Annotated in this window: 55 protein-coding genes; 24 read left to right on the forward strand and 31 right to left on the reverse strand. The window is 74.9% G+C overall.

The genetic code is table 11. The annotated features are described in order from the left end of the window. Nucleotides 1–790: PPK2 family polyphosphate kinase (locus VGL20_06570; protein HEY2703336.1), on the forward strand; the 790-nt coding region annotated here is incomplete at its 5' end. Nucleotides 791–839: 49 nt separating this feature from the next. Here the strand turns inward: VGL20_06570 and VGL20_06575 are convergent. Together VGL20_06575 and VGL20_06580 are read right to left on the reverse strand one after the other, a co-directional pair. Continuing rightward, nucleotides 840–1,178, reverse strand: coding sequence for a hypothetical protein (locus VGL20_06575; protein ID HEY2703337.1), 339 nt, complete (start codon nucleotides 1,176–1,178; stop codon nucleotides 840–842). A 93-nt stretch (nucleotides 1,179–1,271) separates the two neighbouring features. Then, nucleotides 1,272–1,742, reverse strand: a complete 471-nt coding sequence (locus tag VGL20_06580; protein ID HEY2703338.1) for a hypothetical protein — start codon at nucleotides 1,740–1,742, stop codon at nucleotides 1,272–1,274. Between the two features lie 218 nt (nucleotides 1,743–1,960). Between VGL20_06580 and VGL20_06585 the strand changes: the two genes are divergently transcribed. The 4 genes from VGL20_06585 (at nucleotide 1,961) to VGL20_06600 (ending at nucleotide 6,841) form a co-directional block, all read left to right on the forward strand. After that, a complete protein-coding gene (locus VGL20_06585) occupies nucleotides 1,961–3,886 on the forward strand; it encodes a hypothetical protein (protein HEY2703339.1) in 1,926 nt (641 codons plus the stop codon). 62 nt (nucleotides 3,887–3,948) lie between these two features. Then, the gene (locus tag VGL20_06590) at nucleotides 3,949–4,569 is read left to right on the forward strand and encodes a sortase (GenBank protein HEY2703340.1); all 621 of its coding nucleotides are present in this window, start codon (nucleotides 3,949–3,951) and stop codon (nucleotides 4,567–4,569) included. Continuing rightward, a complete protein-coding gene (locus tag VGL20_06595) occupies nucleotides 4,566–6,026 on the forward strand; it encodes a hypothetical protein (GenBank protein HEY2703341.1) in 1,461 nt (486 codons plus the stop codon). The genes VGL20_06590 and VGL20_06595 overlap by 4 nt, the downstream gene beginning before the upstream one ends. Before the next feature lie 155 nt (nucleotides 6,027–6,181). Further along, nucleotides 6,182–6,841, forward strand: a complete 660-nt coding sequence (locus tag VGL20_06600) for a response regulator transcription factor (GenBank protein HEY2703342.1) — start codon at nucleotides 6,182–6,184, stop codon at nucleotides 6,839–6,841. On the opposite strand, the gene VGL20_06605 is transcribed toward VGL20_06600, so the two are convergent. The 6 genes from VGL20_06605 to VGL20_06630 all read right to left on the reverse strand — a co-directional run bounded on the left by VGL20_06605 (nucleotide 6,742) and on the right by VGL20_06630 (nucleotide 11,972). Beyond that, on the reverse strand, nucleotides 6,742–8,700 hold the full coding sequence (locus VGL20_06605; protein HEY2703343.1) for a PAS domain S-box protein: 1,959 nt from the start codon (nucleotides 8,698–8,700) through the stop codon (nucleotides 6,742–6,744). The two genes, VGL20_06600 and VGL20_06605, sit on opposite strands and share 100 nt — an antisense overlap. A gap of 141 nt (nucleotides 8,701–8,841) precedes the next feature. Further along, a complete protein-coding gene (locus VGL20_06610) occupies nucleotides 8,842–9,195 on the reverse strand; it encodes a response regulator transcription factor (GenBank protein HEY2703344.1) in 354 nt (117 codons plus the stop codon). Between the two features lie 5 nt (nucleotides 9,196–9,200). Further along, complete coding sequence (locus tag VGL20_06615) at nucleotides 9,201–9,686, reverse strand: response regulator (protein ID HEY2703345.1); 486 nt, start codon at nucleotides 9,684–9,686, stop codon at nucleotides 9,201–9,203. Then, nucleotides 9,683–11,251: an MASE1 domain-containing protein gene (locus tag VGL20_06620; GenBank protein HEY2703346.1), complete on the reverse strand. Its 1,569-nt coding sequence runs from the start codon at nucleotides 11,249–11,251 to the stop codon at nucleotides 9,683–9,685. The genes VGL20_06615 and VGL20_06620 overlap by 4 nt, the downstream gene beginning before the upstream one ends. Before the next feature lie 110 nt (nucleotides 11,252–11,361). Next, complete coding sequence (locus VGL20_06625; protein HEY2703347.1) at nucleotides 11,362–11,514, reverse strand: hypothetical protein; 153 nt, start codon at nucleotides 11,512–11,514, stop codon at nucleotides 11,362–11,364. A 125-nt stretch (nucleotides 11,515–11,639) separates the two neighbouring features. Continuing rightward, nucleotides 11,640–11,972 (reverse strand): hypothetical protein, encoded by a 333-nt coding sequence (locus VGL20_06630; protein ID HEY2703348.1) that lies wholly within the window; start codon nucleotides 11,970–11,972, stop codon nucleotides 11,640–11,642. Nucleotides 11,973–12,262: 290 nt separating this feature from the next. Between VGL20_06630 and VGL20_06635 the strand changes: the two genes are divergently transcribed. Then, a complete protein-coding gene (locus VGL20_06635) occupies nucleotides 12,263–12,493 on the forward strand; it encodes a helix-turn-helix domain-containing protein (protein HEY2703349.1) in 231 nt (76 codons plus the stop codon). A 9-nt stretch (nucleotides 12,494–12,502) separates the two neighbouring features. On the opposite strand, the gene VGL20_06640 is transcribed toward VGL20_06635, so the two are convergent. From VGL20_06640 to VGL20_06655, 4 genes are read right to left on the reverse strand one after another with little or no spacing between them, the layout of a single operon-like run. Then, nucleotides 12,503–12,808 carry a hypothetical protein gene (locus tag VGL20_06640; GenBank protein HEY2703350.1) on the reverse strand — a complete coding sequence of 102 codons (306 nt, stop codon included), beginning with the start codon at nucleotides 12,806–12,808 and terminating at the stop codon, nucleotides 12,503–12,505. Continuing rightward, nucleotides 12,805–13,014 carry a ferredoxin gene (locus VGL20_06645; GenBank protein ID HEY2703351.1) on the reverse strand — a complete coding sequence of 70 codons (210 nt, stop codon included), beginning with the start codon at nucleotides 13,012–13,014 and terminating at the stop codon, nucleotides 12,805–12,807. The genes VGL20_06640 and VGL20_06645 overlap by 4 nt, the downstream gene beginning before the upstream one ends. Further along, nucleotides 13,014–14,237, reverse strand: a complete 1,224-nt coding sequence (locus VGL20_06650) for an NADH-ubiquinone oxidoreductase-F iron-sulfur binding region domain-containing protein (GenBank protein HEY2703352.1) — start codon at nucleotides 14,235–14,237, stop codon at nucleotides 13,014–13,016. Before VGL20_06650 ends, VGL20_06645 begins: the two co-directional genes overlap by 1 nt. Beyond that, on the reverse strand, nucleotides 14,234–14,818 hold the full coding sequence (locus tag VGL20_06655; GenBank protein HEY2703353.1) for a ferric reductase-like transmembrane domain-containing protein: 585 nt from the start codon (nucleotides 14,816–14,818) through the stop codon (nucleotides 14,234–14,236). Before VGL20_06655 ends, VGL20_06650 begins: the two co-directional genes overlap by 4 nt. Before the next feature lie 283 nt (nucleotides 14,819–15,101). Here VGL20_06655 and VGL20_06660 point away from each other — a divergent pair, with 283 nt between their 5' ends. The 6 genes from VGL20_06660 (at nucleotide 15,102) to VGL20_06685 (ending at nucleotide 19,992) form a co-directional block, all read left to right on the forward strand. Beyond that, the gene (locus VGL20_06660; GenBank protein ID HEY2703354.1) at nucleotides 15,102–15,788 is read left to right on the forward strand and encodes a cysteine hydrolase; all 687 of its coding nucleotides are present in this window, start codon (nucleotides 15,102–15,104) and stop codon (nucleotides 15,786–15,788) included. Continuing rightward, on the forward strand, nucleotides 15,785–17,497 hold the full coding sequence (locus VGL20_06665; protein ID HEY2703355.1) for a regulator: 1,713 nt from the start codon (nucleotides 15,785–15,787) through the stop codon (nucleotides 17,495–17,497). The genes VGL20_06660 and VGL20_06665 overlap by 4 nt, the downstream gene beginning before the upstream one ends. Further along, nucleotides 17,494–18,168 carry an isochorismatase family cysteine hydrolase gene (locus tag VGL20_06670; GenBank protein HEY2703356.1) on the forward strand — a complete coding sequence of 225 codons (675 nt, stop codon included), beginning with the start codon at nucleotides 17,494–17,496 and terminating at the stop codon, nucleotides 18,166–18,168. Before VGL20_06665 ends, VGL20_06670 begins: the two co-directional genes overlap by 4 nt. Further along, nucleotides 18,165–18,548, forward strand: a complete 384-nt coding sequence (locus VGL20_06675) for an AtzH-like domain-containing protein (GenBank protein ID HEY2703357.1) — start codon at nucleotides 18,165–18,167, stop codon at nucleotides 18,546–18,548. Before VGL20_06670 ends, VGL20_06675 begins: the two co-directional genes overlap by 4 nt. A 113-nt stretch (nucleotides 18,549–18,661) precedes the next feature. Then, entirely contained in the window at nucleotides 18,662–19,237 is a 576-nt protein-coding gene (locus VGL20_06680) for a hypothetical protein (GenBank protein ID HEY2703358.1), read from the forward strand. A 77-nt stretch (nucleotides 19,238–19,314) separates the two neighbouring features. Then, nucleotides 19,315–19,992: a hypothetical protein gene (locus VGL20_06685; protein ID HEY2703359.1), complete on the forward strand. Its 678-nt coding sequence runs from the start codon at nucleotides 19,315–19,317 to the stop codon at nucleotides 19,990–19,992. 20 nt (nucleotides 19,993–20,012) lie between these two features. Here VGL20_06685 and VGL20_06690 read toward each other — a convergent pair whose 3' ends face one another. Both VGL20_06690 and VGL20_06695 read right to left on the reverse strand, forming a co-directional pair. Then, complete coding sequence (locus VGL20_06690; protein HEY2703360.1) at nucleotides 20,013–20,501, reverse strand: hypothetical protein; 489 nt, start codon at nucleotides 20,499–20,501, stop codon at nucleotides 20,013–20,015. Nucleotides 20,502–20,702: 201 nt separating this feature from the next. Further along, nucleotides 20,703–22,124, reverse strand: coding sequence for a hypothetical protein (locus tag VGL20_06695; protein HEY2703361.1), 1,422 nt, complete (start codon nucleotides 22,122–22,124; stop codon nucleotides 20,703–20,705). Nucleotides 22,125–22,280: 156 nt separating this feature from the next. Between VGL20_06695 and VGL20_06700 the strand changes: the two genes are divergently transcribed. Next, nucleotides 22,281–22,997 (forward strand): hypothetical protein, encoded by a 717-nt coding sequence (locus VGL20_06700; protein HEY2703362.1) that lies wholly within the window; start codon nucleotides 22,281–22,283, stop codon nucleotides 22,995–22,997. A 22-nt stretch (nucleotides 22,998–23,019) separates the two neighbouring features. Then, nucleotides 23,020–23,784: an HAD-IA family hydrolase gene (locus tag VGL20_06705; protein HEY2703363.1), complete on the forward strand. Its 765-nt coding sequence runs from the start codon at nucleotides 23,020–23,022 to the stop codon at nucleotides 23,782–23,784. A gap of 4 nt (nucleotides 23,785–23,788) precedes the next feature. Here VGL20_06705 and VGL20_06710 read toward each other — a convergent pair whose 3' ends face one another. The 5 genes from VGL20_06710 to VGL20_06730 form a co-directional block, all read right to left on the reverse strand. Next, nucleotides 23,789–24,280: a DUF488 domain-containing protein gene (locus VGL20_06710; GenBank protein HEY2703364.1), complete on the reverse strand. Its 492-nt coding sequence runs from the start codon at nucleotides 24,278–24,280 to the stop codon at nucleotides 23,789–23,791. After that, nucleotides 24,277–24,942: a GGDEF domain-containing protein gene (locus tag VGL20_06715; GenBank protein HEY2703365.1), complete on the reverse strand. Its 666-nt coding sequence runs from the start codon at nucleotides 24,940–24,942 to the stop codon at nucleotides 24,277–24,279. The genes VGL20_06710 and VGL20_06715 overlap by 4 nt, the downstream gene beginning before the upstream one ends. Nucleotides 24,943–25,061: 119 nt before the next feature. Next, nucleotides 25,062–26,231 (reverse strand): DUF2330 domain-containing protein, encoded by a 1,170-nt coding sequence (locus tag VGL20_06720; protein HEY2703366.1) that lies wholly within the window; start codon nucleotides 26,229–26,231, stop codon nucleotides 25,062–25,064. A gap of 84 nt (nucleotides 26,232–26,315) precedes the next feature. Next, complete coding sequence (locus tag VGL20_06725) at nucleotides 26,316–27,203, reverse strand: SDR family oxidoreductase (GenBank protein ID HEY2703367.1); 888 nt, start codon at nucleotides 27,201–27,203, stop codon at nucleotides 26,316–26,318. A 103-nt stretch (nucleotides 27,204–27,306) separates the two neighbouring features. Then, a complete protein-coding gene (locus VGL20_06730) occupies nucleotides 27,307–28,668 on the reverse strand; it encodes a S53 family peptidase (protein HEY2703368.1) in 1,362 nt (453 codons plus the stop codon). A 278-nt stretch (nucleotides 28,669–28,946) separates the two neighbouring features. On the opposite strand from VGL20_06730, the gene VGL20_06735 reads away from it, so the two are divergent. Both VGL20_06735 and VGL20_06740 read left to right on the forward strand, forming a co-directional pair. Next, entirely contained in the window at nucleotides 28,947–30,620 is a 1,674-nt protein-coding gene (locus VGL20_06735; GenBank protein HEY2703369.1) for an alpha/beta hydrolase-fold protein, read from the forward strand. A gap of 12 nt (nucleotides 30,621–30,632) precedes the next feature. Continuing rightward, entirely contained in the window at nucleotides 30,633–32,156 is a 1,524-nt protein-coding gene (locus tag VGL20_06740; GenBank protein ID HEY2703370.1) for a DUF2156 domain-containing protein, read from the forward strand. Nucleotides 32,157–32,162: 6 nt separating this feature from the next. Here the strand turns inward: VGL20_06740 and VGL20_06745 are convergent, their stop codons facing one another. Then, nucleotides 32,163–32,459: a hypothetical protein gene (locus VGL20_06745; GenBank protein HEY2703371.1), complete on the reverse strand. Its 297-nt coding sequence runs from the start codon at nucleotides 32,457–32,459 to the stop codon at nucleotides 32,163–32,165. A gap of 105 nt (nucleotides 32,460–32,564) precedes the next feature. On the opposite strand from VGL20_06745, the gene VGL20_06750 reads away from it, so the two are divergent. From VGL20_06750 to VGL20_06760, 3 genes are all read left to right on the forward strand, one after another. Further along, nucleotides 32,565–33,092: an OsmC family protein gene (locus VGL20_06750; GenBank protein ID HEY2703372.1), complete on the forward strand. Its 528-nt coding sequence runs from the start codon at nucleotides 32,565–32,567 to the stop codon at nucleotides 33,090–33,092. Continuing rightward, nucleotides 33,089–33,829 (forward strand): enoyl-CoA hydratase/isomerase family protein, encoded by a 741-nt coding sequence (locus VGL20_06755; protein HEY2703373.1) that lies wholly within the window; start codon nucleotides 33,089–33,091, stop codon nucleotides 33,827–33,829. The genes VGL20_06750 and VGL20_06755 overlap by 4 nt, the downstream gene beginning before the upstream one ends. 148 nt (nucleotides 33,830–33,977) lie before the next feature. Then, a complete protein-coding gene (locus VGL20_06760; protein HEY2703374.1) occupies nucleotides 33,978–34,289 on the forward strand; it encodes a hypothetical protein in 312 nt (103 codons plus the stop codon). Here the strand turns inward: VGL20_06760 and VGL20_06765 are convergent. Genes VGL20_06765 through VGL20_06780 form a run of 4 tightly spaced genes read right to left on the reverse strand, consistent with a single transcriptional unit; the run spans nucleotide 34,276 to nucleotide 38,049 of the window. Beyond that, the gene (locus tag VGL20_06765; GenBank protein HEY2703375.1) at nucleotides 34,276–35,046 is read right to left on the reverse strand and encodes a DUF2877 domain-containing protein; all 771 of its coding nucleotides are present in this window, start codon (nucleotides 35,044–35,046) and stop codon (nucleotides 34,276–34,278) included. The genes VGL20_06760 and VGL20_06765 overlap by 14 nt on opposite strands. Before the next feature lie 4 nt (nucleotides 35,047–35,050). Further along, nucleotides 35,051–36,004 (reverse strand): plastocyanin/azurin family copper-binding protein, encoded by a 954-nt coding sequence (locus VGL20_06770; GenBank protein ID HEY2703376.1) that lies wholly within the window; start codon nucleotides 36,002–36,004, stop codon nucleotides 35,051–35,053. Nucleotides 36,005–36,043: 39 nt separating this feature from the next. Then, nucleotides 36,044–37,216: a serine hydrolase domain-containing protein gene (locus VGL20_06775; GenBank protein HEY2703377.1), complete on the reverse strand. Its 1,173-nt coding sequence runs from the start codon at nucleotides 37,214–37,216 to the stop codon at nucleotides 36,044–36,046. 41 nt (nucleotides 37,217–37,257) lie between these two features. Continuing rightward, entirely contained in the window at nucleotides 37,258–38,049 is a 792-nt protein-coding gene (locus tag VGL20_06780) for an exodeoxyribonuclease III (GenBank protein HEY2703378.1), read from the reverse strand. Between the two features lie 92 nt (nucleotides 38,050–38,141). Here VGL20_06780 and VGL20_06785 point away from each other — a divergent pair, with 92 nt between their 5' ends. Further along, a complete protein-coding gene (locus VGL20_06785; GenBank protein ID HEY2703379.1) occupies nucleotides 38,142–39,086 on the forward strand; it encodes an SOS response-associated peptidase family protein in 945 nt (314 codons plus the stop codon). A gap of 54 nt (nucleotides 39,087–39,140) precedes the next feature. Here VGL20_06785 and VGL20_06790 read toward each other — a convergent pair whose 3' ends face one another. From VGL20_06790 to VGL20_06820, 7 genes are all read right to left on the reverse strand, one after another. Then, complete coding sequence (locus VGL20_06790; protein ID HEY2703380.1) at nucleotides 39,141–39,428, reverse strand: hypothetical protein; 288 nt, start codon at nucleotides 39,426–39,428, stop codon at nucleotides 39,141–39,143. A 113-nt stretch (nucleotides 39,429–39,541) separates the two neighbouring features. Then, nucleotides 39,542–40,012, reverse strand: coding sequence for an SRPBCC family protein (locus VGL20_06795; protein ID HEY2703381.1), 471 nt, complete (start codon nucleotides 40,010–40,012; stop codon nucleotides 39,542–39,544). Then, nucleotides 40,009–40,983, reverse strand: a complete 975-nt coding sequence (locus VGL20_06800; GenBank protein HEY2703382.1) for an XdhC family protein — start codon at nucleotides 40,981–40,983, stop codon at nucleotides 40,009–40,011. Before VGL20_06800 ends, VGL20_06795 begins: the two co-directional genes overlap by 4 nt. Nucleotides 40,984–41,001: 18 nt before the next feature. Then, complete coding sequence (locus VGL20_06805) at nucleotides 41,002–43,350, reverse strand: aerobic carbon-monoxide dehydrogenase large subunit (protein HEY2703383.1); 2,349 nt, start codon at nucleotides 43,348–43,350, stop codon at nucleotides 41,002–41,004. Between the two features lie 5 nt (nucleotides 43,351–43,355). Further along, nucleotides 43,356–43,871 carry a (2Fe-2S)-binding protein gene (locus tag VGL20_06810; protein HEY2703384.1) on the reverse strand — a complete coding sequence of 172 codons (516 nt, stop codon included), beginning with the start codon at nucleotides 43,869–43,871 and terminating at the stop codon, nucleotides 43,356–43,358. Next, the gene (locus VGL20_06815; protein ID HEY2703385.1) at nucleotides 43,868–44,743 is read right to left on the reverse strand and encodes a xanthine dehydrogenase family protein subunit M; all 876 of its coding nucleotides are present in this window, start codon (nucleotides 44,741–44,743) and stop codon (nucleotides 43,868–43,870) included. Before VGL20_06815 ends, VGL20_06810 begins: the two co-directional genes overlap by 4 nt. 261 nt (nucleotides 44,744–45,004) lie before the next feature. After that, nucleotides 45,005–45,295, reverse strand: coding sequence for a hypothetical protein (locus VGL20_06820; GenBank protein ID HEY2703386.1), 291 nt, complete (start codon nucleotides 45,293–45,295; stop codon nucleotides 45,005–45,007). A gap of 150 nt (nucleotides 45,296–45,445) precedes the next feature. On the opposite strand from VGL20_06820, the gene VGL20_06825 reads away from it, so the two are divergent. From VGL20_06825 to VGL20_06840, 4 genes are all read left to right on the forward strand, one after another. Further along, nucleotides 45,446–46,153 (forward strand): response regulator transcription factor, encoded by a 708-nt coding sequence (locus VGL20_06825; protein ID HEY2703387.1) that lies wholly within the window; start codon nucleotides 45,446–45,448, stop codon nucleotides 46,151–46,153. Then, nucleotides 46,117–47,520: an ATP-binding protein gene (locus VGL20_06830; protein HEY2703388.1), complete on the forward strand. Its 1,404-nt coding sequence runs from the start codon at nucleotides 46,117–46,119 to the stop codon at nucleotides 47,518–47,520. Before VGL20_06825 ends, VGL20_06830 begins: the two co-directional genes overlap by 37 nt. Before the next feature lie 32 nt (nucleotides 47,521–47,552). Further along, nucleotides 47,553–48,491, forward strand: coding sequence for a pyridoxal-phosphate dependent enzyme (locus VGL20_06835; protein ID HEY2703389.1), 939 nt, complete (start codon nucleotides 47,553–47,555; stop codon nucleotides 48,489–48,491). Between the two features lie 2 nt (nucleotides 48,492–48,493). Continuing rightward, a partial coding sequence (locus tag VGL20_06840) for a hypothetical protein (protein ID HEY2703390.1) occupies nucleotides 48,494–48,822 on the forward strand: 329 nt, incomplete at its 3' end.

A 48,822-nucleotide genomic window follows, 5' to 3' on the forward strand; every position in this document is an offset into this window, starting at 1 on the left:
GTCCGGCAGGGAGGCCGCCGAGCCGCTCACGCGGCAGAGCCTCGAGCTGCTCACCCGGTACCACGACCGGCTGTCGGCGCAGGCCACCCACGGCGTGCTCCTCGTCCTCCAGGCGCTCGACGCCGCCGGGAAGGACAGCACCATCAAGCACGTCATGAACGGGCTCAACCCCAGCTTCGTGCGGGTGAGCAGCTTCAAGGTGCCGTCCAACGACGAGCTGATGCACACCTACCTGTGGCGCTACTCCACCCGCCTCCCCGAGCGCGGCTGCATCGGCATCTTCAACCGCTCCCACTACGAGGAGGTGCTGGTGGTGCGGGTGCACCCCGAGCTCCTCGCCCGGCAGCGGCTGCCCCTGGAGCTGATGGGCCCCGACATCTGGGAGCGCCGGTTCCGCGAGATCAACGGGTGGGAGCGCGAGCTCGTCGACAACGGCGTCCGGGTCGTCAAGGTGTTCCTCAACGTCTCCCGCGAGGAGCAGCGGCGCCGCTTCCTCGAGCGTATCGACGATCCCCGCAAGAACTGGAAGTTCTCCGCCGCCGACGTGCGCGAGCGGCGGTGGTGGGACGACTACATGCGCGCCTACTCGGACGCGCTCAGCCACACCAGCACCCGCTGGGCGCCATGGCACGTGGTGCCCGCCGACCACAAGTGGTTCACCCGCCTCTGCGTCGCCGGGCTGGTGCTCGACACCCTCGTCGACATCGACCCGCAGTACCCCCGGCCCAGCGAGGAGGAGCGGCGGGCGCTCCTCGAGGCCCGGGCGGAGCTGGAGGCCGAGACCGGCTGAGCCGGGTTCGGCTCGGCTCCTCCCCCAGGTGCAGCTGTCCCGGGGACGGTCACCGCGACCGCGGTCCCGGCGTGCCCACGTAGCGCTGGGCCCGGTCGCTCGCAACCACCTGGCCGTCGCCGCTCTGGAGAAAGCCGGTGACCCAGCCCTCCTCCCACCAGGCGACCAGCTGCCCGGTCATGTCCGACCAGCGGTCGGAGGAGAGCGCCGACACCACCAGCACGTCACCGTCCCAGCGGTCGGGCTCACCCACGGCGAGCTCGCCGGCGTGGCCGGCGAAGCGGTCCTCGCCGGGGTCGGCCACGACGTACACGTAGGGGCTGCCGGAGCGGTGGAGGATCAGCTCGCCCTGGGGGTCCTCGTAGAGCGAGACCCGTGCCGGCGCCATCGCCCGTCCTCCTGACCTGGCGGCACGAACGACCGTTCGTGGCTCCCGGCCAGCATACCAGCGGGGGTGCGGCGGCAACCGCCGCGGCGGCGCTCACTCCTCGACCGCGTCGATGATCCGCTCCAACGAGCCGTCCTCCCGGACACAGGTCTGGAACTGGGCGACCACGTCGGGCCGGGTCACCGGCGGGGCGCCGTCGGAGGGCACCCAGTCGCGCACCGCGACGATGCGCAGCCGGTGACGCGCCCGGTGCCCGTCCGTCCACTCCAGGTGGTCGCCGCGCTGCATGTGGAGCAGCGGGGTGAACACCCCGGCGTTGTGACCGAGGAAGTAGCGCCGCCCGGTGATGCAGGTGTCGATCGCGGCCTCCCCGCTCTGGAGCGGCGTCCGCCCGCTGCAGTCGCTGTATGTGCCGACTCCGGCGTGAAGGGTCCGGTCGTCACTGGTGAGCACGCCGTTGCTCGACGCGTGCGCAGGGGACGGTGCCAGCGGCAGCAGCGCCGGGGGAACCAGCATCAGCAGCAGCGGGAGGGAGGTGCGAAGCCGGAGGGCGGGGAGCGGCATCACCGGTTACCTCGCGATGTGGCGGAAACGCAGGGCGCAAGGAGACCGCAGCGCCGGAATCGCCACAAGGCTCACATGCGTGCACGCGGCGACACCGATGCGCATCGGCGAGGGATGCATCCGCATCCCTGCGCACCCGGGCGGATGGCCGTTGTGGCGGTGCTCGTGGGTGAGCTTTGCTTCGCGTCGCCCAGGCAACCGCAGGAGGACACATCAGCGTGAAGAGAACAGGTCTGCTCGGCACCGCGGGATCGATCGCCGCCGCGGCGCTTCTCACCGCGCCACTCTCGGCCGCAGCCGAGACCGCGCCCAACCAGCCCGCCGGGAGCGCCCAGGCGTCGGCGGTGCAGGTGTCGCTGTCACCCACGGCGTTGCTCACCGCGCTCCCCGCGGTGAACGGCGCTCTCCACCGCGCCCTCGCGGGCCACGGCGAGCACGATCTCGTGGTCCGGCTCGCCGGCACCCAGGCGAGCGGGCAGCTGCTGTCGGCGCCCTCGACCGACCTGCAGCAGGGGCATGCGGAGTCGACCGCGCTCGACGTCGACCTGGCGCCACTCGGCGACCAGCTGAGCGCGGTGCAGGGGGCGCTGGACGGCGCGCTCTCCACGCTCCGGACGGTGCAGCTGCCCGGCGCCGGGGCGCTCAGCCCCGGGGCGATCGGCCAGGGGAGCGGCCTGCTCTCCGGGGTGCTCGGCGGCAACCCGCTGGGGGGCTCGCTGCTGCCCCAGCTCATCAGCCTCGGCTCCGGCCTGGGCCAGGTCCAGGCGCTGCTGGCCGGCCTCGCCGGCGACGGCGGCCCGGGCGGCGTGCTCCACGGCCTCGACCCCAGGCTCGCCGAGACGGTGAGCGCCCGCTACAACGTCCCCGGCCTCCCCGACACCCCGGTGGCCGACGCCAGCCTCGCCGACATCAACCTTCCCGCGGGGGCGCCGCTGCAGCTGCAGCTCGCCCCCTTCCACGCCCGGGCGGTGAGCTCCGCCCTCGCCGCCGTCAACCACATCGACGCCGCCCAGAGCTCCGCCGACAACCAGATCACCAGCCTCGACCTCACCCCGAGGCTGGGGCTGCCCGGAGCCGGCGCGGCGGGTCCGCTGGGCGGCCTGCAGAGCACGGTGACCGGCCTGCTCGACCAGCGCACCGGCCTGCCCGCGGTCGAGTCGCTGCTCCGCGGCACCACCGGCAGCACCGGCCTGCTCCAGGGCCTGCCCCTCGCCGGCGGCGCCGATCCCGCCGGGGCGCTGCGCACCGTGCAGGGGCTGACCGCCAGCCTCGGCAGCCTCAGCCCGCTGCTCGGCCCGGACAGCCTGGTCGGGTCGCTGCTCGGCGGCGGCCTGTCCCTCAACTCGCTGATCCGGGCCACCGACGTCGCCTCCGCGGCGGCGGTGCAGCCGGCGGGGCCGGGCGCGGTGCAGGCGGTGGCCACCACCCGGGTGGCCGACCTCCAGGTGCTGCCGCTCGCCGCCTCGCTGCTCCGCGGCGTCCTCGGCGGACTGCCCGCCGGCACCGCCGCCGGCCTCACCCAGCGGCTCGGCAGCCTTCCCGACCTTGCACTTCTGGACATCAAGGGCGCGAACTCGAGCGCCCAGAGCAGCCTCGGCAGCGGCTCGGGAAGCCCCCACGGCAGCGCCGGCTTCGCCGAGATCGACGTCCTGGGGGTGCCGGTCGCCGGCGCCGCCGACGCGCTCGCGCTGGCGCCGGGTACCGAGAGGGACGTGCCCATCCCCGGCACCGGCCTGGCGCTGCTGATCAGCCGGGGACTGCCCAGCGTCGGCTTCGACACCCCGCTGCACCGAAGCGTGTCGGTGACCGGTCTCGATGTGCGCCTGGTCGGCGACGGCGCCGGCCCGCTGGGTGACCTGCTCGGCGGCTCGTCCGGCACCGGCGGCGCCGGCCGTCCGATCGCCGCGGTGACCCTGGCGAGCTCGGCGGCGCAGATCGCGTCGACGCCGGCGACCGGGATCTCCGCCACCGCCGCCCCGGCGCTGCTCACCGCCGCGCAGGGGCCGATCTCGCCGTCCACCGGCGGCTTCGGCGCCGCCCTGCCGATGGGCACCGCCGCCGGCCTGGTGGCGCTCACGCTCGCCCTCCAGGCCGCTCCCCGGCTCGCCGCCCGGCGGCGGCCGGAACGCCCCGAGAACCCGTGACCCAGGGGAGGGCGGCGTCCCCGCCGCCCTCCCTCCCTCCCCCTCCCCACCACGAGGCCGCCATGAACGTCCAGCACCCCCACCGATGGGTCCGTCGCGGCAGCTGGGGGCTGATGGGCGCCGCCATGCTCATCGCCGCCTACGCGCTGACGCTGGTCGCCTACCAGGGCTACCGGCAACACCACCTGCTCGCCGACTGGGACCGGCTGCATCCGCCGCAGTCCATCCCGCTCACCGGGTCCACGCCGGCCACGGTGGTGCTCGCCGGCCACCCCCACCTCGCCGGCGGCCGGCCGATCTTCCGCCTGGCGATCCCCTCGATCCACGTCGAGTCGATCGTCACCGAGGGGATCGACGGCGGCATCCTCAGCAGCGGTCCCGGCCACGACCCCCACACCGGCTACCCGGGCGAGGGCGGCCTCATCCTGGTCGGGAACCACAACGGCTTCTCGCTGAGCTGGGGTGACCTCCGCCCCGGCGACGAGGTGCGCCTCGACGCCGGCTACGGCAGCTTCGCGTACCGCATCGCCCGCCGCACCGTCGTGGGCGGGGACGACCGCGCCTACATCGACCGCCCCCGCGACGCCGAGACCCTCGCGCTGGTCACCTGCTGGCCGCTCTGGCAGGGCGCCTTCGCCCGTCAGCGGCTGGTGCTCGAGGCCACGCCGGTGGCGAGCACGTGAGGGCACCCCGGGCCGCCGCCGCCGGCGCCATCGCCGCCGCCGCCGCCGCCACCGGTCTGCTGACCACCGGCGCCGAGCCGCCGCCGGCTCCCGCCTCCGGGTGCGCGGTGGCGGTGACCGCGGTGAGCCCGGCGGTCGCCCATCGCGGCGAGCAGGTGACCGTCAGCGGCTCCGGGTTCACCTGCGACGGAGCCGCCGCCGCGCCGCCCTCGGTCACCGTCGACGGCAGGCCGCAGTCCGTGCTCGGAGACGCCGGCGACGGCGCGCTGGTGATCGAGGCCGGGGACGCCTGGGGAGCGGTGCAGGTGAGCGTGCGCGACCGCTGCGGGAGGTGCTCCCCGGCGCGCAGCAACGACGACCACCTGCTGCTCGGTGCACCGGCGACCACCGGGGGCACCCGGCTGGTCACCGAGGGCGGCCGTTTCAGCGTCGCCGGCTCGGGCCTGGACCTCGGCGGCCACCTCGCCGGCGCCGGCGCCACCGCCTGCGGCGAGGCGCTGGACGCGGGCGCGCGCAGCGACACCGCGCTGGCGCTCACCGCGCCCGCCCACTTCTGCCAGGGCCCCCTGACCCTGCGCCTGGTCGCCTTCACCGACACCGAGCACAGCGCCACCACCGCCGTCGACGTGCCCGGCGGCGCGCTCGACACCGCGATGACCGTCAGCGGGATCTCCCCCGCCCATGCCGCGGCGGGCGAGCGGGTCTCGGTCGCCGGGTCGGGGTTCGGCGGGAGCGGGACGGCCCTGCTCCACGGGCGGCCGGTGCCGTCGAGCTGGTTCGACCGGGCGGTCGAGGTGGTGCCGGTCGCGGGCTCGGCGCCGGGTGAGCTCGAGCTGGTCCGCGCCGACGGCCGCCGCGTCGACGCCGGTGCGCTGGGCGTCGACGCCGCGCCGTCGAACCGGCCCGCGCCCGTGACCTCGACCCCCACGCACCTCCCGCCCACCCCGCCGGCGACCCCGTCGCCCGGTGCCGCGGCGGCCGCGGTGCCGGCTCCGCCGCCCGCGCTGGCCCTGCGCCCGGCGCGGAGCAGCGGCGAGCCGGGGCGCGACCTGCCCTTCACCGTCACCCTCACCGCCGCCGGGGCGCCGGTGGCGGGCGCGGCGGTGGAGGTGGTCTTCGCCCGCGCCCCCGGCGGCGACGCGTCGGTGACACCGGCGCACGGGGTCACCGACGCCGGCGGGCGCGTATCCGGAGTGGTCCGCCTCAGCCGGCATCCCGGAGAGCACGTCCTGGTCGCCCGTGCGGGGCCGTCCTCCGACCGGATCACGGTGGCGGCCTGCTGTGCGCCCGCCATCGCCGCCGGCGCCCTCCGCGCCGGGGATGCACCCTCGAGCGGCGGCGCGCAGCGCATCCTGATCGCCGCGGCGCTGGCCGCTTGTCTAGTCCTCTTCGTCTCCGGCTTCGTCATGAACCTGGTCACCGGCGCGTCCCGGACTGGGCGGATAAGACTGCAATAATCCGTTCATAACGCGCTGGACGCGACGCCGGGTTGCGGCTATCCTCTGTGGCGGTTGTCGCAGTGAGGGGCGGACCGGCGGACTGGTCCATCCGAGTATGTGCCGAGGGGGGACCACGTTCGGAGACCAGGCATGGCGCTGTGTGGACATCGAGCGTGAACGGCGACGCCGCGGACGTTCGTGTCCTTCTCGTCGAGGACCATCGCATGGTCGCCGAGGCGATCGCCTCCGCCCTCAACGAGCGCGCCGGCATCCGGGTGGTGGGAACCGCGGGGTCGATGGCCGAGGCCTGCGGCGGGCTCCGGGGCGTGGACGCCGACGTCGTGCTCGTCGACTACCGCCTGCCCGACGCCACCGGCACGGTGGTTGCACGGGAGCTGATGGCCCAGCGCCCCGAGGTGCGGGTGGTGATCATCACCGCCGCCGAGGACGAGGCGATCCTCACCGAGGCGCTCGACGCCGGCTGCTGCGGCTGTGTGCGCAAGAGCGCCGGCATCGAGGAGCTGGTCAGCGCGGTGCAGGCGGCCAGGGCGGGCAAGGTGGTAATCCCGGCGGTGCTGCTGGAGAGGGTGATGAACCACCTGCGCCAGCCTGCCGACAGCATCCTCTACGGGCTGACCCCTCGCGAGCTCGACGTCCTCCGGCTGCTCGCCGGCGGATGGACGACGCGCGCCATGGCGGACGAGCTCGGAGTCACGTTCCACACCATCCGGAACTACGTCCAGGCGGTCATCCAGAAGCTGGGAGCGCACTCCCGCCTCGAGGCCGTCGCCATCGCGCTCCGCGAGGGGGTGGTGGCCTCGCCGGAGCGCTGACCGAGGCCGTCGGCGGCGTGTGATCCGGGTCCGCAGGGGATCCAGTAGCGCACCGTGGTGCCGCAGCCGGGGTGGGACGAGAGCAGCAGCCAGCCGCCGGCGATCTCGGCCCGCTCGCGCATGCTGGTCATGCCCAGGTGACCGGGCTCGGCATCGTGCCGCACCTTCGCAATGGTGAAGCCGACGCCGTCGTCGTCGATGCTGGCGAGCACCCCCTCGTCGACGCTCTCCAGGCGGATGCGCACGGTTGCGGCGGCGGCGTGCTTGCGGACGTTGGCCAGCGCCTCCTGGGCGATCCTGTAGACGACGATGCTGCACTCCTGGTCGGGCTCCGCGGTGAGCTCGTCCTCCACCATCACCCGGGTCGGGGTGCCCTCGAGTCCGCGCCGCGCGTGGTCGGCGATCGCCGAGCTGAGCCCGGCGCCGTCGAGCCGCGGCGGCCCCAGCTCGAGGAGCAGGGCGCGGAGCCGGCGCACCGCGTCGGCGAGGGTGGCGTCGATGCAGCCGATCAGGTCGAGGTCGCGCGGCGAGGTCAGCCGCCGCTTCAGCTGCTCGAGACGGATTCCGATCGCCGTCATCGCCTGCAGCGAGTCGTCGTGCACGTCGTAGGCGATGCGGGTGCGCTCCGCCTCCTGGGCGGTCACCAGCTGGCTGAGCAGGCGGCGCCGCTCCTGGTCGGCCCGGTACAGCTCGGTGATGTCGTTGGCGATGCCGAAGCCGCCCACGATCATGTCGCCGTGGTGGATCGAGCCGAACCACACGTCGAAGGCATGCTCGTCACGGATCACCACCGCCCGCACCTCGTCGCCCTCGAGGGCGACGCGGACCCGGTCGGTGAGGTCGAGCCGGGACAGCTCGGCGTCGAACACCGAGAGGCCGATCAGCTCGTCGCCGCCCATGCCGAGGTAGCTCAGGCAGCGCCCCGCCGCCATGGTGATCACCCCCCGCGCGTCGAAGACGAACACTGCGACCGGGGCGGTGTTGACCACCGCCAGCAGCCGCGCCTCCGCCTCGGTGCGGGCGCGCTCGCTGCGCAGCGCGTGGGCGAGCAGGGCGCGCAGCCATGCCTCCTGGCGGAGCATGGCCTCGTCGAGCTCCCGGCGGAGGGTGAAGTCCTGGATGTGGAGCAGGTGGTGGGTCACCTCCCCGCCGTGGCGGTGGAGGACGGTGGCGTCGACCAGGGCGTGCACCGTCGCCCCGTCGGCGCGTCGCAGCTGCGCCTCGGCGCGCCGGCCGGGTTCGAGCGGCCAGGCGACCCCGCGGGCGGCGACCAGGTCGCACTCGGGCGCGGCGAGCCGGTGTCCGACCAGGTCCGTGCACGAGCGCTGGAGCATCTCGCAGAGGGCGTGGTTCACCTGCACGCAGCGACCCGCGGTGTCGACGATCGCCATCCCCATCGGGGCGTCGTTGAAGATGGTGCGGAAGCGCTCGTCGACGTCGCGCCCGGCCTCGACGGTGGAGATGTCCTCGGTGGCGTCGAAGGCGACACCGACGACGCCGAGCAGCTCCCCGGCCTCGCCGCGCACCGGTGCGCGCGAGAAGCCGATCACCCGGCCGTTGAGGTCGACCTGGCCGCTCACCGCCTGTGCCGGGCTCCACAGCGCGGGCAGGGCCTGGTCGAGGGCGGCGGTGCGCTGCGCGCGCTCGTTGAACAGCGTGAGCAGGTTCTGGCCGACGAGCATGGCGGGGTCGAGCCCCAGGCGCTCGAGCATCCGCCCGTCCGCGAACGTGCAGACGCCGGACGCATCGCAGGTGAAGAGGACCATGGGAGCACCGGCGACGATGCTCCGGAGATCGGTGAGAGGGTCGTGAGCGCTGTCCTCGGAGCGCAGCTCCCTCAGCCGGGGGGGCCTGATCATCGTGACGTCCTCGGATCGGATTGCCCAGTCGCGTGCGAGGCTTCGGCGGGACCTTCATCAAGCCAGGGCCGGCGGGAGGCGGCAAGATGCATTTGCGTCCCCGGCGCGGCCACCTGTGCGAACTGTCAGCGCCGGCCGCCGTCACCCCGCGGCCGTCTCCAGGATGGCCTCGACCAGATGGTGGGCGTTGGCGCCCTTGACCACGTACCGGTCGGCCCCGGCGCTGAGGATCCGGGTCATCTGGGCACGGTCGTCGGCAGCCGAGTAGGCGACGATGCGGGTCTCCGGCGAGGCCGCGCGGATGCCGATGATGGCCTCCAGCCCGCCCCCGCGGGGGATCCGCACGTCGACGACCGCAACCCCCGGGTGATGCTCGCGGACCAGGCGCACCGCCGCCTCCGCGTCGCCGGCGACCCCCACCACCCGGAGGTCGGGATGCTCGCTCAGCATGTCGGCGAGCGCGTCCCGCACCGCGGCCTCGTCGTCGGCGATCACGACCGTCAGCGGCACAGCGGTCGGCCCGGCGCCCGCACCGGCGTCTCGGGACCGCGGTTCACCCGCAGCCAGTAGCCGCTCAGCTGGCGGACCACCTCCTCGAACCGCTCGAAGTCCACGGGCTTGACCACGTAGCTGTTGGCGCCCAGCTTGTACCCGCGGACCACCTCGCTCTCCTGACCCGCCGAGGTGAAGAGCACCACCGGGATGTGGCGCAGCCGCGCGTCGGTCTTCACCTCGGCGAGGACCTCGAGGCCGTCGACCCGCGGCAGCTTGATGTCGAGGAGGATCACCCTGGGGCAGGGCCGCCCGGCGCGGTCGGCGTGGCGGCCGGTGGCGCGCAGGTACTCCAGCGCCTCCTCGCCGTCGCGCACCGCCGCCACCGCGACCGGGCCACCGTGACTGCGGAGGCTGTGCAGCATCAGCTCCTCGTCGTCGGGGTTGTCCTCGACCAGCAGGACGTCGACGGCGTCGGTGGCGTCCACGCTCACGGCTTCTCCCCGCTGTCGCCGATGGTGAAGTAGAAGGTGGCTCCCATCCCGGGCTCGGCCTCGGCCCAGATCCGTCCGCCGTGCCGGTCGATGATGCGGTGCACGATGGCGAGACCGGCGCCGTTCCCGGTGAAGTCCGGTCCGTCGTGCAGCCGCTCGAAGAGACCGAAGAGCCGGTGCGCGTACCGCATGTCGAAGCCGATGCCGTTGTCGCGGACGAAGTACACCGGCGCCGCGCCATTCCCGCCGGCACGCCGCCAGCCCACCCGGACGACCGCGCGCTCACCCGGCCGGGTGAACTTCACCGCGTTGCCGATGAGGTTCTCGTAGACCTGGCCGAGGAGCACCGGGTCGGCCCGGCACCGCGGCATCTCGTCGACGCTGATGTCGACCGCGCCGTCGCCGCCGGCGCGCAGCTGCTCGGCGGCGGCCCGCGCCGCAGCCGCCGGGTCGACCGGCTGGAGGATCAGGCGCCGGCCGCCGAGGTGGGCGTGGTCGAGCAGGGCGTCGATGAGCCGGCCCATCCGCTGCGCGTTGCGGGCGATGGTGGCGAGGTGGCGCCTCCCCTCCGCTGACAGGGCGGCGCCGTCGGCGGCCTCGAGCATCCGCGCGAAGCCGTGGATGGCGCGCAGCGGAGCGCGCAGGTCGTGGGACACGGTGTAGGTGAAGGCGCCCAGCTCGCGATTGCTCGCCTCCAGCTGCGCGGTCCGCTGCTGCACCCGCGCCTCGCTCTCACGGCGTCCGCTGATCGCGGCGGCGAGCACCAGCGCGGTGAGCCCCACCGCGGCGCTGTAGAGCTGCAACTGGATGAGGCGGTCGTTCATCGTCCCCGCGGCGAACGGTCCCCGGCCGTGCACCGTGCACCAGATCGCCACCGACGACACCGCCAGGGTCACGGCGGCCGCTCCGGCCTGCTCGAAGCGCACCGCGGCCCACACCACCAGGGGGAAGAGCATGTACGCGAACCCCCCGGAGCCGAGGAACACGACGAGGGCGACGGCCAGGGTGACAGCGGCGAGCGCCGCGCCCTCGAGGTCGCGCAGCCGCAGGCGGCGCGGGCGCCCCAGCGCCGCGTGCAGCACCAGGACCACGGGGGCGAACAGCACCACCCCGATGCCGTCGCCGAGCCACCAGGTGGTCCAGACGGTGGGCAGCGTGCCCGACGGAGCCACCCCGCCGAGCACCAGTGCGGCGGTGCCGGCGGAGGCGGCCACCACCGGCGCGACCAGGCCGCCGAGGACGGTGAGCAGCACCACGTCGCTGATCCGGGTGAGCGCGACGCGCATCCCGGCGCGGCGCAGCAGCGTGGTCGCGACCAGGTACTCGCCGGTGTTCCCGGCGGCGATCCCCGCGGCCACCGCCGGGGCCAGCCCGGTGGTGAGGTTGACGAGGAACGCGGCGATGGCGAGCGCCGGCCACACCCGCGATCCCAGGATCAGCAGCGCCGCCACCGCCACTCCCGACGGCGGCCAGACCGGCGAGACGTTGGTGTGCCGGAACTGCAGCAGCAGCCCCAGCCGCGCCGCCGGGTAGTACAGCAGCACCACGAGCACGAGTGCCGCCACCGCCCGGAGCACGGCGGCCGGGTCAGGACGCGCTCTGCCGACTGCCGCGGACATCTTCACGGGCTCCGGAGATGCTACCCGAGGATCCGCCGACGGCCCTTAAGGACCGGTTAAGCGTTCGCCCCGAGCTGGTCGCCGAGGAAGGCGAAGGTCCGCCTGCGCTCCCTGACCACGGTGTCGCCCCAGGGGTGATCCTCCCACGCCTCGGGGAGCCCGAGCGCGAACCCGAGCAGGTCATCGCACCCTCGCACAGCGTCGTCCACGGCACGCGACGGTACAACAGAGCCCTGCGGCATGTTTCTCGTGCTCCTGGCCGAAACGCAGTGCGCGGGAGGCGCCGCAGCGCCTCCCGCGATGGGAACGGGGGGACGTGGTCCCCTCCCGAGACCTAGTTTCTTGCCGACGCCGGGGACAGGTTGGTGAGCTGCTGCTCGACCCGGCGCAGGCCGTCGGCCATCGAGCGCGCGGCGCCGATCACGTGGCACTCGGTCCGGACGAGGCGGTTGAACGGCAGCGACATCAGGGACTCCTGGAGCTCGTCGGCGGTCGACGCCTCGCACAGCAGGGCACAGGCGCGCTCTCCCACGAACGGGTAGACCGCGGTGATGCGCTTGTCCTTGCCCGCGGCGAGCTGCTCGTACGACTCCCTCACCAGCGCAACCTCCTGCGCCGGGGGCAGCACCGACCCCTCGTTGCCACGGATCAGCACCAGAAACTGCATGTCGGGGACCCTCCATCGTCTGTCGATCTGTGTCGAGAACCGGCGGGTGCTCTGCAGTCTAGGGGCGCCCCGCGCAGACCGGGTGAACATTGTTCGGGCGTCGTGTTAAGGTTCCGTCGCCGTCCCCACCCGGCGGTCCTGTGTGCGACACGGGGCCGCCCGAGCACCACAACCCTGTCTATGACTCGGAATTGGCACTAAACGCGGTAGTTGAAATTTAGGTGCACTTGGCGTCAACGTGTGAGTCGCTGCGTTCGGTCCGTACGTAGCGAATCAGGGAGGGAGCCCAAATGACGGGTGCACACGACTTCCTCACCATCGGGGAGGCGGCGGAGCTCTGTGGCCTGTCGCGCTCCGCGTTGCGCCGGGCGGTGGCCCGGGGGCATCTGGCGGCGTGGCACACGCCCGGCAACCACCTGCGGGTCGGCCGGAAGGACTTCGCCGACTTCCTTCGGGGCCTGGGAGCGGTCGAGCTCGCCGGGCGCGCCGAGCAGCGGAGGACGACCACCACGACGCCGTAGGATCCGGCCTCAGGAGCCGCCGGTCACCGCCTGTCCCCTGCCGAACCCGGCTCCGGGGCCCTGCGGCGGCGGCTGGAACCCCCCGGCGCCGGGGGGCTGCGGGTCCTGGGGCTGGGCCGCGCCCGGGTCGGTGACCTGGGCGGCGCCGTTCGAGGCCTGGGAGTGACCGGGGATGGTGGCCGCGGCGACGGCGCCGATCCCCGCCACCGCGGCGACAGCGGCGGCGGCGATCCCGATCCGCCAGCTGGCCAGCCGGGCGAGGGCGCCGTCCCGGACCTCGGCCGGCGACCCCGGCGCCCGGTGTGCCGGGGTCACCGCGACCCCTGGCGCAGGCGCAGGGCGAGCAGCGGGCAGGCGGCGGCGGCGCGGCGCGCGTGGCCGACCAGGGGCCCCGGCACCGGCACCGGCCGGACCAGGGGGTAGCCCCAGTCGTCGAGCCGGATCAGCTCGGGGAGCAGTTCGGCGCAGAGGCCGTGGCCGTCACAGCGGATCCGATCGACCTCGAGCGTGGGCCCCTCCATCAGGCTGCCTCGCGAGCGCGGACCGAGCATCCGCCCCGCCGGTGGTGGTGGAGGAACTCCTCGTCGAAGACCCGGAGCGCGGAGAGCAGGAACCCGGCCGCCCCGTCGGGGTGGTGGCAGGCGCCGCGGCCGCTCAGCTCACCCGACCAGCGCCGGAGGCGCTCGAGGTCGTCGGGCTCCGCTCCGGTGACGGCGAGGCGGTGCATCGCGGCGGCGGCGGCCCGCAGCCCGAAGACGCAGGGGCCGCACTGGCGGGCGCTCTGCTCGGCGAGGTAGGTGATGATCCGGGCGCTCTCGACCACCCCGCAGCGGTGCTCGGGGAGCACCGCGACCACGCCGCAGCCGAGCGAGTGGCCGCGGTCGCGCAGGGCGGGGGCGTCGAGGGGCAGCCCCCAGGCCTGCTCGGCCGCCACCCAGCCGCCGAAGTAGCCGCCGAGCAGCACCGCGCGGGCGGGCGCGCCGAGGCCTCCGCCACCGGTCACCGCCTCGCCGACGGTGCTGCCCTGGGCGACCTCGAGCACCCCGGGTACGGCCACCGCCCCGCTCAGGGTCAGCAGCGCTGTGCCCGCCGCCTCCCCCCGCCCGAGGTCTCGGAACCACCGGTCGCCGTGGCGGGCGATCATCGCCGCGTGGGCCAGGCTCTCGACGTTCTGGACCAGGGTGGGGCGGCCGTCGGCGCCGCGCTCGTAGGGTCGTGGCGGCAGCGACGTGGGCAGGGCGACGCCCTCGTTGAGGAAGTGGACGGCCGCGGTCTCCTCCCCGGAGACGTAGCGCGCCGGGGCGGTGGCGATGCGGGTGCTCCGCCGCTCGGCCTCGGGTCGCTCGGCGAGGGCCCGGCGGAGGGCGGAGACGGCGCCGGCGTGTTCGGCGCCGACGTAGAGCACCACCTCGCCGGCGCCGGTGGCGCGGGCGGCGAGGGCGGCGCCGTCGAGCACGAGGTGGGGTCGGGCCTCCATCAGCACCCGGTCCTTGCGGCTCAGGGGCTCGCCCTCGGCGCCGTTGACGAGCACCACCGGTCCGGAACCACCACGCTCCGCCACCGAGCGCCACTTGCGGCCCACCGGGAAGGCCGCGCCGCCGCGGCCGCGGAGGTCGCTGCGGTCGAGGAGGTCGATCAGCTCCGTCCCGGCGGAGGGCAGCGGGCCCAGCCGGGAGAGGTGGGCGGCGGCGGTCTCCATCCCGGCGCGGGGATCCGGGCCGGAGAGCAGGCTGAGACCGGTCATCGTCCCGCTCCGGAGGCGGTGCGGCGCACCGCGGCCCGCTTCTCGGCGGCGAGCGGGTCGCCCGGAGAGAGCAGCCGGTAGGCGCCGGCGGCGAGCACGCCGGCGACGCAGACGACGGTGATCCCGGACATCCACAGCGACCCGGCGTCGGTGCCGGTGCCGAGCCCGTGGAGCACCGCGACCGGCCAGCACCCGTAGGCCAGCCAGTGGATCGCCCGCCAGGCGCGGTGGCCGATCACCGAGCGCAGCAGGCTGGTGGCGGCGACGGCGAGCATCAGGTCGATGGCGATGACCCCCAGCCCCAGCCAGAGGGTGCGGTAGGAGGAACCGAAGGGCACGGTCGCGGCGACGATGCCGAGGTGGGTGTAGGGATCGACCACCGCGGTGACGATGTGGAGGGCGAGGAAGACCAGGGCCATCAGGGAGAGGTCTCGGTGCAGGGCGGCGGTGAGGAACCGCGGCCACCGGGGGCCGCCGGCCCGCGCCCGGGTGAGCATCCCCAGGGCGATGACGCCGCTCAGCAGCACCATGCTGACCACGCCCGCCGCGCGGGTCGTGTACCAGAGCAGGGTGGTGTTCATCGGCGCCTCCGTGGTGAGCTTTTCATCGGACAGCTCTCACGATGGGCCCGCGACCTCCAGCGATCCTGGGTGGTTCCTGGGAGAACGCTGGGAATCCAGCTCGATGCGGAGGGTCGGCGGCTGGGCGGTCTGCACCATGTGCGGTCCGGAATGCTTGGTGGCGGGCGCCGAAGCCATTCCTTAACGCACGGGGTAGCCTGATCCGGTCCATCATTGGGGGGGAAGATCAAATGCGGCTGACCACGCGCGTCCCGGATTCGCCACCCGTGCGTGCGGCGCGGTGATGGCGCCGCTGACCGTCGCGGCGACTCCATACCCGTTCCTCCTCGACCCCGCGTCGACCGCGCTGCTGATCATCGACATGCAGCGCGACTTCCTCGAGCCGGGCGGCTTCGGCGCCGCCCTCGGCAACGACGTGAGCCTGCTCCAGGCGGTGGTGCCGCCGCTCCGCCGGGTGCTGAGCGCGGCGCGGGCGGCGGGGCTGCCGGTGATCCACACCCGCGAGGGCCACCGTCCCGACCTCAGCGACTGCCCGCCGAGCAAGCTGGCGCGCGGCAACCTCCCCAACGGGATCGGCAGCCCCGGGCCCAAGGGCCGGATCATGGTGCGCGGCGAGCACGGCCACGACATCGTCGACGAGCTCGTTCCGCTCGAGGGCGAGGTGGTCGTCGACAAGCCCGGCAAGGGCTCGTTCCACGCCACCGACCTGGAGCTGATGCTGCGCAACCGCGGCATCGCCAGCCTGGTGGTCCCCGGGGTGACCACCGAGGTCTGCGTGCACACCACGGTGCGCGAGGCCAACGACCGCGGCTTCGAGTGCCTGGTCCTCGAGGACTGCGTCGGCTCCTACTTCCCCGAGTTCCACGAGGTCGGGCTGAGGATGATCGCGGCGCAGGGCGGCATCTTCGGCTGGGTCACGTCGTCTCCGCTCCTGCTCGACGCCCTCGCCGCCCTGGAAGGAGAAGCATGACCACCACCACCGCCCCGCCGACCGACGAGGCACCGGCGCCGCCCTTCCAGGTGCCGATCTGGACCCCGGGCGACCTCAACGCGTTCTTCGGCCTCGGCATCAACCTGCTCGTCAACGTGCTGGTGCTGGGATCGCTCGCGGCCGGGGTCGTCCACATCAGCGGTCACGACGTCAACGGCGTGATCCTCCCGGCGCTGGGCATCGAGCTGCTCATCGGCAACCTCTTCTACTTCACCCTGGCCCGCCGGCTGGCCCGCCGTGAGGGCCGCACCGACGTCACCGCGATGCCCTACGGGCCGAGCGTGCCCCACATGTTCATCGTGACCCTGGTGATCATGCTGCCCGTCTACCTGCGCACCCACGACCCGGTGCAGGCCTGGCAGGCCGGCATCGCCTGGGCCTTCATCATCGGGGTGATCATCCTGATCGGCGCCTTCGTCGGCCCCACGGTGCGACGCCTCACCCCGCGCGCGGCGATGCTGGGGACGCTGGCGGGCATCTCGGTCTCGTTCATCTCGATGCGCCCGGCGGCGCAGATGTGGACGGCGCTCTGGATCGCGCTGCCCACCTTCGCGGTGATCCTCATCGGATTCCTCTCCGGGGTGCGGCTGCCGCGCAACTTCCCGGTGGGCCTGGCCGCGCTGCTGCTCGGCACCGCGATCGCCTGGATCGGCGGCTACATGTCGCTGCCGGCGGTGGGCGACTCGGTGCACCAGATCGCCCTCTCGTTGCCGAACCTCGACCCGGGGCGGCTGATCCGCGGCCTGCAGGGCATCTCCCCGCTGCTCGCCACCGCCATCCCGCTCGGCATCTACAACTTCACCGAGGCGATGAGCAACGTCGAGAGCGCCGCCGCCGCCGGCGACAACTACAACCTGCGCAGCGTGCTGCTCGCCGACGGCACCGGGGCGGTGATCGGCTCCGCCCTGGGCAGCCCCTTCCCCCCCGCCGTCTACATCGGCCACCCCGGATGGAAGGCCGCGGGCGGCCGCGCCGGCTACTCGCTGGCCACCGGCATCAGCGTCTTCCTGCTCTGCGCCCTCGGGCTCTTCCCGCTGCTCGGCGCCCTCCTCCCCATCCCCGCGATCGTGCCGGTGCTGCTCTACATCGGCCTGGTGATCGGCGCCCAGGCGTTCCGCGCCGTCCCCCGCGCCCACGCCGCCGGGGTGGTGCTGGCGATGATCCCGAACATCGCGGCATGGGCCTCGGGACTGGTCGCGGGCGCACTCTCCGCCGCCGGCACCAGCGCCGACAGGGTGGGTGAGACCGCGCTCGCCAACGCCGGCATCATCAACTCCGGGCTGCTCCAGCTGGGCGAGGGCGCGGTGCTCGCGGGCATGGTGCTCGGCGCCATCGCGGTGCTGCTCATCGACCGCAGGTTCGTGCTCGCCGGGATCTACTGCTTCGTCGGCGCGGCGCTGGCGACGGTGGGGCTGATCCACGGCGGCCAGGTGGGCTTCTGGGTGTCGCCGAGCGTCGCGCTCGGGTACGCGCTCACCGGCGTGGTGTGCTTCGGCTTCAGCCTGCTCGGCGTCCCCGTCCGCGAGGTCGACCCCACCGACTCCAACGACGTCGCCGGCGTCGACGACTCGCCCGCCCCGACGCTGCGGCTGCCGCAGATGCCGCGACTCCGCGGCCGCACCGCGGAGGTTGCGCTCGCCGGCGAGAGTGTGGCCGTCGCCGTACCCCTGGAGGAGGCGGCGCCGTGAGCGGGGTGGTGGCCGACCCCTACACCTGGCCGTACGACGGCGACGTCGACCCCGCACACACCGCGCTGGTCTGCATCGACTGGCAGACCGACTTCTGCGGCGAGGGCGGCTACGTCGACACCATGGGCTACGACCTCGCCCTCACCCGGGCACCCCTGGAGCCGACCGTGCGCGTCCTCGCCGCGGCGCGCAGCCAGGGGATGATGGTGGTCCACACCCGCGAGGGTCACCAGCCCGACCTCTCCGACCTCCCCGCGAACAAGCGGTGGCGCTCCGGGCGCCTCGGCGCCGAGATCGGCACCGAGGGCCCGTGCGGACGCATCCTGGTGCGCGGCGAGCCGGGGTGGGAGATCGTCCCCGAGGTCACCCCGATGCCCGGCGAGGTGATCATCGACAAGCCCGGCAAGGGCGCCTTCTACGCCACCTCGCTCGACCTGGTGCTGCGCGTCGGCGGCATCACCCACCTGGTGCTCACCGGCATCACCACCGACGTCTGCGTGCACACCACCATGCGCGAGGCCAACGACCGGGGCTACGAGTGCCTGATCCTCTCCGACTGCACCGGCGCCACCGACCCCGAGAACCACAGGGCGGCGCTGCGGATGGTGACGATGCAGGGCGGCGTCTTCGGCGCCGTGGCCACCTCCGACGCGCTGCTCGCCGCGCTGTGAGCGCCGCCGCGGGCGCGCTGCAGGACGAGCGCGTGGTCGCCGAGGTGCGCGCGCAGTTCGACGCCTACGAGACCGCGCTGCTCGCCAACGACGTCGAGGCGCTCGACGGGTTCTTCTGGTCCAGCGACCGGGCGATCCGGTACGGCATCGCCGAAACCCTCTACGGTGCGGAGGAGATCGCCGCCTACCGGCGCACCGTCACCCGCGGGGCCTGGGACCGGGACCTCACCCGGGTGGAGGTGCGCACCTTCGGGAACGACGCCGCAGTGGTGGCGGCGGAATGGTCGTGGGAGGAGCAGTCGGGCCGGCAGACCCAAACCTGGGTGCGGCTGCCCGAGGGCTGGCGAATCGTCTGCGGACACGTCTCGCTGGCTCCGTGAACGGCGGGTAACCCTGGTCGCGCATAATGGCGGCCATCGCACGTGCATCCCTGATGGCGATGCGACGCACACAAACGATGCGCGCCCATGTCCGCACCTCCGGAGGCAGTCCCATGGCGAGAGCCCGTCAGACGCCAGCGGCGCCCGCGCCGCCGTCGCGCCGGCGGCGTGCCGCCGGAGCCGATACGTTGCGCAGCGCCGCCGACGACTTTCTGTCCCGCTTCGGCGGGCTGGTGGACGAGATCGTCGGGCTCCGCGAGGCGCTCGAGCAGGCGCAGCAGGAGAACCTCCGGCTCCGTGACGAGCTCGCCGAGGGCATCGACCTCTTCCGTGACGCGCGCGCCCTGGTGGTTCGCGCCGAGGCCCCGGTGCGCGGACGCGGCCGGGGCGGAGCCCGCTCGGCCGCCGAGCCGGGCCGTGGCCGCTCTCGCGCCGCCGCCCCGGCTCGCGTCGCCGGGCGGACTCGCACCCGCCCCGCCAACGGCAGGGTGACCCCCGCGGCGGTGACCGCCGACGTGGTGCGCGCGGTCATCGGCAGGATGGGCAGCGCCACCGCGGGCGAGATCGCCCAGCAGATCACCTCGGCGGGGACGCCGGTGTCGGGACGCGCGATCCGCCACATCGCCAAGGTGGCGGGGGCGGTGGCCCGGCCCGGCGAGGGCGGGCGCATGGTCTACACCCTGAGCTGACCGCGGCCCGGGCGCGCCGCTGTGACGATCCTGCCGCGCGGTCAGGGCGGGCGGAATCGCGTCGGTACAGTGGCCGCATGGGCGCCTCCTCCTCCCCCACCCCCGCGCAGGAGGCTCGCGCCCAGCGGCTCCTGGTCGAGCTGGTCACCCGCACCGGCCTGGGCCGTGGCGCCTCGCAGCTGCGGGTCGACGACGTGCGCATCGTCAAGGGCAGGACCACCGCGCTGATCGTGGTCGCCGTCTATCACGAGGTCGGCAGCCGCCGCCGGCACTCGATCGCGATCGGTGCGGACCCCGGCGCCGACGCCTGGGACCAGCTGAGCGACGCCGAGGTGACCGCCCTGCTGGCCCGCGATGCCGCCGCCTTCCTCGACGGCCACCACTGGCAGCGGCTGATCGGGGTCGGCCTCCGCGCCGCCGCCGCCCTGGGCGCGCTGGCCACCGTCGCCGCGGTGCTGCTCGGCAGCCAGACCGGGCTCGGCCTCCCGACTCTCGGGTTCGCCGTCCTCGCCGCCACCCAGCTGATCACCGCGGCACTGGGCCGCGGGCTCGACCTCCAGGCCGACCGGCGCAGCGTGGTGATGACCGGGAACGCCGCCGCGCTCGCCGGCTGCTACCGGCGCGAGGCCGCGACCGGCCCGGGACCCACCGGCGGCCTGGGCCGGGTGATCACCGCCTGGCGGCGCCTCGCCGTCGGCCGCGCCGCCGCCGATCAGCGCCTCGCCCACATCGCCGCGACCGCCGACCCGAGCTGAGGCCCCGGCCCGGGCGCCGGTCAGTAGGTGCCGTTGGACCGGTGGAGGCCGTTGCCGCTGGCACCGCCCCCGTTGAGGTCGACGCTGCTCTGCTGGCACTGTCGCAGCGCCCAGGCGCTGAGCCGCTCGATCTGGGTGAGCGCCGCGACCCGGTCCTGCACCGCGGTGCAGCGACGGGCGGTCTCGATCAGCTCGGCGATCTCGGCGAGCAGGAAGTCCTCGGCGGCGAGGCTCGCCGCGGGCCGGTGGGCACCGCTCTGGGTGCAGACCGGCAGCGGCCCGGTGTGACCGTTGCCACCGTCGGCGCGCACCGACACCTCGTGGCCGCAGGCGCGGCAGCGTGCGACGAAACGGTAGCCGTGCTGGCTGGAGCGGCGGCTGAAACCGCCGAGGCAGTGCCCCCGGTCCTGCGCCGCCGTGGTGACGATGCCGATCGCCTCGATGGCGACCAGCTGTGACGGGCTGGTACGACTGCCGTTCAGACCGTTCAGCCCATCCGCTCGACGCACCGCGACCTCGACCCCCTGGACCGGCGGCGTCGGGTGCGGCCACTCGCCACACCCCGCCTCATCGTTTCAAGACACCTCGCCGCCACCACACATAGCACGCGGCCCCAGATCCGTCCAGCCGCGCCCCCGGCGGACCGCCCACCCCCCGACGGTACACGCACGACCCGTCCGGTGCACACCGGTCCGGCCTCGGGGTGACGATCAGCCCACCGTTCGCACGGTGATCGCCTGAGCGGACGCCGTCCCGGTCGGGCCGAAATGCATGCACAGCCCGTGCCGGTGGACGGAGTCGGCGCCCACCGCGTACTCCAACGCGTTGTCCTCGGCGTGCACGTCGCCGCCCCGGACCCGCCACTCGAAGTACTGGCCGCGGGCGCTGACGGCGCCCACCGGGCGGGAGTGGTACCGGCTGCCGTTGACGATCAGGGTGACGTCGGAGAACGCCTCCGGCGAGGCGGTGCGCTGGGGCACGTCGGACGACAGCCACACCCCGACGAGGTAGATGCTCCCCCTCACCCGCGGGCCCGCAAACGTGTAGACGAACGAGCCCACGTCCCGGCCGCAGGCGCGGGTGACCGACGCGGGGGCACCCGGGGCGGGGCGGTCGGGGGTGAGCGCCGGGCCGGCGACGTTCCACCTCGACACCGCCGCCCAGTGCGAGGGATCGATGGACATGGTGCGGGCGGAGTCGTCGACCGGGGCGACGTGCTCGGAGAGGCGCACCACGTCGCCGGCGAGGCGGGGGGCCAGGATCATCCCGCTGAAGGTCAGCACCAGCGCCGCGGCCGCCGCGCCGTAGAGCGCGGTGCGTCGCGAGATCCGGCGCCCCGGCGGCGGCGGCGGAGGGAGGGCCGGCGCGACCGCCGCCGGCGCCGGCTCGGCCGCGTCCGGGGTCTCGGGCGGTGCCCCGGCGAGCGCATCGCGGAGGTCGTGGCCCAGCGCCGCGGCGGGCGCCGGCCGTTCCGCCGAGTCCGGCGACATCGCCCGCTCCAGCACCTCGCGCAGGGCGTCGGGAGAACCGCCGCCGATCGAGGTGCGCAGGGTCGCCGCCAGCGCGCTGACGTCGGCCTCCGCCGACAGCGGTGCCGGCTGGTCCTCACCGGAGTCGAGCTGGGCGACCAGCTGCGCGAGGCCGAGGTCGGCGAGCCGCGGCTCACCCAGGGCGGAGACCAGGATGCACTCGGGGCGGATGCCGCCGTGGAGGGCTCCGGCGGCGTGCGCCGCCTCCAGGGCCGAGGCGACCGCGGCGCCGGCGCCGGCGACGTCCCGCCAGGCCAGGCCGCCGCTGTCGTGGACCCGGTCGGCGAGCGAGCCCCCCGGCTCGGTGGTGCTCACGACATAGCCGCGACCGGTGCCGGTGACGCCGGTGGCGAGCACGGTGGTGAGATGCGGATGGGCGGGGAGGCCCTCCAATGCGCGCAGCCGGCCGCGAAGCTCGCTGCGGGTCTCCTCGTCGAGGGCGGTGACGCGCAGCAGGCGCACCTCGACAAAGCGCTCGGCCTCGGTGTCCCAGGCGCGGCAGACGACTCCGCAGCTGTCCCGGCGCACCTCCTCGGCCCGCTCGTATCCCGGGATCTCCAGCGACGCTGCGCGTCCCGGCCGCCTGCTCGCCCGGCGGGCCATGGTCAGAGCTCCGCTGCCGGTTTGGTGAATGGCGCATTGTATGCCCCGGACATCGATGACGTCTGACGCACCCTCTGTCCCGGCCGCCGGATCGTTGCATCACCGTCGCCCCGGCCCAACCGCCCCGCGCTCGGGGACGCCGCATGATTGCCGGTGATGACCGACTCCGGCCGCACCGGCCTGGCCGTCGCCGGCGCCGGCGCGCTGATCGCGGTGGCCGCGGTCTCGCTCCTCGTGGTGGTGAGCCGGTCGGCGGGGAGCAACGGCGAGTGGCCGCGCAGCGGGGCGCAGATCCTCGCCGACAGCCGCGCCAGCCTGCTCTCGGCGCGGTCCGTGCACCTCTCCGGCACCGTGGTCACCGGCGTGCGGACCGACGTCTACGACATCACCGAGGGGCAGGGGTCGGCGGTCGGGAGGATCACCGCCGACGGCGCGCCGGTGAACGTCCGGGTGGTGGGCTCGGACCTGTACCTGCAGGGTCGCCAGTTCGTCACCACCCTCGCCGGGCCCGAGGCCGGTGCACGGATCGGCGAGGGGTGGGTGAGGGGGTCGCTCGACGATCCGGCGCTCGCCCGCTTCGCCCCCCTCCGCCTCTCCGGCCTCGCCACCCTGATGACGGCCGGCGTCCAGGGTGGCGTCGACAAGGGCGCGACATCGGTCCACGGCGGGCTCACGGTGGGGAGCCTGGAGACCGGCGGCTCGGTCACCACCGTGGCCCTCGACGGCACCCCGTATCCGCAGTCGCTCACCGCGACGGTCGTCACCGACGAGGGCGAGGCGAGGGCCTCGCTCACCCTCTCCGGATACGACACGCCCCTGCCCGAGGTGACCGCCCCCGGGATCGCCCCGCCCCTCCCCGCGCCCTCGACCTGACCCATCGGTGAAGATGCCGGCCATGGTGGACGCACCCGGGAGCCCGGCGATCACGGTGATGTTCGACGTCGACGGCACCCTGGTCGACAGCGAGCGGGATGGCCACCGGGTCGCCTTCAACAGCGCCTTCGAGGAGTTCGGGCTCGCCGACCGCTGGACTGTGGAGGAGTACGGTGAGCTGCTCGGCACCACCGGGGGCCAGAGCCGGCTGCGCCGCTGGTTCTCGGGTCGCGGCATGCCCACCGCCGACCAGGACGCCCTGGTGCCACGCCTTCACCGGCGCAAGACCGAGCTGTTCGTCGAGCTCGTGCTCGCCGGGGCGGTCCCGGCGCGGCCCGGGGCGCGGCGGCTGCTCGACGAGCTCGAGGCGGCCGGGGCGCGGCTGGCGGTGGCCACCACCGGCACCGCCGCGTGGGTGCGCCCGCTGCTCGACCGCCACTTCGGCCTCGGCCGGTTCGAGACCGTGGTCACCGGCGACGAGGTGGCGGCGACCAAGCCCGACCCCGAGGTGTACCAGCTGGCGATGTCGCGGCTGGGCGTCGGCACCGGCGGAGCTGTCGCCGTCGAGGACTCGGTGATGGGCCTCGCCGCCGCCCGGGCCGCGGGGCTGCGCTGCGCGGTGGTGGTCAACGACTACACCCGCACCCACGACCTCTCCGGCGCCGACCTGGTGGTCGACGGCTATGCCCAGCCCGGGGTGGCCGCGACGGTGCTGAGCGATCCCCACCGGCTGCGCCCGGTCGACGGGCTGGACACCCGGGTGCTGCTCTCCCTCGCCGGGCTGTAGCGCGTCAGGGCCCGAGATGGGTGACCTCGACGCCCTGGCCGGCGAGGCGCTCGGCGATGATCGAACGGTGACAGGCCCGGGCGTCGGCCTCGACGCAGAGCAGCGCCGTGGTGGTGCCGGCGGGCAGGGCGTCGATCAGCGGGACGAGGTCGACCTGGTCGAGGATCTCGCGGGTGTAGCGCTCGCGGTACTCGGGGGCGAGCTCGACCCGTGAGCGCTTCCCCACCCCCTGGCGCGCGTCCTCCCGGTACTGGAGGTGTCGCAGCTCTGTGGTCGGGGCGAGGTCGCGGCGGTGGCGGTACTCGATGCCCGCGGCGGCGAGCGCCGACTGCAGCCGCCGGGAGTTGGCCCAGGCGTACTCGCGGCCCCGCACGCCGCGGCGCTGGCGGACGTCGATCAGCGCGGCCACGCGCGCATCGCGGAGGCTCTCCAGGAAGCTGTCGGCGTCGAACCCGTAGACGCCGACGGTGGCGACCCGGGGCGGTCCGGCGGTCATTCCAGCTCCTGCGCCTTGGCCCGGTACATGGCCGCGTCGGCGGCGGCGATGAGCTCGCCGGGCGCCTGCCCGGGCTCGGCCACCGCCCAGCCGAGGCTGGCGCCCACGGTCACCTCCACGGAGCCCACCTGGACCGGGACCTGGAGGACCCGCCGCAGCTTGCAGGCGATCTCCGCCGCGGCGCCGTCGCGCACCCCGTGGCAGAGGACGACGAACTCGTCCCCGCCCCAGCGGGCGACCAGGTCGCCGCTCCTCAGCGCGGAGCGCAGCCGCGCCGAGACCTCGCACAGCACCGCGTCGCCGGCGACGTGCCCGTGCCGGTCGTTGACCGCCTTGAAGCCGTCGAGGTCGATGACGAGCAGGGCGAGGGCGCGGTCGGCGCCCCGCCGGCCGAGGGCGCCGCGCAGCTCCCTCTCGAAGGCGCGCCGGTTGGGCAGGCCGGTGAGCGCGTCGGTCTCGGCCTCGTGGCGGAGACGGTCGGCCGCGCCCCGCATCAGCTCCAGGAGCTCGTCGCGGAGGACGCTCGCAGGCGGCGGCTGTGCGGCCATGCGGGCAAGCATGGCCTCGACGACCTCCTCGGAAACATCCGCCAGGGCCGCCTCGGGCAGGCCCAGCCAGCCCGCGACCACACCCCGGCCGGGCCGCTCCACGCGCTCGCCCACCTGCCACCTGTCTCCTGAGTGCCGTCGCAGGAAAGTGGAGTGATCTTGACAGACATGTCAGGCTCGGCCGTCGCTGCTGATCTCGACGGCGGCCCCTGAGCGCCTCGGAGGGCCTCGCGTCAGCCGGGCCCGGCCCTCCGGCGCCGGGTCACCAGGGCGGCGGCGGCGAGGGCCGCGACGGCCAGCGACGCGGTGACGAGGACCACCTCCCGCCCGCCGGCCTCGCCGCCGGCGGTGGGCGGCGTGACCGCCGTGAACCGGAGCACCGGGACCGTCGCCGCGGCCGCGGGCGCCGGCGGCGGCGCCGGGACGGTCGCGGGTGGAGGCGCGGGCGCCGGCGGCGCCGGCGCCGCGGTCTGCGGACGCACCACCGGGGGGGGCGCCGCGGCCGGCCCCGCCCCCATCGCCGCCAGCCGCATCGCTCCCGCGGGGCTGACGGTCATGTCGTAGGTGACGCTGCGACCGGGGGCGGAGAGCGCGAGGTAGCTGAGCCAGCCGGTCTGCGGCACCCAGCCCATGTTGCGGTCGGAGGCGAGGTCGTGCTGCAGCTGGGGGCTCATCTGCTCCTGCAGCTGCAGGGTGAACCCGGGCGCGATCTGGGTCGAGGCCGAGCTGGGCCGCTGGTCGGTGAGCAGGAACAGGTCGGCGACGGTGGGGTCGTTCGCGTTGGCGAGCACCTCGAGCGGCACCCAGAGGCGCGGGGTGCGCATGGTGATCAGCACCGGGGTGCCGTCGCCCTGGAACTGGCCGTGCTGCCGGGCTGCGTTGACGTCGTACCTCGCCGCCATGAAGATCGGGCTGGTGCTCGCGTACGCGAGGATGTGGGCGCGGGTCTCGTCGGGGAGGGTGAAGGCGTTCTGGGTGCACCACCGCACCACCGCCTGGCCGCTGCCCCGCAGCACGGTGATGTCGAGCGCCTCGATGCGGGTCTTCTGGAGCACCTCGGCCGGCGCCCCCTGGGCGGCGACCGGGGCCGCCTCGGCGCGGAACGGGGGCGGCGGGTGGGCCTCGCGCTCCAGCCGCTGCAGCGTCCACGCCCCCGCCTCCTCGACCCGGTCGGGCACCGCCGGCAGTGGCACGATCCAGCCCAGCTGGGGGACGTCGCCCTGGTAGGCGAAGCTGGTGGTGTAGTGCTCGACGCCGTCCTTCCAGGCGACGAAGGTGGTGGCCTGGGCGAGGCGCACCGCCCCGTTGGGAGCGACCAGCCCGCCGCAGGCCGCGGCCGGGACCGCGGTGACCGCCGCCAGGACCGCCGCGAGCGCGGCGCCGGCAAGAAGTCGGCGTGTCATGTCGGAACCCTCCCTCTTCCCCGGCACGATGCCGGAGCCGCCACGATACGCTGCCGCGAGTGGGTGTGCCGGTGGGAACGGGGCTTACGCGCCGGTGAGCCGTTCGCCGCCGGCGGGGGTGCGAGGCAGCCCCAGCACCCGGGTCAGCACCGCGTCGCGGACCGGCGCGGGCAGACGGCGGAGCGTGGCCTGCACGTGGGCGTCGGCGCCGACCAGGTACCGGGTGCGGGGGTGCTGGACGGCCAGCGCCCGCTCGACCACCCGGGCCACCCGGTCCGGCGGCATCGCCGAGCGCTCCACCCGCTCGGTGACCCGGCGCATCGCGTCCACGGCGCCGCCGTACAGCGCCGTCGCCGCCGCCGGGAGGGTGGACCGGCGCCGGTCCAGGGTGGCCCTGCCCTTGCTCCAGATCGTGGTGGCGACCGCGCCCGGCTCGATCAGCACCACCCTGATCCCCCAGGGGGCGACCTCGACGCGGAGGCTGTCGCAGAACGCCGCCAGCCCCGCCTTCGACGCCGAGTAGGTGGAGAGGAAGGGCACCGCATAGCGGCCGCCGATCGAGCCGATGCAGACGATCCGGCCCTGGGCGTTGCGCACCCGCGGGAGCAGGGCCTGGGTCACCGCCATCGGGCCGACCAGGTTGACCTCGAGCATCGCGCGCACCGCGTCGAGGTCGGCGAACTCGACCGGGTCGCCGCCGCTCACCCCGGCGTTGTTGACCAGGCCGTGCAGCCCGGCGGCGCCGACCGCGGCGGAGACGGTCGCCGCCGCCGCCCGGATCGAGTCGGCGTCGGTCACGTCGAGCAGCAGCGGGGTCAGCCGGGACGAGCAGCCCGCGACCAGGTCGCCGGCGTCGGCCTGGCGCCGCACCCCGGCGAACACCCGCCACCCGGCGGCGTCGAGACGGCGGGCGCAGGCGGCGCCGATCCCGGAGGAGGCGCCGGTGATGAGGACGGTGGGAACGTCGGTCATGGTCGGTCCTCCAGGTGCCACCGGGGGTGCGGCGGCCGCGGGACGATGATCGGGGGTCGAGGGAGGGGCGGTCGTCGGGCGGCGCCTCTCCCCCGCTCCCCCGCTATCCGTCCCGGTGGCGGAGGGCGTCGACCAGGGTCTCGGCGTCGACGGTGCCGAGGCCGCTCGCGAGATCGTACCCCCGGGTCGCGGTGTAGCCGGGGATGGGCAGGAGCACCGGCGTGGGCCCGGCGCACCCGCTCAGGCAGAGGCTGACCGCGTTGGTGCCGCCGGCGACGTCGACGATGCCGCCGTCGTCGTGGGGCGCGAGCCGGTAGAGCCGGTCGTTGAGCGCACCGAGCCGGTGCCCCGCCGCCTGGTCGGCGATGGCGACGATGCCCGCGAACATCGGCGTCGCCAGGCTGGTGCCCCCGGCCAGGCTCCACCCGCCCACCGGTCCGCTCGCCGAGGGCAGGGTGAGGTAGAGGTCGGCGGCGCCGCTCAGCGCGGCGGTGAGGCTGACGTCCGGGATCCCGCGCCGGTCCCCGACCACGGCGCGGACCCGGTCCTGGTACTCGGGACGGTCGAAGATCGCCGACAGCCCTCCGCCGCCGGCGCCGCCCGCGCCATCGTTCCAGACCGTGTCCGGGGCGATCCGCCTGCCGGTGGCGTCGAGCTGGAGGCGGGTGCCGCCCACCGCGGTGACCAGCGGGTCGGAGGCGGGCCAGGCCACCACCGGGGTGGGGAAGCAGCACGCCGAGCTCAGCAGCTTCAGCGTCGAGCCGGTGTCGCCGGTGGCGGCGAGCACGGTGACATCGTGGCCGGCGGCGGCGATGTACGCGGAGCGCAGCGCGGTCAGCGCCTGCGCCGAGGGGAAGGTCTGCTCCGCCGAGCCGAAGCTCTGCGAGATGACGTCGGCGAGGTGGTGATCGACCACGTACTGCTCGGCGCGGATGATGTCGGGGAAGCCGGAGAGCCCCTCGGTCTCCGCGGTCGGCGTCGCCACCACGAGGATGCGCGCCCCCGGCGCCATCGCGTGGGCCCACTCCACGTCGAGGGTGGTCTCCAGCGCCCAGAGGATCATCTCGGCCCGGTGCGGATCGAAGGCGGGCGGCGCGCCCGCCGGGTGGATGACGCTGAGCTCGGGGTCGGGCAGGCCGAAGGCGGCGTCGAAGCGGTGGAGGTCGCCGGCCAGGTCCGGCGCTCCGAAGGCGTCGACGATGGCGATGGTGCGGCCGTGTCCGTCGAGCCCGCGCTCGAGCAGCGGGTCGAGGTGATATGCGCGCCGCATCTGGGCGGGCTGGTAGCAGGCGACCCTCAGCAGCGTGCGGCACTGCGCGGTGTCCGGCGGCGCCGCCAGCGTGGCGGGCAGCACCTGCCCGGCGACCGCCGGGACCGGGACCGGAAGCCGCGCGCCGCCGGCACACATCGCCGACGCCACCGCGAGGAGCCCCACCCCCCCGACGGCGCACGCACCTGGTCTCACACCCATCCCCTTCCTCCGTTCGACGCATTCAGCGCGGTGTCAGGATGATATGCACACCTGGCGGGATCGGTCGCCCTGGAACGGCCGGGACCCGGGGACGCCACGACCGCGTCGATCCGCACGCCAATCCGCAATCGCCACGATTGCCAGGCGATTTGCGGCGCGCGCGCCCGCGGCCGGCCGCGGTGAGGGTGACCGGGGTGCCGCGGTGGGCAGGGGGTGACGATGCGGAGACGCCCCCGCCGGTGACGGAACCGTAGCCGGTCGTCGTCGATTCGGTGACTGCGCAGGTGTCGATGGTCCACGACTGGGAGCATGCGGGCGCCGTGGAACACCTCTCCCGCGCGCTCCGGTCGCTGCTCCGCCGCCCGCGGGCGCTGTCCGGCGCCCTCGCCCTCGCCAGCCTCGCCGTGGGCGTGCTCGCCTGGGCCGCCGGCGGCGCCGCGCTGCAGAACTGGGCGGTGGGCCTGGGCATGGACGAGGAGCGTGGCGCACTCATCGCCGCGCTGCTGATCACCTCCACCGCCGCCGCGGTGGCCGCGCTGGCCTCGGGGCGCAGCGGTGCTCCCCGCGCCGGTGCGGCGCTCGCCTTCGTCGCCGTGGAGATCGGACCCTTCCTGGTCCGGGGCACCCGGGTGACCACCACCCCGGGGCTCGCCGCCCACCTCACCCTGTCCGGCTGGTTCGTGCAGCCGCTCGGCATGCTCCTGCTCGCGGGGCTGGCGATCAGCCTGGGCGCCGCCGGTGGGGTGCTGGCGCGGCGTGACCTCACCGTGCTGTTCCGGCTGGTCCGCCGCCGCAACGCCGCCCGCGCCGCGCTGCCGGTGGCGGGTGTGCTCGTCTACCTGGGCGCCGGTGCGGGCGCGGTGGCCCTCCAGGACGGCCCGGTGAGCGCCCTCTACGGCTACTCGCAGCCCGCGGTGGTCGGGCAGGACGGCGCCTCGCGGGTGACTCCCGCGACGCCGCCGCCGTTGCTCGGCCCCGCCGTCCCCGACCCCACCCCGACCCCGGGCGATTCGTCCGCGGGCGCGTCGCGTCGCGTATCGTCGGTGCCGGCGCTGGTGCGCCGCGGGCCGGCCCGGACGCCGGCGGCGCCAGCCCAGCACCGGGCGGGGGTCAGCAACATCGACACCCTCTGGATCGGCGGACGGCAGGTGAGCGTCTACGTCCCCGCGGCGTACGACACCAGCCCGGGCCGGGCCTTCCCGGTGCTCTACTTCCTCCACGGCTATCCCGGCAACGCCGGCCAGTGGACCGGCTCGGGAGCACAGCTCCCGGGGGTGCTCGACCAGCTGATCGCATCCGGCGAGATGCCGCCGGTGATCGCCGTCCAGCCGGACGGGAACGGCCAGGCCCTCAACGACGCGGAGTGGGGCGACGACGCCCGCGGTGACCACGTCGAGCGCTGGCTGACCTCGCTGGTGCTCCCTGAGGTCGACGCCCGCTACCGCACCCTCGGCGCCCGCTACCGGGGCGTCGCCGGTCTGAGCGCGGGCGGGTTCGGCGCCGTGAACATCGCCATCCACCACCCCGACCTGTTTCGCTGGGCGGGGAGCTACTCCGGGTACTTCACCGCGCGGCCCGACATCTTCGGCGGCCTGGCGGCGGCCAACAGCCCCGACCAGACCGCGGCGAAGCTCGCCGCCGACCAGCGGATGCCGCTCTTCATCGGCGTCGGCGACACCGACCGCGAGTACACCGACGCCAACCACCGGTTCGTCGCCCAGCTCCAGGGGATGGGCTGGACGGCGCTGCGCAGCGAGGTGGTGGGCGGCGGCCACGGCTGGGAGGCGTGGCGCGCCGAGATGGTGGACAGCCTGCGCTGGCTGGGGACGCTCTGGGGTGTCGCCCCCGGCGTCCCCCCCGCGGCGACGCCGAGCCCGTCAGCGAGCGCCTCGCCCTCCCCCGCCGCATCGGCGCCCTCGTCACCGGTGCCGGCGGGCGCTCCGTGAGCCCGGACCCCGATGGCCGCTGAGGGCGGGCTGCGCCTGCTCGCGGCGCGTCACGCCCCGCCGCCGATCAGCGTCCGGCTGCTCGCCGCGGCGGCACTGCTGCTGGCCTGGTCGAGCCTGGTCCTGGCCCATCCCGCGTCCTCCTGGCTGGTCGGCGAGTCGCAGCTCGAGCCCGAGGCGGTGATCCCCATCTCGCTGGGCGTGCTCGGCCTCGCCGTCGGCATCGGCCTGGGCCGTCCCGACACCTGGTGGCTCGGCGCCGGCGTGCTCACCGGCTCGCTCACCGCCCTGGTCGTGAACCCGGTGCACCCCTGGTACGCGGTCGGCGCCAGCGCGGTGGCGGTGACCGTGCTGGTGCTCTTCGCACCGTCGATCCGGCGCCCCTGCGCGGCGGTGACCGCGGGCCGGGGACTGGTGCTCGCCGGCGCCGCCGCCCAGCTCGCCCTCGCCGTGCTCGGTGCCCGCACCCAGGCGGGACCGGTGCCGCTGCCGTTCCTGGTCGGCGGCGTCGCGGTGGCCGGGGCGATCCGCCACCGCCCCCGGCGCCCGCGCCTGCGCACCCCGGCGCGCGGTGCCGTCGAGGACGCCCAGCACGCCCACGGCCGCAGCCACATCTCCGCGTTCGCCGCCGGTCCCGACAAGCAGGTGGTCGAGCTCGACTCCGGTGCGCTGGTGGGGTTCCGGGTCGCCGCCCGGGTGGCGGTGACCGCGGGCGATCCGCTGGCCGAGCCCGCCGGGCAGGCGCTCGCCGTCTCCGAGTTCCTCGCCCTGTGCGAGCGGCAGGGATGGGATCCCTGTTTCTACCAGTCGTCACCGGCGCTGCGTGCCACCTACCGCGCCGCCGGGCTGCGGCTGGTCAAGTTCGGCGAGGAGGCGATCGTCGACCTCGACGGCTTCACCCTCGCGTGCCCGGAGCGGGCGAACCTGCGCCGCGAGGTCGGCCGCGCCCGCCGCGCCGGGCTGTCCGCGGCGGTGCTCCCCTGGGCGACCGCGAAGCCGCTGCTGCAGCGCGAGCTCGACGAGGTCTCCCGCTCCTGGCTGGAGCGGCACGGCCAGCGCGAGCTGGGGTTCTCGCTCGGCCGCCTCGACGACACCGTCGACGCCCGCGCCTGGCTCACGGTGGTCCGCGACCCCCGGGGCTGCATCCAGGCCTTCAGCTCCTGGCTCCCCCTCGGCGCCGACGGCATCGCCCTCGACCTGGTCCGTCGCAGCCCCCAGGCGCCCCCCGGGGCCATGGACCTGTGTCTTGCCGAGACCCTCGAGGAGGCGCGACGCCGGGGCGTGCGCACCGCCTCGCTCGGCTCGGTGCCGATGCGCGACGCCGCCGGCACCGCGCCCGACGGCGTGGTCGCGCACCGCGTCCGCGCCGGCCTCTACCGGCACGGCGCCGGCGGCTATCGCTACGACTCGCTGGCGCGCTTCAAGAGCAAGTTCGCGCCCACCTGGGTCGATCGCGACGTCGCCTTTCCCGGCAGCCTGGCGGCGCCGCGGGTGCTCGCCGCCCTCGCCGCGGTGCACTGGCAGGGCCGCGAATAGCCCTCGCTAGGGGAGCAGGTTCTGCAGGATGCTGACGTTCTGCAGCACGCTCCCGCCCTGCAGGAGGCTGCTCAGGCCCTGGGTGGCACCGAGGCCGTTGCCGAGGCCGTTGCCCTGACCCACGCCCTGGCCGGCGCCGAGGCCACCGCCGGACGAGCCCGTCCCGGAGGCGCCGTTGTGGCTGCTGCTCTTGCCGTGGGCGCCGTGGCTGTGATGGGCGGTGCCGGCGTGGCCGGTGTGGACGGCGGCGGTGCCGCCGAGCACGGCGACCCCCGCGGCGGCGGCGATGGTGACGATGCGCATGACCCTCTCCCCTGCTGGCGGGCCGCACCCGGTCCGCGTCCCTGTTCCTACGTCCGGCGCACTCCCGAACCTGCGGCGGGGCCTCCGGCTTACCATCGGTGGCCGATGAACAGGGAGCAGCTGCAGGCCGTGCAGGCGCCGATCAAGGCGCGCCTGCGTGACACGCCCGGCGCGGGCCTGGTCACCCTCCGCGCCGAGGGCGACCTCGACCCCGAGGAGATCGCCTGCTCGGTGGCCACCGGCAGGGCGCTGGTCGAGGCGGGGCTGCATCCCGCCACCGGCGGCGACGGGCTGCAGGCCTGCTCCGGTGACATGCTGCTCCAGGCGCTGGTGGCCTGCGCCGGGGTCACCCTCCGGTCGGTGGCCACCACCATGGAGCTGCGGGTGACCGGGACGGTCCGTGCCGAGGGCGACCTCGACTTCCGGGGGACGCTCGGCATCGACAGGCAGGCCCCGGTCGGGTTCAGCGCGGTGCGGCTGCTCTTCGACCTCGACACCGACGCCTCGCCGGAGCAGGTGGCGACGCTGCTGCGCCTCACCGAGCGCTACTGCGTCGTCTACCAGACGATCGCCGGCGGGGTGCGGGTCAGCGCGGGCCTCGCCGGCGGCCCGCCGCCGGGAGAGAGCGGATGATCCGCGTGGAGCACCGCGACGGCGTCGCCGTGGTCCACCTCGAGCACGGCCGCGTGAACGCCCTCGACGTCGAGCTGCTCCACGCCGCCACCACGACCATCCGCGACCTCTCCTCCGCCGCCGCGGTGGTGCTCACCGGGCGGGGCGAGGTCTTCTCCGCGGGAGTCGACCTGCGTCGCGTGCTCGACGGCGGCCCGGGGTACGCGACCGAGCTCATCCCCGCGATCAGCGACGCCGCCCTCGCCCTGTTCGACCATCCCCGCCCGGTGGTGGCGGCGATCAACGGGCACGCCATCGCCGGCGGATGCGTGCTCGCCGTCGCCTGCGACCTCCGGCTGATGTCCGGGGGCAGGATCGGCGTCACCGAGCTGCTCGTCGGGGTGCCCTTCCCCGCCGCGCCGCTCGAGATCATGCGGCACGCCGCGGGCACGGCGGTCGACGAGATGGTGCTGACCGGCCGGCTCCTCGAGCCCGACGCGGCGCGGGAGTGCGGCCTGGTGCACCACGTGGTGGCTCCCGGAGCGCTGCTCGACGAGGCCGTGCGCCGCGCCGGCGAGCTCGCCCGCATCCCCGCCGGGGTGTACGCGGCGACCAAGGAGCAGCTGCACCGGCCGGCCCGCGAGCGCATCGCCGCGGGCGCCGCCGACGACGAGCGGGTGGGGGAGTTCTGGCACTCCCCCGAGGTCCTCGCTGCGATGCGCCGTTTCCTCGAGAAGCTCGACCGCCGCAGCGCCTGAGCGCCGCCCGGTGCGGCGCCCACCACCAGGCCGTCGAGGCCGGGTTCGCCAGCAGGGGCGCCTTGCTCACAGGTCTTCACCAGACTTCATCGCCATCCATGACGCGAGTGCCGAGGATGGGGGGATCCGACCCGCCAGGAGGTGAATGATGGACGCCCCAGCCCCGCCTGCCCCGCTCCCCGGCCCGCGCGCCGAGACCGCCGCCGAGCGCGCCGAGCGGCGCCGCCGGCTGCTCCGCCTGGACCGCTGCCTCGACGTCCTCGAGACCGCGATGGAGCGCGACCGGACCGTGGTCGACGAGCACGCCGCCGCGATCCTCTCCGAGGCCACCTCGATGCTCTCCGCGGGCATGGCCGTGGTCGACGCCATCGAGGTCGTGCTGCTCCTCCAGGAGGCCCACATGCGCCCGCTCAGCCGGCGACCGGAGCGGCTACAGCCCCCGGCCCTCATCCCCGGGTGATCGCCGCCGCCACCCTCGCCCCGGCGCAGATCCCCTGGGCGAGCGCCGCCCCGGAGGTGCCGCCGACGGCGAGCAGCGCCTCGAGCGCGGCCCCCAACGCGCCGCCGCCGCAGAGGGCACGGAGCAGCCCCGCCGCCTGAGGCGGCACCTGGCCACGCGCCGCGCAGCGCAGCAGCGCGGCCGAGAGCAGGGTGGTCGCCCCCGCCGCGGCCTCGAGCACCGCGCCCACCGCCCCCGGGTCCGGGGCGCCGAGGAGCGCGAGGGCGGCGAGGGCACCGGCGATGACGTCGTCGCCGGCGGGGGTGAGCCCCGGGCCCCGTCCGAGCAGGCCGAGCGCGGGGCCAGCGTCCCCGCCGGCGAGGCCGGCGGCGACCGCGGCGGCGGGGACCGCCTCGAGGCCCGTGGCCCCGCTGGGGAGGGTGGCGAGCAGCGCCGCGGCGGCGGCCAGCCGCCCGGGCACCACCGGCCCGGCGAGCCGGGGCCGGGGGTCGAACCACCGCGACGGTCGTAGCCGCGGACCGCCGAGGTCGACCTCGCCATCACCCACCCGCACCGTCCCCGGTGGGCCGACCGCGGGCACCTCCCCGGCGACGGCGAGGGCGAGGGGCAGGCGCACCGACCCGGCTCCGACCACGGCGATCACGTCGACGCCGGCGACGGCGAGGTAGGCGGCGGTCGCGGAGGCTCCGAGCACGGTCGCGGGCCGTGCCGGCGCGGCGAGCACCGCGGCGATCGCCGTGCTCGCCTCCACGATCACCGGCTCAGGAGACGGTGATCGACCCGTCCATCCCCGGGTGGAAGGTGCAGTGGTACTGGTACTGCCCGGCCCGGGTGAACTTGATCTGGTACCTGTCTCCGGCCGCCATCGTGCCCGAGGTCAGCTCGGGGTCGGCGTCGAAGGTGACGTTGTGGGGCGCCGTTCCGGCGTTGGTCCACTGCACCACGCCGCCGCTGCTGACGGTGATCGTCGCCGGGTCGAACTTGAGGCCGGCGGTCTCCTGCACGGTCTGGGCCGCGGTCTGGCCGGTCACCTGCTGGCCTGCGGCCGGCGGCGGGGTCGGCACCGCGTTCGAGGAGGAGGCGCCCGCCGCCGCGGAGAGCGAGGGAAGCGGCAGCGGCTGCCCGGTCACCCTGCTCGCGACCGTGGCCAGCCGGCGGGCGAGGGCGTCGCCGCTGAGCCCGCCCACGTTGAGGCCGATGCCGACCACCACGGGCCCGTCCTGGACCGCGATCAGGCCGGCGGTGCCGCTGCTGCTGACGTACGCCGGCCCGAGCGGCTGCAGCCCGGCGGTGACGTCGGCCAGCGAGGTGAGGGTCGCCTTGGGGTAGACGCTCACCACCAGCGTGGGCCCGCGCCCCGACTGGTAGGTGCACTGTCCCACCGCCGGGTGCGAGCCCACCGAGGTCACCAGGTAGTGACCAGGGGGCGCCGGGTCGGGGGTGCCGGTCGGCGCCGGGGTCGGTGCGCCCGGCGATGCCGCCGGCACCTCGGCGCCCGAGGGCAGGGCGAGCGCCGCCGCCACCGCGTCGACCGGCACCAGGCTGCAGGCGTCGGGGGTCACCGCCGGGGCCGGCGGGATGGTGTCTGCACTGATCTCGTCGGGCGACGAGGAGCAGCCGGTGAGGAGCAGGAGCAGGGCACCGAACGCGGCGCCACGCAGCCCGCCGAGGGTCCGGCCGGCGCGATCGGGGGTCCCTGGTCTCGGTATGCGCATGGCGGCGGGATGATAGTCGATCGCCGCCGGAGCGAGCGGTCAGACCGCCGCAGCAGGCATTCTCAACTGCGCGTAGACGGCCTGCTCCACGCCGACCGCCAGCTGCACCACCTGGGCGTCGAAGAAGGGCAGCACCTGGGTCAGGACCCCGCCGGCGACGCCGCCGGCACGATCGATCCAGTAGTAGCAGTTGAGCAGTCCGGCCCAGTCGCCCGAGCCCGCCGCACGCATGCCCGGCAGGTCCTCGAGGAAGAGGTGCAGACCCAGCCCCCACCCCGCCCGGACCGGCAGCGACGGGATGTCGTTGGTCAGCTCGGGCACCGCGGAGCGGATCACCGCGGGCAGGGGGAGGCCGCCGAGCGAGTCGGTGAACATGAGGTCGACCGACTCCGGACGGAGGAGCGGCGCACCGTCGCCGAGAAGGGCGCCGAGGAAGCGCGCGTAGTCGCCGGCGGTGCAGTGCACCCCGTGCCCGCCCGACCAGATCTCCGGCGCGGTCGGGAGCTCCAGGGGGATCTCGACGAGGCCGCCGTCGGGGGTCCGGGCGTGTGCCGCCATCATCCGCCGCCGCTGCGCGTCGCTGGGCACGAAGGTCGTGTCGGTGAGCCCCAGCGGCGCGAAGATGTTCTCGGCGAAGTACGCGTCGAGGGGCAGGCCGCTCACGGCCTCGATCACCTGTCCCAGCCAGTCGGTGTTGATGCCGTACTCCCAGCGGGCGCCGGGGTCGTCGACCAGCGGCGCGCTCAGCGCCGCCCGCATCCCGGTCAGCACGTCGGGCGTCCCGGTGACCTCGTGGTAGCGCCGCATCCCCTCGTGGAGGAACCAGTAGGCGTTGCCTGCGGTGTGGTTCATCAGCTCGCGGACGGTGGCCTGCCGGGCCGGTCGCCGCAGCATCGGGGTGTCGCCGTCGAAGCCGGTGAGCACCTGCAGCTCCCCGAAGGCGGGCAGCAGCGAGGCGACCGTCCCGTCGAGGTCGAGCCGGCCCTGTTCGACCAGCTGGAGCGCCGCCACGGTGGTCATCGCCTTGGTCATCGAGGCGATCCGGATCACCGTGTCGGTGCCCGCGGGCGCCTCGCCGCCCACGCTCAGCCGGCCCGCGGCGCCCTCGTAGAGGATGCCGTCGCGCCCCACCACGAACGCCACCACGCCGGGGACGGCGCCGCTCGCGCAGCCCTGCTCCAGGAGTCCGTCGATCGCCGAACCTGTGAACACCTGTTCACCCCCTCATCCCGGTCCCACACCACGGTGGAAGGCTAGCCCGGCGGTGGCGGGTCGTGCAGATCCACGACCACGGGAGCGTGGTCGGAGGGTCCCTTGCCCTTGCGAGCGTCCCGGTCGACGTATGCGTCGGCGACGGCGGCGGCGAGCGTGGGGCTGGCGTAGACCAGGTCGATGCGCATCCCCTGGTTCTTGTGGAACATCCCGGCGCGGTAGTCCCAGTAGGTGAAGGGGCGGTCGTATTTCATCGGACGGGGCACGACGTCCTGGAGCCCGAGGGCGCGCAGCTCGGCGAGCGCGTCGCGCTCCGGAGCGGTGACGTGGGTGGAGGCGGCGAAGGCCGCCGGGTCCCAGACGTCGGCGTCGGTCGGGGCGACGTTGAAGTCGCCGCACACCACCAGCTCGCGATCGGCGTCGAGCTCGGCGGCGACGGTGTCCCGGAGGGCGCGCAGCCACTCGAGCTTGTAGACGTACTGGGGATGGCCGACCTCGCGGCCGTTGGGGACGTAGACGGACCATACCCGGACGCCGGCGCAGGTGCCGCCGATGGCGCGCGCCTCGGGCGGGGTGGTCGGCGGCGCCCCGGGCAGCCCGGCTGTGACCTCCTCCAGCCCCACCCGCGAGAGCAGCGCCACGCCGTTCCAGCGACCCAGGCCGTGCGACGCCACCTCGTAGCCCAGCGCCTCGATCTCGGCGAGGGGGAACTCGGCGTCGGCGCACTTGGTCTCCTGGAGGCAGACCACGTGCGGCGCGGTCTGCTCCAGCCACTCCAGCAGCCGGGGAAGACGCGCCGCGATGGAGTTGACGTTCCAGGTTGCCAGCCTCACCGCCCCATCTTGGCAGGTGGTCCGGGGCGGTTTCGGGTCCCGCCCCCGGAGGGAATCCTCCCGGCAAGATGGAGACGGCCCCGACCACGCCCGTGGATCCCCCCCTGGAGCAGCGCTCGATCGGCGACGAGGCCTTCTACGAGTGGCTGCTGTCCGACCACCCGATGGCCGCCGCCGAGCGTGCGCGGCGCCGGCGGGAGCACTACCTCCGCCGCGACGCCCAGCGCGCGGAGATCCGCGAGCTCATCGACCACTGGACCCCCGAGGTGTCGCAGCGGCTCTTCGCCCTGCGCGAGTCGATGCGCCGCTTCGCCGACCGCTGGGAGGCGGTCTGCGACGAGTGGCTCGAGGGTGAGACCGTCGACGTCGAGGCGGTGCGGGCGCGGCTGACCCTGCAGCGCCGCGACCGCGGCGACGCCGGCTACCGCTACCCCGACCGCTACCGGGGCAGCCGTGCCGCGGCGTCGCCGCCGCCACCGGCGCAGGAGCCCTCCGGGCTCCTGCTCCAGCTGGAGCAGACCGCCGACCGCGAGTTCCTCTACGAGCGCTTCGGCATCGACCCCGGCCCGGTCGCGCCCCGGCTGCGGGTGCGGCCCACCCAGGCGCTGCTCGGGCTGGAGCAGACCGCGCGGGGTGTGGGGATGCGTGAGATGCGCTGGCGGCCCGACGAGATCCTCGCCGAGACCGCCCTCGGCGGGTCCGCCGCGGTGGGACCGCGCCGGGTGGTGGTCCCCGCCGACTCGGTGCGGGCGCTGGGGCGGGAGCAGGGCGGCGGCCGGCCGGCGCTGGCGATCCGCCGCGGCGACCGCGACGTGCTCAGCCTCGCCGGGATCGAGGACGCCGGTGGCGTCGCCGTGCTGACCGTGGCCGCCGACAGCAGGTTCGGCCGCCGCGGCCAGCGGATGCCGCTGATCCTCGAGCCCGACGAGGAAAGCGAGTGGCTCGATGGCGGGCTCGACGCCGGCCGTCTCGCCGCCATCCTCGCCCGGCCGCGGTCGTTCGCGGAGCTGAGCGTGCTGCCCGCCGGCGCCGGGTAGGGGCCGCCCCCGAGGGCGGCCCCTGACCGAGCTGCGGGCTCGCCGGTTCCCGCGCTACGGGGTCGGCTTGGCCGTGGGCTTGGGGGTGTGGGTGTGGGAGGAGTGCGGGGTCCCGCTCACCTTCGGCTTGGGCACGTGGGTGGGCTTGGGCTTGGGCACGTGGGTCGGCTTCGGCTTGGGCACGTGGGTCGGCTTCGGCTTCGGCGTGCAGGTCTTGGTCGCGCTGGGCACGCAGTGGGTGCCGTGCGACACCGCGGCGGACGCGCCGGCCACGCCGGTCAGCGCTCCACCGAGAAGGCCCGCGGAGGCGAGGCCGGTGGCAACCATGCGTCGGACAGTCATCATTCTTCGATCCCTTCCCTGGCGAGCGGCGCCCTCTCGTGGTGGCGCCACTCGGTTAACGCCCGAGACCTCCGATCCATGCACGGTTGCTTAATTGCCTGTGGAGCCTCCGGTCAGCTCGCCGCCGGGGCCGCCTGGAGGCGGGCGCCGATGCACCGGCCCATCTGGTCGATCAGGCGGGCGGAGACGTCCTCGATGGCCCCGCGACCGAACTGGGCGATGCGGCCGGTCACGGTGAGATCGGTCTCCAGCCGCACCTCCGTGCCGCCCCCGGGGGTCGCCGCCACGGTGAGCACGAGCCCGGCGCGCACCGAGCCCTGGCCGCCGATCTCGCGGCCCTCGCCCTCGATGGTCACGGTCGCCGAGGTGTCGTCCTCGGCCACCTCCCTGATGCTGGCGGTGCCCCGGTAGGCGACCTGGACCGCGCCCACCTTGATCTTCAGGCTGCCGCGGAAGGTCTGGGAGTCGACCACCTCGGCCAGCTCCGCGCCGGGCACGCAGCCGACCACCTGGCTGACATCGAGCAGGTACGCGAAGACCTGGTCGGGGGCAGCGTCGACGGAGAAGGAGCTGCTGATCCTCATCGGGTCTCCTTGGAGAGGGTGAGCGGCGTGGGGACGTGACGTGCCGGGTCGGCGAGGAAGCGGGTGCGACAGCCGGCCGCGCAGAACCAGTACTCGACGCCCTCGACGGTCGCCCGATGCCGGCCGGTGGCCACGTCGACGGTCATCCCGCAGATCGGGTCGACGGCCTCGGCGCGCTCCGCCGGCGGCGGGATCTCCGCCGCCGGGGCGGCCGCGGCGCGCCGCTGCACCAGCTCGGCGAGGATGGCGACCGCGATCTCGGGATGGGCGATCCGGCCCAGGTCGAGCCCGGCGGGGGCGCGCACCCGGGCCAGCGACGCCTCGGCCACCCCCCGGCCGCGCAGCCCCTCGAGGACGCTCTCGGCGCGGCGGCGGGAGGCCACCAGGCCGACGTAGGCGGCGCCGGTCGACAGCGCCCACTCCAGCCAGTCCTCGTCGTCGTGACCCTGGGTGGCGACCACGATGTAGGAGCCCTCGGTGACCCCGGCCCCGGCGAGGTCGCCGCCGGTCACGGGCCGGCCCTCGTCGGGCTCCGGGTCGACGGTCACCGTGTTCCAGCCGAGCGCACCGGCCATGCCCGCCAGCGCCTCGACCGCCGGCGAGCGCCCCACCACGGCGAGCAGCGGGCGGGGGAGGATGGGCTCGAGGAAGACCTCCAGGGCGCCCTCGCTCCGGCAGGTCATCGGCAGCGCCACCAGCCCGTCGTCCGCCGCCTCCTCCGGGGCGCCGGGCATGGTGCCGAGGACGACGAGCCGGGGCGTTCCCTCGCGGAGGGCGCGGAGCGCCTCACGCACCACCGCCGGGCCGGAGCAGGCGCCCCCCACCCAGCCGTGGAGGACGCCCCGCGCGTCGATCACCGCGGAGCAGCCGGGCTTCCCCGAGCTGGGCGAGCGCCGCCGCACCACGGTGGCGAGCACCAGGGGCTCACCCTGGCGCCGGATCCGGTGGGCGAGATCGAGGACATCGACCATGATCCGCTCGGCCTCCCGTCACTCGGTCACGCCGGCGTCGCGGAGCGCCTTCCACACCTTGTCGGAGGTGACCGGCATGTCGATGTTGCGGACGCCGAGGTGGGCGAGACCGTCGATGACCGCGTTGACGTAGGCGGCGGGGGAGCCGACCGTGGCCGACTCGCCGACGCCCTTGGCGCCGATCGGGTGGTGGGGCGACGGTGTCACCGTCTCGCCGAGCTCGAACCTCGGCGTCTCCCACGCGGTCGGCAGCAGGTAGTCCATGAAGCTGGAGCCGATGCAGTTGCCGTCGTCGTCGAAGGTGATCAGCTCCATGAAGGCGATCCCGAAGCCCTCGGTGAGGCCGCCGTGGATCTGGCCCTCGACGATCATCGGGTTGATCCGCACCCCGCAGTCGTCCACCGCCACCATCCGCCGCACCTTCACCTCGCCGGTGCCGCTGTCGATGTCGACCACCACCAGGTAGGTGCCGTACGGGTAGGTCATGTTCGGCGGGTCGTAGTAGACGACGCCCTCCAGCCCCGCCTCCATCCCCTCGGGGAGGTTGGTGTAGGCCGCGAAGGCGCAGTCCTGGATCGTCTTCGCCTGATCCGGCGAGCCCTTCACGAAGAAGCGCCCGTGGTCGAACTCGATGTCCTCCTCCGCCGCCTCGAGCAGGTGCGCCGCCAGCTGCCGCGCCTTGGCCCGCAGCTTGCGCGACACCATCGCCGTGGCCGCGCCGCCCACCGGCGTCGACCGCGACGCGTACGTGCCCAGCCCGTACGGGGTGTGGTCGGTGTCGCCCTCCTGCACCTCGACGTCGGCGGCGGGGATGCCCAGCTCCTCGCAGACGATCTGCGCGAAGGTGGTCATGTGCCCCTGGCCCTGGGTCTGCACCCCGAGCTTCAGCACCGCCTTGCCGGTGGGGTGCACCCGCAGCTCGGCGCTGTCGAACATCCGCAGCCCGGCGATGTCGTACTCGGCGCCCTTGCCCGCGCCCACCACCTCGGTGAAGCTGGCCACGCCGATGCCCATCAGCTCGCCCCGGGCCCGCTTCTCCGCCTGCTCCCTGCGCAGCTCGTCGTAGCCGAGCATCTCCAGGGCGAGCTTCATCGCCGTGGGGTAGTCGCCGCTGTCGTAGACGAATCCGGTGGCGGACCTGTAGGGGAACGCCTCCGGGGGGATGAAGTTGTTCAGCCGCAGCTGGGCGGGGTCGGTGCCGGTCTCGAGCGCGGCGCTCTCCACCAGCCGCTCGATCATGTACGAGGCCTCGGTCACCCGGAACGAGCAGCGGTACGCCACCCCACCCGGCGCCTTGTTGGTGTAGTAGCCGTCGGCGGTGATGTGCGCCGCGGGGATGTCGTACGACCCGGTCACGATGTGGAAGAGCCCGGCCCGGAACTTGGTGGGCTGGGCGTCGGCGAAGAACGCCCCGTTGTCGCTGAGCAGGCTGACCCGCAGCCCGATCATCCTGCCGCCGGTGTCGAGGGCCATCTGCCCGGTCATGTGGTAGTCGCGGGCGAAGCCGGTGGAGATCAGGTTCTCGTAGCGGTCCTCCACCCACTTCACCGGCCGGCCGATCAGCAGCGACGCCGCCGTCGCCACCACGTAGCCGGGGTAGATCGGCACCTTGTTGCCGAAGCCGCCGCCGATGTCGCGGGTGATGATCCGGATCTTGTGCTCGGGCAGCCCCGCCACCAGCGCGAAGAGGGTGCGGTGGGCGTGGGGCGCCTGGCTGGTGATGTGCAGGGTCGCCTGCCCGGTCACCGAGTCGACGTCGGCGACGATCCCGCAGGTCTCCAGCGGCGCCGGGTGGCAGCGCGGGTAGTGGGTGGACAGCTCCACCACCTTCGCGGCCCGGGCGAAGGCGGCGTCGGTCGCCTCCCTGTCCCCCGACTCCCAGTGGTAGCACTGGTTGTCGGTCTGCCCCTCCTTCTCGTCGCGGATCAGCGGCGCCCCCGGCTCGCGCGCCTGCTGCGGGCTGGTCACCGCCTGCAGCGGCTCATAGTCGACCTCGATGAGCTGGACCGCGTCCTCGGCGATGTAGCGGCTCTCGGCGATGACCGCGGCCACCTCCTGCCCCTGGAAGCGCACCTTGTCGGTGGCCAGCACCGCCTCGGTGTCGCCGCTCAGGGTCGGCATCCAGGCGAGGTTGTGCTGGGCCATCAGCTCGCCGGTGACCACCGCCACCACCCCGGGCACCGCCGACGCCGCGGCGGTGTCGACACCCCTGATCCGGGCATGCGCGTACGGGCTGCGCAGGATCGCCATGTGGAGCATCCCCGGCAGCACCAGGTCGTCGACGTACTGGCCGCGTCCCTGGAGGAACTTGGCGTCCTCCTTGCGCTTGATGCTCTCGCCGACGCCGCCGACCGGGCCGACCGCCATCGCGCTCATGTCCTGGCCCCCGCTGCCACGAGCTCGGCGGGTGCCGGTGCGGCCGCCGCCGCCCGCTGGGCCGCGGCGGCGTGCAGCACCGCCTTGACGATGTTCATGTAGCCGGTGCAGCGGCAGATGTTGCCGCTGATCGCCCAGCGGATCTCGTCGTCGGTGGGATTCGGATTCTGCTCGAGCAGCGCGGTCGCCACCAACATCATCCCCGGGGTGCAGAAGCCGCACTGGAGCCCGTGCTCCTGGTGGAAGCCGTCCTGCACCGCGCTGAGCCTGCCGCCCTGAGCGAGGCCCTCGACCGTGGTGATCGCCCGGCCCTCGGCCATCGGCGCGAGCACAGTGCAGGACTTCACCGGGCGGCCGTCGAGCAGCACCGTGCAGGCGCCGCAGCTGCTGGTGTCACAGCCGACGTGGGTGCCGGTCATCCCCAGCCGGGTGCGGATGAAGTCGACGAGCAGGGTGCGCGCCTCGCAGTCGGCGCTGCGCTCGGCGCCGTTGACGGTGACCGTGACCTTCACGCCCCAACCTCCTGTGCCTGCCGGATCGCGGCCCGCAGCCCGCGCTGGACGAAGACCCGCACCACGTCGCGCTTGTACTCCGCGCTGCCCCGGACGTCGGTCCGCGGCTCGCTCGCCGCCGCCGCCAGCCGCGCCGCCTCTGCGATCACGTCCTCGGTGGGCCGTGCGCCCTGCAGCACCGCCTCTGCGGCGGTGGCCTTGATGTTCTGAGGGCCCACCGCGGTGAGGCCGATGCCGGCGCTGCCGATCGTCCCGTTGCTCATCTCCACCTGCACCGCCACCCCGACGGTGGCGAAGTCGCCGACCTTCCGCTCGAGCTTGAGGTAGGTGCCGCCCACCCGGCCCCGCGGCCGCGGCACCCGCACCTGGGTCAGCACCTCGGTGGCATCGAGCGCGGTGGTGAAGGGGCCCTGGAAGAAGTCGGCGATGGGGATGACCCGCTCGCCGCCGCGGCTCAGGGCGACCACGCCGGCGTCGAGGGCGAGCATCACCGAGCCCCAGTCACCGGCGGGGTCGGCGTGGGCGAGCGAGCCGCCGAGGGTGCCCATGTTGCGGATCAGCGGGTCGGCGATCTGTGGCGCCGCCGCCGCCATCGTGGGGTAGCGGGCGCGGATCACCTGCGCCGCGCCGAGGACGCTGTGGCGGACCAGCGCTCCGACCGCCAGCCACATCGCGTTTTCCTCCACGTAGGTGAGCTCGGAGAGGTTGCCGAGGTCGACCAGCAGCGCCGGCGAGGCCAGCCGCAGCTTCAGGAGGGGGATGAGGCTCTGCCCGCCGGCGAGCGGCCTGGCCTCGTCGCCGCGCTGGGCGACCACCGCGAGGGCCTCGTTCAGCGTCTGCGGGACGGCGTACTCGAAGGCTGGTGGGAACATGGCTGGGCGCTACCTCCTCCACGGGCGGTGGCGGGGCCCACGATGGCAGCCCCGCGCCTGGAGAAGGGTCCTCCTCCGGCGCCCACCCGTCACCACCGAGTCGGATGAATCTGGTGCGCCCGGCGTATGAAAACCGGCGGCGCGAGGCCACCCGATCGGGTACACGCCCGCCACCGATCGGATGAGGTGGGACCCGGAGTGGGGGAGCGGACGGGCCACGGCGGCCCGCCCGATCCCCGCGGGATGGGAAGGGTGCCGGGGTTACTCGGAACCGGTGGCCTGGTGGTCGGCGGCGGGGTCGGAGGGGTTGTCGGCGTGACCGCCGGGGCCGTCCGGCGCGGCCCCCTCGCCGGCCGGGTCGGGCTGCTCGGGCCCCTCGGCGGCGGTGGCCGGCGCCGGGACGGTGGCCGCGGCCTTCACCGCGTGGATGGTGGTGGTGGTCGTGGCCGACGCGGGGCCATGGGCCGCGATCGCGTAGCCGCCGATGCCGGCGGCGACGAGGGCGCCGGCGGCGCCGAGGAGGAGCGGGCGGACCCGTGGGAGAAGCGACATGGACGGAGCCTCCGGTGATCGATCTCGCAGCCCTGGCCGGTCGGCCGGCTGCCCTGTGCCCAGCATCGGCCGGTGACCTGACCGGGCCCTGACCGGAGGCCACCGACCGGACGTCAGACTCCGGTCAGGTTCCGGGGGCACGATGGCGGCATGCGAGTGCTCGTGGTCGAGGACGACCTCCGGCTGGCCTCGACCCTGCGCCGGGGCCTCGAGGAGGCCGGCTTCAGCGTGGACCTGGCCGGCACCGGGGACGAGGCCGCCGCCGCCACCGCCGCGACCCCGTTCGACCTGATCGTCCTCGACGTGATGCTTCCCGGGCGCGACGGCTTCGCGGTCTGCACCGAGCTCCGCCGCCGCCGGGTGCGGACCCCGCTGCTGATGCTGACCGGGCGCGACGCGGTGTCCGACCGCATCCGCGGGCTGGAGGCGGGCGCCGACGACTACCTGGTCAAGCCCTTCGCCTTCGGCGAGCTGCTGGCGCGGCTGCGCGCGCTGGGGCGCCGCCACCTCGCCGACCGCACCGCGGTGATCGAGAGCGGAGGCATCCGCCTCGACACGGCGGCGCGGACGGTGACCGTCGGCGGCCGTCCGGTGGAGCTGCGGAGGAAGGAGCTCGCGGTGCTCGAGCACTTCATGCACAACCCCGGCCGGCTGCTCACCCGGACCCAGGTCGAGGAGCACGTGTGGAGCTACGACTTCTCCGGCGGCTCCAACCTGGTGGAGGCGTACATCGCCCGCATCCGCCGCAAGCTGACCGACGCCGGCGCGGAGGATCCGTTCACCACCGTCCGGGGCTCCGGCTACCGCTTCGAACCACGCCCGTGCGCGACCTCCTCCGACGAACCCGCGTCCGTCTGACCCTCGCGGTCGCCGGCGCGTTCCTGGCCGTGGCCGCGATCGCGGCCACGGGTCTCTGGCTCGGCTTCGCCCACGTCGAGTACCAGGCCGTCGACACCAGCCTGTCGAGCCAGGCGCAGACGCTGCTCTCCGCCCTGCAGGACGCCAACGGCAGGCTGAGCTTCCAGGGGGGCGAGGCCCTCCCCGGGGAGACCCCCGAGGGCATCGCCGTGGGCGCGCTCCTCGAGGACGTGCACGGCAGGGTGCTGGACCGGTCCGGGGCCCCGCCCGGCGCCGCCGCCGTGGCCCCGGCGGCCGCCGCCGCGGTGCGGACGCGGGCGTCGGTCTTCACCACCATCGTCGACGCCGGCCGCGCCGAACGGGTGCTGGCCGTGCCCGTCGACGCCGGCGGCACCGTCGCCGGGGTGGTCGCCGTCAGCCGGCCCGTCCAGGAGCTCCGCGACACCCTGCTCGTCCTCGCGCTGCTCCTCTGCGGCGGCGTCGTCCTGCTCACCGCGGTGGTGGCCAGCCTCGCCTGGCTGCTCGCCGGCCGGGCGCTGCGACCGGTGCGCCAGATCGCGGCCACGGCACGGGATCTCAGCGAGCACGACCTGCAGCGGCGAATCACCCTCGACCTGCCCGCCGACGAGCTCGGCGAGCTGGCCGCGACCTTCAACGGGATGCTGGCTCGCCTCGACACCGCGTTCACCACCCTCCAGCAGTTCACCGCCGACGCCGCCCACGAGCTCCGCGCTCCCCTCGCCCTGCTCCGCGCCGAGCTCGAGGTGTCGCTCGCCCGGGTGCGCACGCCCGAGGAGTACGAGGCCAGCCAGCGGATCGCGCTCGCCGAGGTGGAGCGGCTCGCCGCCCTCGCCGACCAGCTGCTGCTGCTCGCCCGGGCCGACGCCGGGGCGCTCCAGCCCACCGTCGAGGAGGTCGACATCGGCGACCTGGTCGAGGAGACCGCGGAGCGCTGGCGGCCGCTCGCCGGCCGGCGCGGCATCGAGGTGACCGCGGAGGTCCACCAGGAGGGCGCCCTCCCCGGCGACCCCCTGCTGCTCCGGCGGCTGCTCGACAACCTCGTCGACAACGCGGTGCGTCACAGCCCCGACGGCGGCCGGGTGCGGGTCGGCGTGGTCCGCGGCGACATGTGGGAGGTCACCGTCTCGGACGGCGGCCCGGGCGTGCCCGCGGAGCTGCGCGCCACCCTCTTCGAGCGGTTCGCCCGGGGCGACACCGCGCGCGGCCGGGCCACCGGCGGCGCCGGCCTGGGGTTGGCCCTGAGCCGGGCGATCGCCGGACTCCACGGCGGATCGATCGCGCTCGACCCCGACGGCGGGCCCGGTGCTCGCTTCCGGGTGCGCCTGCCCCGGGCTGCCCGCCTCTGAGCACCGCCCGGGTCGGGTACAACCGGCGGGGCATGGATCTCGCCGTCACCGCCGCCGACGTCCGCGACGCGGCCCGCCGGCTCACCGGACGGGTCCATCGCACCCCCGTGGTCGCCCTCGACCGCCTCGGGCTGTGGGTGAAGTGCGAGAGCCTGCAGGGCATCGGCGCCTTCAAGATCCGCGGCGCCACCAACGCCGTCCTCGCCCTCCGGCCCGCCGGCGTGGTCACCGCCAGCAGCGGCAACCACGGGATGGCGGTGGCGGCGGCGGCGGCGGCGGCGGGCATCCCCGCGGTGGTGGTCATGCCCGCGAACGCGACCGCATACAAGCGCGAGGAGGTGGCCCGGTTGGGCGCCGAGGTGGTGATCAGCCCGCCCGAGACCGAGGCGCGCAACGCCGCGGCGCTGGCGGTGGCCGAGGCGCGAGGCCTCACCCTGATCCCCGCCTACGACCATCCGCTGGTGATCGCCGGCCAGGGGACCTGCGGCCTGGAGATCGCCGAGCAGGCCGGCGACGCCGCCACCGTGATCGTGCCCCTCGGCGGCGGCGGGCTGCTGTCCGGGGTCGCGGTCGCGCTGCGCGACACCCGGGGGGCGCGGGTGCGCATCGTCGGCGTCGAGCCCGAGGACGGCGACGACACGGTGCGCTCGCTCCGGGCGGGGCGGCGGGTGACCGTACCGGCGCCGAGGACGATCTGCGACGGCGCTCGGAACACCACCCCGGGGGAGCTGACCTTTCCGCTGGTCGCGGCGCTGGTCGACGAGGTCGTGGCGGTCACCGACCCCGAGGTGGTCGACGCGGTCCGGGCCCTCGCCACCGCCGGGCTGGTGGTCGAGCCCACCGGCGCCCTGGCGGTGGCCGCGGCGCTCCGGGGGGCGTCCACCACCGGGGGCGGGGCCACCGTCTGCGTGGTCACCGGGCGCAACATCGCCCCCGAGGAGCACGCCCGGCTGGTGCTGGGGAGGGTCTGAGGATGCAGGGCTCGGAGCTGTACCGCGGGCCCCTCGACGAGTTCGTCGGGGCGCGCACCGAGCTCGCCCGCCGGCTCCGCGGCGACGGCGACCGCGAGGCCGCCACGGCCGTCGCCGGGCTGCGCAAGCCCTCGCTCGGCGCCTGGGTGGTGGACCAGCTCGCGGCCGGGGCGCCGGACCTGGTGCGCGACCTGCTCGCCGCCGCATCCGATGCCCGGGAGGCGCAGCGGCAGGCCGCCCCCGAGGCGCTGCGGGAGGCGAGCGCCCGGGTCCGCACCCTGCTCGACGAGGCCGGTCGCCGGGCCCGGGGGATCCTCGAGCAGTCCGGCCA

It is taken from the genome of Candidatus Dormiibacterota bacterium (genome assembly GCA_036495095.1).
Classification (GTDB): domain Bacteria; phylum Chloroflexota; class Dormibacteria; order Aeolococcales; family Aeolococcaceae; genus CF-96.

Coding starts and splice junctions, on each gene's coding strand:
- VGL20_06575 (HEY2703337.1), bottom strand. CDS start 1,178: ATGGCGCCGGCACGGGTCTCGCTCTACGAGGACCCCCAGGGCGAGCTG.
- VGL20_06580 (HEY2703338.1), bottom strand. CDS start 1,742: ATGCCGCTCCCCGCCCTCCGGCTTCGCACCTCCCTCCCGCTGCTGCTG.
- VGL20_06590 (HEY2703340.1), top strand. CDS start 3,949: ATGAACGTCCAGCACCCCCACCGATGGGTCCGTCGCGGCAGCTGGGGG.
- VGL20_06605 (HEY2703343.1), bottom strand. CDS start 8,700: ATGATCAGGCCCCCCCGGCTGAGGGAGCTGCGCTCCGAGGACAGCGCT.
- VGL20_06630 (HEY2703348.1), bottom strand. CDS start 11,972: ATGCAGTTTCTGGTGCTGATCCGTGGCAACGAGGGGTCGGTGCTGCCC.
- VGL20_06635 (HEY2703349.1), top strand. CDS start 12,263: ATGACGGGTGCACACGACTTCCTCACCATCGGGGAGGCGGCGGAGCTC.
- VGL20_06645 (HEY2703351.1), bottom strand. CDS start 13,014: ATGGAGGGGCCCACGCTCGAGGTCGATCGGATCCGCTGTGACGGCCAC.
- VGL20_06650 (HEY2703352.1), bottom strand. CDS start 14,237: ATGACCGGTCTCAGCCTGCTCTCCGGCCCGGATCCCCGCGCCGGGATG.
- VGL20_06655 (HEY2703353.1), bottom strand. CDS start 14,818: ATGAACACCACCCTGCTCTGGTACACGACCCGCGCGGCGGGCGTGGTC.
- VGL20_06660 (HEY2703354.1), top strand. CDS start 15,102: ATGGCGCCGCTGACCGTCGCGGCGACTCCATACCCGTTCCTCCTCGAC.
- VGL20_06665 (HEY2703355.1), top strand. CDS start 15,785: ATGACCACCACCACCGCCCCGCCGACCGACGAGGCACCGGCGCCGCCC.
- VGL20_06680 (HEY2703358.1), top strand. CDS start 18,662: ATGGCGAGAGCCCGTCAGACGCCAGCGGCGCCCGCGCCGCCGTCGCGC.
- VGL20_06685 (HEY2703359.1), top strand. CDS start 19,315: ATGGGCGCCTCCTCCTCCCCCACCCCCGCGCAGGAGGCTCGCGCCCAG.
- VGL20_06695 (HEY2703361.1), bottom strand. CDS start 22,124: ATGGCCCGCCGGGCGAGCAGGCGGCCGGGACGCGCAGCGTCGCTGGAG.
- VGL20_06700 (HEY2703362.1), top strand. CDS start 22,281: ATGACCGACTCCGGCCGCACCGGCCTGGCCGTCGCCGGCGCCGGCGCG.
- VGL20_06705 (HEY2703363.1), top strand. CDS start 23,020: ATGGTGGACGCACCCGGGAGCCCGGCGATCACGGTGATGTTCGACGTC.
- VGL20_06710 (HEY2703364.1), bottom strand. CDS start 24,280: ATGACCGCCGGACCGCCCCGGGTCGCCACCGTCGGCGTCTACGGGTTC.
- VGL20_06720 (HEY2703366.1), bottom strand. CDS start 26,231: ATGACACGCCGACTTCTTGCCGGCGCCGCGCTCGCGGCGGTCCTGGCG.
- VGL20_06725 (HEY2703367.1), bottom strand. CDS start 27,203: ATGACCGACGTTCCCACCGTCCTCATCACCGGCGCCTCCTCCGGGATC.
- VGL20_06740 (HEY2703370.1), top strand. CDS start 30,633: ATGGCCGCTGAGGGCGGGCTGCGCCTGCTCGCGGCGCGTCACGCCCCG.
- VGL20_06745 (HEY2703371.1), bottom strand. CDS start 32,459: ATGCGCATCGTCACCATCGCCGCCGCCGCGGGGGTCGCCGTGCTCGGC.
- VGL20_06750 (HEY2703372.1), top strand. CDS start 32,565: ATGAACAGGGAGCAGCTGCAGGCCGTGCAGGCGCCGATCAAGGCGCGC.
- VGL20_06755 (HEY2703373.1), top strand. CDS start 33,089: ATGATCCGCGTGGAGCACCGCGACGGCGTCGCCGTGGTCCACCTCGAG.
- VGL20_06760 (HEY2703374.1), top strand. CDS start 33,978: ATGGACGCCCCAGCCCCGCCTGCCCCGCTCCCCGGCCCGCGCGCCGAG.
- VGL20_06770 (HEY2703376.1), bottom strand. CDS start 36,004: ATGCGCATACCGAGACCAGGGACCCCCGATCGCGCCGGCCGGACCCTC.
- VGL20_06790 (HEY2703380.1), bottom strand. CDS start 39,428: ATGACTGTCCGACGCATGGTTGCCACCGGCCTCGCCTCCGCGGGCCTT.
- VGL20_06795 (HEY2703381.1), bottom strand. CDS start 40,012: ATGAGGATCAGCAGCTCCTTCTCCGTCGACGCTGCCCCCGACCAGGTC.
- VGL20_06800 (HEY2703382.1), bottom strand. CDS start 40,983: ATGGTCGATGTCCTCGATCTCGCCCACCGGATCCGGCGCCAGGGTGAG.
- VGL20_06805 (HEY2703383.1), bottom strand. CDS start 43,350: ATGGCGGTCGGCCCGGTCGGCGGCGTCGGCGAGAGCATCAAGCGCAAG.
- VGL20_06815 (HEY2703385.1), bottom strand. CDS start 44,743: ATGTTCCCACCAGCCTTCGAGTACGCCGTCCCGCAGACGCTGAACGAG.
- VGL20_06820 (HEY2703386.1), bottom strand. CDS start 45,295: ATGTCGCTTCTCCCACGGGTCCGCCCGCTCCTCCTCGGCGCCGCCGGC.
- VGL20_06825 (HEY2703387.1), top strand. CDS start 45,446: ATGCGAGTGCTCGTGGTCGAGGACGACCTCCGGCTGGCCTCGACCCTG.
- VGL20_06835 (HEY2703389.1), top strand. CDS start 47,553: ATGGATCTCGCCGTCACCGCCGCCGACGTCCGCGACGCGGCCCGCCGG.